The organism is Caballeronia ptereochthonis (assembly GCF_001545075.1).
Taxonomy (GTDB): domain Bacteria; phylum Pseudomonadota; class Gammaproteobacteria; order Burkholderiales; family Burkholderiaceae; genus Caballeronia; species Caballeronia ptereochthonis.
On sequence record NZ_FCOB02000035.1, the window covers coordinates 1 to 57671 of the forward strand.

The 57671-nt window shown below is 64.1% G+C and carries 51 protein-coding genes and 1 other RNA gene (1 of these 52 running past the window's edge); 40 read left to right on the top strand and 12 right to left on the bottom strand.

Going from position 1 to position 57671, the window contains the following annotated elements; genetic code table 11:
* The 3 genes from AWB83_RS37005 to AWB83_RS28925 form a co-directional block, all read left to right on the top strand.
* Positions 1-192 (top strand): hypothetical protein (locus AWB83_RS37005; RefSeq protein WP_208636816.1); only part of this gene is annotated, 192 nt, incomplete at its 5' end.
* A 29-nt stretch (positions 193-221) separates the two neighbouring features.
* A complete protein-coding gene (locus AWB83_RS28920; RefSeq protein ID WP_087049057.1) occupies positions 222-668 on the top strand; it encodes a CHRD domain-containing protein in 447 nt (148 codons plus the stop codon).
* 12 nt (positions 669-680) lie between these two features.
* A complete protein-coding gene (locus AWB83_RS28925; RefSeq protein ID WP_087049058.1) occupies positions 681-1625 on the top strand; it encodes an alpha/beta hydrolase in 945 nt (314 codons plus the stop codon).
* Here AWB83_RS28925 and AWB83_RS28930 read toward each other — a convergent pair.
* Positions 1595-2443 carry an EcsC family protein gene (locus AWB83_RS28930; protein ID WP_087049059.1) on the bottom strand — a complete coding sequence of 283 codons (849 nt, stop codon included), beginning with the start codon at positions 2441-2443 and terminating at the stop codon, positions 1595-1597. The genes AWB83_RS28925 and AWB83_RS28930 overlap by 31 nt on opposite strands.
* A gap of 106 nt (positions 2444-2549) precedes the next feature.
* Between AWB83_RS28930 and AWB83_RS28935 the strand changes: the two genes are divergently transcribed.
* The gene (locus AWB83_RS28935) at positions 2550-4145 is read left to right on the top strand and encodes an MDR family MFS transporter (RefSeq protein WP_087049060.1); all 1596 of its coding nucleotides are present in this window, start codon (positions 2550-2552) and stop codon (positions 4143-4145) included.
* A 17-nt stretch (positions 4146-4162) separates the two neighbouring features.
* Positions 4163-4633 carry a MarR family winged helix-turn-helix transcriptional regulator gene (locus AWB83_RS28940; protein WP_087049061.1) on the top strand — a complete coding sequence of 157 codons (471 nt, stop codon included), beginning with the start codon at positions 4163-4165 and terminating at the stop codon, positions 4631-4633.
* Here AWB83_RS28940 and AWB83_RS28945 read toward each other — a convergent pair.
* A complete protein-coding gene (locus tag AWB83_RS28945) occupies positions 4630-5904 on the bottom strand; it encodes an amino acid deaminase (protein ID WP_087049062.1) in 1275 nt (424 codons plus the stop codon). The two genes, AWB83_RS28940 and AWB83_RS28945, sit on opposite strands and share 4 nt — an antisense overlap.
* Before the next feature lie 146 nt (positions 5905-6050).
* On the opposite strand from AWB83_RS28945, the gene AWB83_RS28950 reads away from it, so the two are divergent.
* Genes AWB83_RS28950 through AWB83_RS28960 form a run of 3 tightly spaced genes read left to right on the top strand, consistent with a single transcriptional unit; the run spans position 6051 to position 8843 of the window.
* The gene (locus AWB83_RS28950; RefSeq protein WP_087049063.1) at positions 6051-6947 is read left to right on the top strand and encodes a MurR/RpiR family transcriptional regulator; all 897 of its coding nucleotides are present in this window, start codon (positions 6051-6053) and stop codon (positions 6945-6947) included.
* A 2-nt stretch (positions 6948-6949) separates the two neighbouring features.
* Complete coding sequence (locus AWB83_RS28955; protein ID WP_087049064.1) at positions 6950-8428, top strand: N-acyl-D-amino-acid deacylase family protein; 1479 nt, start codon at positions 6950-6952, stop codon at positions 8426-8428.
* 28 nt (positions 8429-8456) lie between these two features.
* Positions 8457-8843 (top strand): RidA family protein, encoded by a 387-nt coding sequence (locus tag AWB83_RS28960; protein ID WP_087049065.1) that lies wholly within the window; start codon positions 8457-8459, stop codon positions 8841-8843.
* Between the two features lie 84 nt (positions 8844-8927).
* On the opposite strand, the gene AWB83_RS28965 is transcribed toward AWB83_RS28960, so the two are convergent.
* From AWB83_RS28965 to ilvA, 4 genes are all read right to left on the bottom strand, one after another.
* Entirely contained in the window at positions 8928-10823 is a 1896-nt protein-coding gene (locus AWB83_RS28965) for a DUF3857 domain-containing transglutaminase family protein (RefSeq protein ID WP_087049066.1), read from the bottom strand.
* 179 nt (positions 10824-11002) lie between these two features.
* Positions 11003-11827, bottom strand: a complete 825-nt coding sequence (gene queF, locus AWB83_RS28970) for an NADPH-dependent 7-cyano-7-deazaguanine reductase QueF (protein WP_087049067.1) — start codon at positions 11825-11827, stop codon at positions 11003-11005.
* Positions 11824-12741 carry a 5'-nucleotidase gene (locus AWB83_RS28975; protein ID WP_087049068.1) on the bottom strand — a complete coding sequence of 306 codons (918 nt, stop codon included), beginning with the start codon at positions 12739-12741 and terminating at the stop codon, positions 11824-11826. Before AWB83_RS28975 ends, queF begins: the two co-directional genes overlap by 4 nt.
* An 11-nt stretch (positions 12742-12752) precedes the next feature.
* Positions 12753-14276: a threonine ammonia-lyase, biosynthetic gene (gene ilvA / locus AWB83_RS28980; protein ID WP_087049115.1), complete on the bottom strand. Its 1524-nt coding sequence runs from the start codon at positions 14274-14276 to the stop codon at positions 12753-12755.
* A gap of 523 nt (positions 14277-14799) precedes the next feature.
* Between ilvA and AWB83_RS28985 the strand changes: the two genes are divergently transcribed.
* The 18 genes from AWB83_RS28985 (at position 14800) to AWB83_RS29070 (ending at position 37306) form a co-directional block, all read left to right on the top strand.
* Complete coding sequence (locus tag AWB83_RS28985) at positions 14800-18894, top strand: DUF3683 domain-containing protein (protein WP_087049069.1); 4095 nt, start codon at positions 14800-14802, stop codon at positions 18892-18894.
* Between the two features lie 36 nt (positions 18895-18930).
* Complete coding sequence (locus AWB83_RS28990; RefSeq protein WP_087049070.1) at positions 18931-19365, top strand: HIT family protein; 435 nt, start codon at positions 18931-18933, stop codon at positions 19363-19365.
* A gap of 9 nt (positions 19366-19374) precedes the next feature.
* Positions 19375-19785 (top strand): gamma-butyrobetaine hydroxylase family protein, encoded by a 411-nt coding sequence (locus AWB83_RS28995; protein ID WP_087049071.1) that lies wholly within the window; start codon positions 19375-19377, stop codon positions 19783-19785.
* Positions 19786-19877: 92 nt separating this feature from the next.
* Entirely contained in the window at positions 19878-20609 is a 732-nt protein-coding gene (gene ubiE / locus AWB83_RS29000; protein WP_087049072.1) for a bifunctional demethylmenaquinone methyltransferase/2-methoxy-6-polyprenyl-1,4-benzoquinol methylase UbiE, read from the top strand.
* 26 nt (positions 20610-20635) lie between these two features.
* A complete protein-coding gene (locus AWB83_RS29005) occupies positions 20636-21646 on the top strand; it encodes a Tim44 domain-containing protein (RefSeq protein ID WP_087049073.1) in 1011 nt (336 codons plus the stop codon).
* Positions 21647-21796: 150 nt separating this feature from the next.
* Positions 21797-22498 carry a ubiquinone biosynthesis accessory factor UbiJ gene (locus AWB83_RS29010; RefSeq protein ID WP_087049074.1) on the top strand — a complete coding sequence of 234 codons (702 nt, stop codon included), beginning with the start codon at positions 21797-21799 and terminating at the stop codon, positions 22496-22498.
* Positions 22499-22520: 22 nt separating this feature from the next.
* A complete protein-coding gene (gene ubiB / locus AWB83_RS29015; RefSeq protein ID WP_087049075.1) occupies positions 22521-24095 on the top strand; it encodes a ubiquinone biosynthesis regulatory protein kinase UbiB in 1575 nt (524 codons plus the stop codon).
* Positions 24096-24134: 39 nt separating this feature from the next.
* Positions 24135-24752, top strand: coding sequence for a methyltransferase domain-containing protein (locus AWB83_RS29020; protein ID WP_087049076.1), 618 nt, complete (start codon positions 24135-24137; stop codon positions 24750-24752).
* 150 nt (positions 24753-24902) lie between these two features.
* Positions 24903-25274, top strand: coding sequence for an FmdB family zinc ribbon protein (locus AWB83_RS29025; RefSeq protein WP_087049077.1), 372 nt, complete (start codon positions 24903-24905; stop codon positions 25272-25274).
* 135 nt (positions 25275-25409) lie between these two features.
* Positions 25410-26072: a DUF502 domain-containing protein gene (locus AWB83_RS29030; RefSeq protein ID WP_087049078.1), complete on the top strand. Its 663-nt coding sequence runs from the start codon at positions 25410-25412 to the stop codon at positions 26070-26072.
* A gap of 92 nt (positions 26073-26164) precedes the next feature.
* Positions 26165-27967, top strand: coding sequence for an aspartate--tRNA ligase (aspS, locus tag AWB83_RS29035; RefSeq protein ID WP_087049079.1), 1803 nt, complete (start codon positions 26165-26167; stop codon positions 27965-27967).
* Between the two features lie 110 nt (positions 27968-28077).
* Positions 28078-28554 (top strand): dihydroneopterin triphosphate diphosphatase, encoded by a 477-nt coding sequence (gene nudB, locus AWB83_RS29040; protein ID WP_087049080.1) that lies wholly within the window; start codon positions 28078-28080, stop codon positions 28552-28554.
* Positions 28551-29831 carry a phospholipase D-like domain-containing protein gene (locus tag AWB83_RS29045; protein WP_087049081.1) on the top strand — a complete coding sequence of 427 codons (1281 nt, stop codon included), beginning with the start codon at positions 28551-28553 and terminating at the stop codon, positions 29829-29831. Before nudB ends, AWB83_RS29045 begins: the two co-directional genes overlap by 4 nt.
* 269 nt (positions 29832-30100) lie before the next feature.
* Positions 30101-30772, top strand: coding sequence for a TetR/AcrR family transcriptional regulator (locus AWB83_RS29050; RefSeq protein WP_087049082.1), 672 nt, complete (start codon positions 30101-30103; stop codon positions 30770-30772).
* A gap of 73 nt (positions 30773-30845) precedes the next feature.
* The gene (locus AWB83_RS29055) at positions 30846-32633 is read left to right on the top strand and encodes an acyl-CoA dehydrogenase C-terminal domain-containing protein (RefSeq protein WP_087049116.1); all 1788 of its coding nucleotides are present in this window, start codon (positions 30846-30848) and stop codon (positions 32631-32633) included.
* 193 nt (positions 32634-32826) lie between these two features.
* A complete protein-coding gene (locus AWB83_RS29060; RefSeq protein ID WP_087049083.1) occupies positions 32827-35256 on the top strand; it encodes a 3-hydroxyacyl-CoA dehydrogenase/enoyl-CoA hydratase family protein in 2430 nt (809 codons plus the stop codon).
* Positions 35257-35286: 30 nt separating this feature from the next.
* Entirely contained in the window at positions 35287-36486 is a 1200-nt protein-coding gene (locus AWB83_RS29065; protein WP_087049084.1) for an acetyl-CoA C-acyltransferase, read from the top strand.
* Between the two features lie 55 nt (positions 36487-36541).
* Positions 36542-37306: an enoyl-CoA hydratase gene (locus tag AWB83_RS29070; protein ID WP_087049085.1), complete on the top strand. Its 765-nt coding sequence runs from the start codon at positions 36542-36544 to the stop codon at positions 37304-37306.
* A 6-nt stretch (positions 37307-37312) separates the two neighbouring features.
* On the opposite strand, the gene fdhD is transcribed toward AWB83_RS29070, so the two are convergent.
* Complete coding sequence (fdhD, locus tag AWB83_RS29075; RefSeq protein WP_087049086.1) at positions 37313-38140, bottom strand: formate dehydrogenase accessory sulfurtransferase FdhD; 828 nt, start codon at positions 38138-38140, stop codon at positions 37313-37315.
* Between the two features lie 184 nt (positions 38141-38324).
* Here fdhD and AWB83_RS29080 point away from each other — a divergent pair, with 184 nt between their 5' ends.
* Positions 38325-38804: a nitrate reductase associated protein gene (locus AWB83_RS29080; RefSeq protein ID WP_087049087.1), complete on the top strand. Its 480-nt coding sequence runs from the start codon at positions 38325-38327 to the stop codon at positions 38802-38804.
* Positions 38805-39003: 199 nt separating this feature from the next.
* Positions 39004-42117, top strand: a complete 3114-nt coding sequence (locus AWB83_RS29085) for a sensor domain-containing protein (protein ID WP_087049117.1) — start codon at positions 39004-39006, stop codon at positions 42115-42117.
* A 9-nt stretch (positions 42118-42126) separates the two neighbouring features.
* Here the strand turns inward: AWB83_RS29085 and AWB83_RS29090 are convergent, their stop codons facing one another.
* Positions 42127-42522 carry an acyl-CoA thioesterase gene (locus tag AWB83_RS29090; RefSeq protein WP_087049088.1) on the bottom strand — a complete coding sequence of 132 codons (396 nt, stop codon included), beginning with the start codon at positions 42520-42522 and terminating at the stop codon, positions 42127-42129.
* Between the two features lie 255 nt (positions 42523-42777).
* Here AWB83_RS29090 and AWB83_RS29095 point away from each other — a divergent pair, with 255 nt between their 5' ends.
* Positions 42778-44670 carry an ABCB family ABC transporter ATP-binding protein/permease gene (locus AWB83_RS29095; RefSeq protein ID WP_087049089.1) on the top strand — a complete coding sequence of 631 codons (1893 nt, stop codon included), beginning with the start codon at positions 42778-42780 and terminating at the stop codon, positions 44668-44670.
* A gap of 41 nt (positions 44671-44711) precedes the next feature.
* On the opposite strand, the gene AWB83_RS29100 is transcribed toward AWB83_RS29095, so the two are convergent.
* Entirely contained in the window at positions 44712-46100 is a 1389-nt protein-coding gene (locus AWB83_RS29100) for an MFS transporter (protein ID WP_087049090.1), read from the bottom strand.
* A 336-nt stretch (positions 46101-46436) separates the two neighbouring features.
* On the opposite strand from AWB83_RS29100, the gene AWB83_RS29110 reads away from it, so the two are divergent.
* The 6 genes from AWB83_RS29110 (at position 46437) to AWB83_RS29135 (ending at position 52173) form a co-directional block, all read left to right on the top strand.
* Positions 46437-47408 (top strand): LysR family transcriptional regulator, encoded by a 972-nt coding sequence (locus AWB83_RS29110; RefSeq protein ID WP_087049092.1) that lies wholly within the window; start codon positions 46437-46439, stop codon positions 47406-47408.
* 109 nt (positions 47409-47517) lie between these two features.
* Positions 47518-48810, top strand: coding sequence for a Glu/Leu/Phe/Val family dehydrogenase (locus AWB83_RS29115; RefSeq protein WP_087049093.1), 1293 nt, complete (start codon positions 47518-47520; stop codon positions 48808-48810).
* A 261-nt stretch (positions 48811-49071) separates the two neighbouring features.
* Positions 49072-49965, top strand: a complete 894-nt coding sequence (locus AWB83_RS29120; protein WP_087049094.1) for a glutamate/aspartate ABC transporter substrate-binding protein — start codon at positions 49072-49074, stop codon at positions 49963-49965.
* A gap of 68 nt (positions 49966-50033) precedes the next feature.
* The gene (locus tag AWB83_RS29125; RefSeq protein WP_087049095.1) at positions 50034-50774 is read left to right on the top strand and encodes an amino acid ABC transporter permease; all 741 of its coding nucleotides are present in this window, start codon (positions 50034-50036) and stop codon (positions 50772-50774) included.
* Positions 50774-51451 (top strand): glutamate/aspartate ABC transporter permease GltK, encoded by a 678-nt coding sequence (gene gltK, locus AWB83_RS29130; protein ID WP_087049096.1) that lies wholly within the window; start codon positions 50774-50776, stop codon positions 51449-51451. The genes AWB83_RS29125 and gltK overlap by 1 nt, the downstream gene beginning before the upstream one ends.
* Complete coding sequence (locus tag AWB83_RS29135) at positions 51448-52173, top strand: amino acid ABC transporter ATP-binding protein (RefSeq protein WP_087049097.1); 726 nt, start codon at positions 51448-51450, stop codon at positions 52171-52173. Before gltK ends, AWB83_RS29135 begins: the two co-directional genes overlap by 4 nt.
* A 77-nt stretch (positions 52174-52250) precedes the next feature.
* Here AWB83_RS29135 and AWB83_RS29140 read toward each other — a convergent pair whose 3' ends face one another.
* Both AWB83_RS29140 and AWB83_RS29145 read right to left on the bottom strand, forming a co-directional pair.
* Positions 52251-52430, bottom strand: coding sequence for a YegP family protein (locus AWB83_RS29140; protein WP_087049098.1), 180 nt, complete (start codon positions 52428-52430; stop codon positions 52251-52253).
* Positions 52431-52543: 113 nt separating this feature from the next.
* Positions 52544-53446 (bottom strand): class II glutamine amidotransferase, encoded by a 903-nt coding sequence (locus AWB83_RS29145; protein WP_087049099.1) that lies wholly within the window; start codon positions 53444-53446, stop codon positions 52544-52546.
* Between the two features lie 189 nt (positions 53447-53635).
* On the opposite strand from AWB83_RS29145, the gene pyrC reads away from it, so the two are divergent.
* The 3 genes from pyrC to rnpB all read left to right on the top strand — a co-directional run bounded on the left by pyrC (position 53636) and on the right by rnpB (position 55964).
* Positions 53636-54706, top strand: a complete 1071-nt coding sequence (gene pyrC, locus AWB83_RS29150; protein WP_087049100.1) for a dihydroorotase — start codon at positions 53636-53638, stop codon at positions 54704-54706.
* A 10-nt stretch (positions 54707-54716) separates the two neighbouring features.
* Entirely contained in the window at positions 54717-55526 is an 810-nt protein-coding gene (locus AWB83_RS29155; RefSeq protein ID WP_087049101.1) for a DUF3025 domain-containing protein, read from the top strand.
* Positions 55527-55549: 23 nt separating this feature from the next.
* Positions 55550-55964, top strand: an RNA gene (gene rnpB, locus AWB83_RS29160) — RNase P RNA component class A.
* A 65-nt stretch (positions 55965-56029) separates the two neighbouring features.
* On the opposite strand, the gene AWB83_RS29165 is transcribed toward rnpB, so the two are convergent.
* Complete coding sequence (locus AWB83_RS29165) at positions 56030-56452, bottom strand: OsmC family protein (protein WP_087049102.1); 423 nt, start codon at positions 56450-56452, stop codon at positions 56030-56032.
* Positions 56453-57062: 610 nt separating this feature from the next.
* Here AWB83_RS29165 and rplM point away from each other — a divergent pair.
* Positions 57063-57491 carry a 50S ribosomal protein L13 gene (gene rplM / locus AWB83_RS29170; RefSeq protein ID WP_008351572.1) on the top strand — a complete coding sequence of 143 codons (429 nt, stop codon included), beginning with the start codon at positions 57063-57065 and terminating at the stop codon, positions 57489-57491.
* Positions 57492-57502: 11 nt separating this feature from the next.
* A protein-coding gene (rpsI, locus tag AWB83_RS29175) for a 30S ribosomal protein S9 (RefSeq protein ID WP_087049103.1) crosses the window boundary here: on the top strand, positions 57503-57671 show its 5' portion. It continues 224 nt past the right edge of the window; only the first 169 of its 393 coding nucleotides appear in the window; it begins with the start codon at positions 57503-57505; the stop codon falls past the right edge of the window.

Sequence of the window (57671 nt, forward strand, 5' to 3'; positions counted from 1 at the left end):
CGCATCGCTCCAACAGCGCTGCCGCCTAAAAAACAAACCCCACGTTCCGAAAAACATGGGGTTCGTCAGCAGTCTGAGGGCGCCGCAAGGCGCCCTTTTGCACTTGGCCCGCGTCATAAAGGCAAGATGCGGCGGGCACCCGGATGCTCTACCATGACGTTGCGGCCGACGTTCAACAGAATCAATCCGTGAGCGGCCCGGCCCTTTCAAGGAGAGCAGGCATGATCGCGACACGCAGGCCGCACTATCGCTACGCCTCAAGTCTGATTTTCTTTCTGATCGCCTCGAGCACCGCCCTGGCCGACACCGTCGCGCTCAAAGCCAATCTTCAACCCTCGAGCGAAGTCCCGCCGCGCGTGAGCAAGGGCCACGGAATTCTCGACGCGAGCCTCGACACCGACACCAAAGTCCTCACCTGGTCGGCCTCCTACGCCGAGCTATCCGGTCCCGTCACGATGGCGCATTTCCATGGTCCGGCGCCCGTCGGGCAGAACGCGAAGGTGCAAGTGCCGGTCGACAAACATGCGCTCGCGAGCCCGATGAAAGGACAAGCGACACTGACGGATCAACAGGTGACGGACCTCATGACCGGGCAGTGGTACTTCAACATTCACACGCAGGAGAACCCGACCGGGGAGATACGTGGTCAGGTGATGCCGGCCAATTGAGATGCTTCGGCGATGAGCTGGCAAAGCGCCCTGGCATGCTGGGCCGTGCGCAGGCGCATACGGCCCGAGAGCGCCAAGCCTGAGCTGGACGTCGAGCGCGCACGGACCTACGCGTCCCGCCGGGCCTGGCTGCCGGGCGTGCCGCGAGGCTGGCGGCTCGATATCCGCGACGCGGCCGCCGACGCCCCGCTGCGAGGCGAATCGCTCATGCCGCAGGCGTCGCCGCGTGCAATCGTGCTTTACCTTCACGGCGGTGGCTACTACTTCTGTTCGCCGCGCAGTCATCGGGCGATCACGTTCGGTCTTGCCGCCAACGCGCAGGCCGGCGTCTTCTCTCTCGATTACCGGCTCGCGCCCGAGCATCGTTTTCCGGCGGCGCTCGACGACAGCGTCGCCGCATACCGCCGCCTGCTCGCCGATGGCGTTTCAGCGCAGTCCATCGTCATGGCGGGCGACTCGGCCGGTGGCGGCCTCGCGCTGGCGTCGCTTCTCGCGCTGCGCGATGCCGGCGACCCGCTTCCCGCCGCGGCCGTTCTCTTTTCGCCATGGACGGATCTGACATGCAGCGGCGAGTCGATGCGAACCAATGATGGTCGCGACCCGATGTACCACGCGTCGGTGTTTCCGCGCGTGGCCGCGCAGTATCTCGGCGATGCCGTCGCGACGCATCCCTACGCCTCGCCCTTGTTCGGCAATTTCGACGGCTTGCCGCCGTTGTTGATCCAGGCCGGCGACACCGAACTGCTGCTCGACGATTCGACGCGCGTGGCGGCGAAAGCGCGCGCAGCCGGCGTCCGCGTCGAGTTGGAGATATGGCGCGACGTCCCGCACATCTTCCAGATCTGGGCGCCGTTCATGCCCGAGGCGAATCAGGCGCTCGTGCGCGCGGCCGATTTCATCATCGCGGCGACATCGTCACACGAGCCTCATCGTCCGCCCGTGACCTCGATGGTCTGATAAGCCCGTTCGACGGCCGCCGGGCCATAGCGGCGCTCGAGCCTGCGTACGGTGAAGTGCCCATGCGCCATCTGCTGAAAATGGTCGATGAACACCGTGTTGACCATGGCCCCGAGCACCGCGCCGATGGCCGGAATCGACTTCGCGGCGACCTGTTCGCTGACCTGCACCGAGAACCGCGACGCGACGTTCTGCAGAAACTTGAGCAGCGCCGTCGATCCATGGCTGCTCAGGCCTTTCGCGGCGATCTCGTTGGTCGCGCGCGAAACCGACTGCGCGAGCGCGCCGCGCACGATGAAGTAGCCTAGATCGGCATTGTCGTCGCTGGCCTTGGTGCCACCCATGCCGAGCACCATCATGCATTGCAACTGCGTTTCGACGCGATGCACGTCCTCGCCCTCGCTGCGCGCGATGTCGCAGATCGAGCGGAACATCAGCGTCGTGGTGACAGGCAATTCGACCGGCAGCGCAAACAGTCCGAATGCGCCGCCCGCCGCGCCGGTCGTCGCGACCGCCAGCTTGTGCATCAGGTTGTGCGGCTTGTCGGGCGGCGGCGCGAGCAGCGAATCCGACGGCGCGCTCTTGCCGAGCGTGCGCAGCGCGAGCTGAAGACACTTCTTCAGCGCGAGCTGCGTCGCCTCGTCGACTTTGTCCTGCGCGGCGGCGGGCATGCGCGCTAGCAGCTTTTCGATGGGCGCGCCGACGACGCTCGCCAGCTTCATCGTCAGGGACGGGCTTTCGAGCGAATCTTTCGCGCGGGACAAAGCCGCGAAATCTTCGGGCGTGAGCGGCGAGGTGATGATCGGCGTCGGTTCCATGCGATGTTTTCTGCCCGGTAAATGGTGGGTCGTCACGCAGATTAGAGCGTGGCGCCGTGCTATGATTCCATTTCTGTTGACTAGTCAATCATTGCGCTTACAAAAGATGGCCGTTCACACAGCCTCGCACCATTCGAGCGGACAGGTTTTGCCTTTCCGCGAATCGCTCATGGCGATGCTGGGCGTTTCATTCGTTACGATGCTCGTCGCGCTCGATCAAACGGTGGTCGGCACCGCGCTGCCGACGATCGTCGCCGAGCTCAAGGGCTTCGATCTCTACGCCTGGGTCGCGACCTCCTATCTCCTGACTTCCGTCATCACCGTGCCGATTTTCGGTCGGCTCGGCGATTATTACGGCCGCAAGCCGTTCGTGATCGCGTCGATCGTCGTGTTCACGGTCGCGTCCGTGCTCTGCGGCCTCGCCAACAGCATGATGTTTCTGGTGCTCGCGCGCGGGTTGCAGGGCATCGGCGGCGGGATGCTCGTCGGCACTGCGTTCGCGTGCATCGCGGATCTCTTTCCGGACAACATCGTCCGCCTGCGCTGGCAAGTGCTGATGAGCTCCGCGTTCGGCATCGCCAACGCAATCGGGCCGTCGCTCGGCGGGTTTCTCACGCAATACTACGGCTGGCGGTCGGTGTTCTATGTCAATTTGCCGGTGGGCGTCGTTTCGCTCTTTTTCGTATGGCGTTTTCTGCCGCATCTGCGCCATGTCGCCCATGAAGGCAAGATGCGGCTCGACTGGCCTGGCGCCGCGCTGATCGCGATCGCGCTCGGCGCGCTCCAGTTGTTCGTCGAAATGTTGCCGAAGCACGGCTTCAGCACCGAAACCGCCGCACTGCTGGCAATGAGCGCCGCCGCCGCGTTCGGCCTGTGGAAATGGGAGATGCGCTGCGACTACGCAATCCTGCCCGTCGACATGTTCCGGAACAAGGCGCTCGCCGCGCTCTTCACGCTCGCGATTCTCGGCGGCTTCACGATGTTCTCGCTGCTCTTCTACGCGCCGCTGCTGTTCCAGGGCGGCTTCGGCATGTCGCCGAAGGACGCGGGCGTGATGATCACGCCGCTCGTCGTGTTCATCACGATCGGCAGCATCGTGAACGGGCGCATCGTGACGCGTCTCCGGAACGCCAACCTCATGCTCTACGTCGGCTTCGCGTTGCTCGCGGTGTCGTGCCTGGGCGTCGTGGTTGCCACGCACAACATGCCGCGCTCGATCCTGCTGGCGATCATGCTGATCGGCGGCCTCGGACTCGGCTTCGTGATGCCGAATCTCACCGTGTTCGCGCAGCAGACGGCGGGACGCGCGCATCTGGGCATTGCCACCGCGTTGCTGCAATCGCTGCGCATGATCGGCGGCATGATTGGCACCGCGCTCACCGGCACGCTCATCAGCCATCTTTACGCGAGCGGCGTGAATCTCGCGCTGGAAAAGGATCATGCAATGCACTGGGCGGGCGATCTGTCCGATCCGCAGATTCTCATCAACCGCGACGGCCAGCAGGCGCTGCTTTCGCAACTGACGGCCGCGGGCCATAACGGCACGATGCTGCTCGAAGCCGCGCGCGAGGCGCTCGTCGCCGCGATCCATATCGGTCTCGCGCTGGCGGCGCTGGTCGCGGTGCTGTCGCTGTGGCAGTCGCGCCGCGTGCCGCCCGTGCGCTTGAAAGGGCCGCAGGAACCGGTCATCCTCGCCGAATGACTACGGGAAGCGAAAGCATGAATGAACAGGACCGTATCGCCGTCGTGCAGCAGTTCGGACGCACGTATCGCGCGTTCATGTCGGCGTTCGAGGCAGCAGTCGGCCAGCCGATGCCGCGCTGGCGCATCCTGCTCGCGCTGCACGAGCACGCGGGCATGTTGTCGCAGAAGAAGCTGGTCGAGCGCCTCAAGGTGGATCCAGGTGCGCTCACGCGGCAATTGAAGACGCTGGAAGGGCTCGGCTGGATCGTGCGCAGCATCGATGCGCGCGACAACCGCGTGTCGAACGTCGCGTTGACGGCGCAAGGGCGCGCGATTGCCGAGGAAGGCTTGCCGCGGCGCAACGCGTTCCTGCACGACACGATGGCCGCGCTGCCCGACGAGGCCATCGAGGCCCTGTCGAGCGCGCTCCACATGTTCGAGGGACGCATTCAGGAAGTGGCGGCCGCGAATGCCGCTGTCGTGACCGCCGTCGAGGACAAGGCTTAGAAGAACGTCTCGATCACTTCGGTCACGCGATACTTCGGATCGACGACGAGGATCTGACGCCACTTGTCGAACGTGAGGCACGGGTGCGAGATGTCGAACGCGATCATGTCGCCGACCTTTACGTCGTCGCCCGGCTTGATGCGCAGGTAGGCGTGCTGATCCATCAGGCCGAAGATTTCCCAGCCTTCGTCGGGCGATACCTCGCGCGGCGCTTCATTGCCCGGACGATAGTGCTTCGCCGGTTCGGGCATGCCCGCATCGAACGCTGAATCGCGCTTGCCGAGCCCGATGATTGCGCGATCCGGCTCCGGAATCGACTGCACGTACGCCCACAACTGCAGCGCAGGCTTCAAACCCTGGCCCATCTTCTTCGCGATCGGATTGCGCCCGAAGATTTCGTTCTGCGCCTTCTTGTAGATGCCGACGTCGTGCGTCAGATAGCAGCCGGGGCGCAGCACGACTTCGATCGCGTCGCTGTGGGCCTTGGCGAATTCGTCGGCGACCACGTCGTACCACGCCGATCCCGCGCCCGAAAGAATCGCGGGCTTGCGCGTGATCTTCCCTGCGGCAATCAGCTTGCGCGTGATATCCACCGCGCTCTGCAAAAACTCGCGAATCTTCGTTTCGTCCTGCAGCACACCTTCATACAACTCGATGCCCGCGAGCTCGATGGTGCCCGGCCAGCGCGCGATCGCCGCGAGCACGGCCTCGCGCTGCGCATCGTCGCGCACGCCGGTGCGTCCGCCCGGCACGCCGACCTCGATCAGCACGTTCAGCTTCTTGCGCACTTCGCTGAAGAACGCGCCCAGCTGGTCGACGCCGTCGGCTGAATCCACCAGACAGAAGAACTCGAAATTCGGATCGGTCAGCAGCTCGGCGATCATGCCCATGTTGCGTTTGCCGACGAGCTGGTTCGCCATCAGGATGCGATGCACGCCGCCGCGATATGCCGCGCGCACCTGATGCGCGGTCGCGAGCGTGATGCCCCACGCGCCGGTGTCGAGCTGGCGGCGAAAGAGCTGCGGCGCCATGGTCGTCTTGCCGTGCGGGGCGAGCTTCACGCCGTACTCGCCGACGAAGGCCTGCATCCACTTCAGGTTGTGCTCGATGCGATCGGAATAGAGCACGGCAGCGGGCAGGCTCACGTCCTCGTCGAGCAGATTCCATTGCAGGCGCGATGCGTCGCTCAACTGGATGCTCGTGCCCGGCACCATGCCCAGACCCTTGCCGAACGGGTCGATCGTCGCGCCCTGATAGTTTGTAACTTTCATGTGCTACCACTCCATCGTCCGTTTAAATAAACCTTGTGCACGATCCGATACGCATCAAGGTTGACGGTGTTATGTTAACCAAAGTAGCATCCGTGATGGAAATGTTATTTAGTAACATAAGCTTCACGTAAACCCTTGGACCGACCATGAACGGCCCCGCCGATTCGCTCAGCATCGATATCGTCGCACGCATCGCGGAGTGCGCGCCGGAGTTGCGCAGCGCCGAGCGCAAGGTCGCCGCGCTGATTCTCGACGACATCGTGAGCGCGTCGCGTTCGAGCATCGGCTCGCTGGCGGACAAGGCCGAGGTCAGCATCGCGACGGTCACGCGCTTTGCGAAGGCAGTCGGCTGCGAGGACGTACGCGAGCTGAAGCTGCGGCTCGCCCAGGCGGCGGGCGTCGGGCAACGCTTTCTGAAGCGCCGTCCGGACGATGGGGACGCGGTGCCGCATTCGCTCGCCGCGCGCATCTTCGAGGAAGTGCAGGCGACGCTCGCGCAGAACCAGGGCGCGCTCGCCGCCGCGCCGATCGCCGAGGCGGCCGACGCGCTCGCCGCCGCGTCGATGATCTACGTGTTCGGCATGGGCGGCGGCTCGACCGCGCTCGCGGACGAAATGGGCTTCCGGCTCGTGCGGCTGGGGCGGCCGGTCGCGTCGTATCAGGACGGGCTGTTGCAGCGCATGGTGGCGTCGACCTTGTCGAAAGAGCATGTCGTCGTCGCGCTTTCGGTGACGGGGCAGACGCCCGAGATGATCGAAAGCTGCCGGCTCGCGAAACAGTACGGCGCGCGCGTAATCGCGCTGACCGCGCCCGCTTCGCCGCTCGGTGCGCTCGCGGACTGGCTGGTTCCGATCATCGCGATCGAAACGGACTTCATCTACAAGCCATCGTCGTCGCGCTACGCGATGATGATGGCGCTCGATCTGCTCGTCACCGAACTGGCCGTCAAGCAGGCCGATCACAGCCGCGAACTGCTGCGCCGCATGAAGCATGCGCTCGATGCGCATCGCGGCGGCGGCGAGCGTCAACCTTTGGGAGACTGATCATGGAAAAGGCCGACACGCTGATCATCGGTGCGCGGTTGATCGACGGCACGGGCGCGCCCGCCGTCGAACGCGATGTTGCGGTGCGCGACGGGCGCATCGTTGCGATCGAAGCGCCGGGCGGCTTGTCCGGCTGGAGCGCCGACGAAGTGTTCGACGCGCAGGGCAAAGTGCTCGCGCCCGGCTTCATCGACGTCCACACGCACGATGACACGCACGTGATCCGCTCGCCGCAGATGATGCCGAAGATCACGCAGGGCGTGACGACGGTGATCGTGGGCAATTGCGGGATCAGCGCGTCGCCGGTGACGCTGAAGGGCGATCCGCCCGATCCGATGAACCTGCTCGGCGATGCCGCCGCATTCAGGTATCCGACCTTCGCCGCGTATGTCGACGCGGTAAACGCGGCGCGTCCTTCGGTGAATGTCGGCGCGCTGATCGGCCATACGGCGCTACGAAACAACCAGATGGATCGCCTGGACCGCGCCGCCAGTGCCGACGAAGTCGCAGCGATGCGCGCGCAGCTCGAAGAGGCGCTCGACAACGGCGCGCTCGGTTTGTCGAGCGGGCTCGCCTATGGCTCGGCGTTCAACGCGCCGCCCGAGGAAGTGCAGGCGCTCGCCGAGCCGCTCGCCAAGGCGGGCGCGCTCTACACGACGCACATGCGCACCGAGTTCGACGCCATTCTCGACGCGATGGACGAGGCGTATCGCGTCGGCCGCCATGCGCGCGTGCCAGTGGTGATTTCGCATCTGAAGTGCGCGGGGCCGTCGAACTGGGGGCGCAGCACGGAAGTGCTCAAGTCGCTGGAAACGACGCGTGACGGTCAGCCGGTCGGCTGCGACTGCTATCCGTACAACCGCAGCTCGTCGACGCTCGACCTGAAGCAGGTGACGGGCGATATTGACATCACGATCACGTGGTCGACGCCGCATCCGGAAATGGCGGGCAAGCTGATCCGCGAAGTCGCCGACGAATGGAAGGTCAGCCAGCAGGAAGCGGCGCAGCGCCTGCAGCCGGCGGGCGCGGTGTATCACAACATGTCGGAAGACGACGTGCGGCGCATTCTTTCGCATCCCGCGACGATGGTCGGCTCGGACGGCTTGCCGAACGATCCGCTGCCGCATCCGCGCCTGTGGGGCGCGTTTCCGCGCGTGCTCGGCCACTATGCGCGCGACACGGCGCTGATCCCGCTCGAGGAAGCGGTGCGCAAGATGACGAGCCTGTCGGCGCGGCGTTTCAGTATCACCGAGCGCGGTGAAGTAAAAGTGGGTTTTCACGCGGATCTGGTCGTATTCGATCCCGAACGCGTGCGCGATGCCGCGACGTTCGCCAAGCCCGAGCAGGCGGCGGACGGCATCGACGCGGTGTGGGTGAATGGCGTTTTGACGTATCGCGAGCAGGCCGTGACCGGCGCGCGCGCGGGACGTTTCGTGGCGCGCGGCGCGGCATCGAAGCTCGATGCGCAGGGCGCGTTCTGAATTCTCGTTAATTGAAAGGAGTTGGACGATGAAGCGTTATGGCGTGGAAGGTGGCAAGGGACAGGGCGGCGCGCACATGCCGTTCGCACGCGCGGTCGAGGCCGATGGCTGGCTGTTCGTGTCGGGCCAGACGCCGATGGAGGACGGCGAGGTGATCAACGGCGGGATCGTCGAGCAATCGCACAAGGCGATTCAGAACGTGCTCGCGATCTTGAAGGAAGCCGGCTACGGCACGGAGCATGTCGTGCGCTGCGGCGTGTGGCTGGACGATCCGCGCGACTTCGCGTCGTTCAACAAGGTGTTCAAGGAGTATTTCGGCGCGAATCCGCCGGCGCGCGCGTGCGTCGTGTCGTCGATGGTGGTCGACTGCAAGGTCGAGGTGGATTGCGTGGCTTACAAGAAGCCGGCGGCCTGAGCCTGTTCGAAAGGGCTGCGCTGAAGATGACCGGCGCGGCCCATGAAACGCGCGGCGCGGCGGCGCGCCGCGCGCTTTCGATGCTCAGCTCTTCTCGGGCTGCACGTTGAACCGCAAGCCGTTCACGCAATCTCTCGCCTGCGCGGCCATTTTCTGGAATTCAGCGCTGACGATGTCGTCATGCGGCACCCACGCGACCTTGCGCGTCAAGCCGTAACGGTATCGATATCCGCCGGATGCCGGTTTTCCGTCCAGATCGAGGTCGAACCAGCGGCTGCGGATCGAGCAATTGCGTGCTTGCCCGTCGATGTTCCTCGCAATCAAGGTCATGTCCGCGGAGATGCTTTCCGGGGCGCCGAGATGGATATCGGTGAGCTGACCATTGCGCTTGTAGCGCGCGAAGAAGTTCCAGAGCGTGGCGAGATTGGGCCGGGCGAATTCGAATTTTCCGGCGTTCCTGTCGAGCGCGCGCAAATCCGTGATGTGCGCCTTGACCGTGTACTGCTCCGGAACGAGAAAGCCCGTCGCGCGGCGCTCCACGTTGCACTGGCCGGGTTCCGTCGCAATGAGGCTGCAGATGGCCCGGTCGCTGCTGCTCTTGCCCTCGTTGCGATCGGAGATGGACAGATCCATGAGCATGTGCCCGCCCAGCGCGAGCGTGCCGTCGATGCTCCCTTTCTCGCCGTCCGCAAAGCGTTGCCTGAGCTTCGCATCGACGGCCGCGCGAGGCGTTTCGAGAGGAATCGAATCCTGCCGTACGCGACCGTCGGCGCCAAGCACCCATGCCCACCGATCCTGAACGTCCGGCATGACCATTCCTGGCGCGAACACCGGGTTGGTCGGGTCGAGCCACCAGACGGCGCCATCGACCTCGGCCCGCACGATCGCGTGGTCGACCGCGTAGATGGTCGGCGCGAGCGCTGCGGGGGCGAAAGCACCGCGCCGGACCCAGACGGGTTCCGCCTTCACACCGGCTGCGCGCAACATGGCGGTGAGCAGGGTCGAGAGGTCTTTGCAATCGCCATAGCCGTGGCGCTCGATCTCGGCGAGCGAAAACGGCACCAAGCCGCGCTCGCTCGCACGCCAGTCGCTCAGATAGCGGAAGTTCTCGTTCAGATACCGCATCAGGGCGACCACGCGTTGATGCGGCGCGAGTCCTCTGGCTTTCGCCGCGGCGGCGGAAGCGCGCGCCGGAAGCGGCGCGGCGAGAATGTCGTTGTAGCGTTTCGCGAACGCGCCGACGTTGTCTTGCAGATCGAGCGAGCTGCCCAGCACGATGCGCGGATAACGGCGGATGTCGCCGGAGTCGGGTTCGTCGACATAGTTCACGAAGCGCGGCGACTTCAGATCGAGCGTGAGTGTCCTTGCGTCTGCGGACGAGGCGATCGTGAATTCACCCATCCTGTCCGCGCGATATCGAATCGGCCGGTCAGCGCGAAACGTCGCGTGAAAGCGGTCGTAGCGCAGGGATGAGGGTGGAAAATCATAGATATAGCTGAAGTGCGTCGCCGACGGTACCGCTGCGAATCGTCGACGCACGACATAAATGATCGACGAGCCGACGCGCAAGTTCGGGAACGCCAGAGAGGTTTGCTTGTCGCGCAAAAAGCCCTGATCGGGATTGGGCGCCGTGCGCGTGTCGATCTGCGACTTGTCGAGCGCAATGGGTTTCTGGTTCGGCTGAACGAGCTCGGCGCGTTCGATCCTGACCACGTCGTTTTCCGGATAGTTGATGTCGATGCGCGAGAGCGCCTCGCGTCCTGTATCGGACAGGACCGTATAACGGTAGGTGTCGAGGCATTCCGTGCCGCCGTCCTTGTCGAAGCGGCAGTCGGCATTCCGCTCGAGCGCGAGCGGGGCTTCCGATACGGGTTGGAGCGCGGCGAAAACGCTCGTGGCGATGAGGCCGAGGCCGGCGGCCGCCGCGCGGCACGTGACGCTGAAGCCGAGCCTGCCGCGAGGGCGTGTTGACGAGTACATGCGAGATTCCTGGGTAAAGCACCTGACTGGGTGAACGAGCGAACGTATCTCGTTTCCAGGGAATCGCGCTGTCAAATTTGGTGACTTCGGTCGCGGCGTCGCCGGTGCCGACGTTCGCTCCGGAGCGGTGCCGACCGCCATCGCCAGCGATCGAGGCGCGACGACGCGCGCCTGAGGTCTTACTGCCGCGCCAGCCGCGCGTTATCCGGCATCGGCAGATTGAAATTCGTGCGGAACGGATTGATATCCAGCCCGCCGCGCCGCGTATAGCGCGCATACACGGCGAGCCGTTCCGGCTTGCACTCCCGCATGATGTCCATGAAGATGCGCTCGACGCATTGCTCGTGGAACCCGGTATGTCCGCGATACGACACGATATACCGCAACAACCCCGCGTGATCGATCTGCCCGCCGTAGTAGCGGATCTGCACGCTGCCCCAATCCGGCTGACCCGTCACCGGGCAGTTCGACTTCAACAGATTCGAAAACAGCGTCTCGTCGACGGGCGCTTCATCGTGCGTCGCGCTCAATAGCGACGGCTCCGGCGAAAAAACCTCGCAATCGAGATCGAGCCGATCGAGCGACAAACCGTCGAATTCCTCCATCGTCAGCTTGCCGAAATCGGCGGGCGCCGCGAGCTGCACCGACACATTCGCGCCGCACGTGGCGGAGACATCGCGCTTGATCGCGGCGCGCACATCGTCGATCGAATCGAACTGCGTCTGCGCGAACGAGCCGAGATACAGCTTGAACGACTTCGACTCCACGATGTTCGGCGAATCCGCCGGCACGAAGAACGTCGCGACCGCGATCTGCGGCTTGCCGCGCCGGTTCAGCCACGAAAGCTCATACGCGTTCCAGATATCCGTGCCGAAGAACGGCAGGCGCCCGGGCACGCCGATCGCATCGCGCGCGCGCTTGCGGTCGATCGGAAACAGCAACGACGCGTCGTACTGTTCGGTGTAGTGGACGGGCTTGCCGAGCGGAGATTGATCGGGTGTCATGATGCGTTCGCAATGCCGCTGAGAACGTGCCCCGTCGCCGTGACGACACGAGCCGATTCGCAGTGGCGAATTTGATCGTCGAAGAAAAAATCGGGCTCGAACTCGCGCAGGAATTCGCCCTTGTCGAGTCCGCCCAGGAACATCGCTTCGTCGATTTCGATGTTCCAGGCCATCAGCGTCCGGATCGCGCGTTCGTGCGCGGGAGCGGAGCGCGCCGTGACGAGCGCGGTGCGGATGTGCATCGGCGACGGCGTCGCGTCGTTTTCGTCGGCGATGCGTTGCAGCTGGTTCAGCGCCGCGAGCAGCGGCTTCAGCGGCCCGCCCGGCAACGGCGAATCCTTCTTGTCGGTCTCGTGACCGACGAAGGCCGACAGGCCATCGCTCTGAAACACGCGCTCGGCTTCGTCGGAGAAAAGCACGGCGTCGCCGTCGAACGCGATGCGGATCTCGTCCGAATACCGGCTCGCGGCGCGCGGCGTTTCGGGCAGCACGCGCGCGGCGGGAAAACCGGCGGCGAGCGCGGCGCGCACGTCGTCCGGATTCGCGGACAGAAATAGCGACGCGCGCAGCGGTTTCAAGTACGCAAAGGGCGAGCGGCCGCGCGTGAAGACGCCGCGCTCGATCGCGAGACCATGCTCACGGCACGAATGAAACGCGCGCAGGCCGCTGATCGGATCGCTGCGCGACAGGATCACCACCTCGACGCGCTGCTCGTCCGCGTTCAGCGCGAGCAGCTTGCGGATCAGGCCGAACGCGACGCCCGGCTTCGCGGGCTGGTCCAGCCGCGAGCGTTGCAACGCTTCGTAGCGCGCGAGATCGCCCGTCTCGAAGACGCGGTTTTCTTCCTCGAAATCGAAGAGCGCGCGCGATGAAATCGCGACCACGAGCTTGTCTTCGAGCGTGAACTTCGGCATTGCGTCGGCCTTTACGCGAGGAACAGCTTGTAGACCGGGTTCGCGCCTTCGTCCCACCACGGATAGCCGAGCGTCGCGAGGAAGCGCTCGAACTCCGCGTTGTCCGACTGCGGCACCTGAATGCCGACGAGAATCGAGCTGTAGTCCGCGCCCTGGTTGCGGTAGTGGAACAGGCTGATGTTCCATTCCGGCGCCATCGACGAGAGGAACTTCATCAGCGCGCCCGGGCGCTCCGGGAATTCGAAGCGCAGCAGGCGCTCGTCCTTCGCGAGCGGCGAACGGCCGCCGACCATATAGCGGATGTGCTGTTTCGAGAGCTCGTCGTGCGAAAGGTCGACGGTCGCAAAGCCGTGCTCGATGAACGACGACATCATCTGCGCGGTTTCCTTGCGCGACTTGATTTGCACGCCGACGAAGATATGCGCGGCCTTCTCGTCCGCGATGCGGTAGTTGAACTCGGTCACGCTGCGCGTGCCGACGAGCTCGCAAAAGCGCCTGAAACTGCCGCGCTCCTCGGGAATCGTCACGGCGAACACGGCTTCGCGCGCCTCGCCGACCTCCGCGCGCTCCGCGACGAAGCGCATGCGGTCGAAATTCATGTTCGCGCCCGAGGTCACGGCGACGAGCGTCTTGCCTTCGATGCCCTCGCGTTCCGCATACAGCTTCGCCCCCGCGACCGCGAGCGAGCCTGCTGGTTCGAGCACGGAGCGGGTGTCCTGGAAGACATCCTTGATCGCGGCGCAGAGCGCGTCGGTATCGACGGTGACGACTTCGTCGAGCAGTTCGCGGCACAGCCGGAATGTTTCCTCGCCGACGAGCTTCACCGCCGTGCCGTCCGAGAACAGGCCGACTTCGCTCAACGTGACGCGCTCGCCCGCCTCGATCGATTGCGCCATCGCGCAGGAATCCTCGGTCTGCACGCCGATCACCTTGATCTCCGGGCGCACCGCCTTGATGTACGCCGCCACGCCCGCCGCGAGCCCGCCGCCGCCGATCGGCACGAAGATCGCGTGAATCGGGCCCTGATGCTGGCGCAGGATTTCCATCGCGATGGTGCCCTGTCCGGCGATTACGTCGGGATCGTCGAACGGATGCACGAAGGTCAGGCCGCGTTCTTCCTGAAGCTGCACGGCGCGCGCGTAGGCGTCGCTGTACGACTCGCCCGCGAGCACCACTTCCACCGTCGGGCCGCCGTGCGCGCGGATCGCGTCGATCTTCACCTGCGGCGTCGTGGTCGGCACCGCGATCACCGCGCGGCAGCCGAGTCGCGCCGCCGACAGCGCCACGCCCTGCGCATGATTGCCCGCCGACGCCGTGATCACGCCGCGCGCGAGCACGTCCGCCGGCAGTTGCGCCATCTTGTTGTAGGCGCCCCGAATCTTGAACGAGAACACCGGCTGGTTGTCCTCGCGCTTGAGAAACACGGAATTGCGCAGGCGCGCCGACAGGCTGCGCGCGGGTTCGAGCTCGCTTTCCCGCGCGACGTCGTACACACGCGCGGTCAGCACTTTTTTCAGGTAGTCGGGATGTGTCATGCCAGGAATCGTCACGCGGCAAGGTGCGCGCGGGTTTTTTAAGGGCGAAAGCATCAATGATAGCGCCAACCACGCCTCTTTCCGGCACTCGATGCGTTTCTACCGTCCGGACGGTCGTGCAAAAAAGCGTCGAAAATGACATCAACGCGTCGCGAATACGCACGCAAAAGCCCCTTCTGCCTGCTAGCTGCCGCAAACGCGCGTGACCACGATGGGTTAGAATTTCCTTTTACGAATCAGCAATCAGGATCGGCAGATGCACCGGCAGCTTCGGATCGATTTTCTGGCGCATGTCCCCCGCGCGTCGCACGCGGCGGCTGAGCGGCATGCGCGTCACGCGCGATCGTGGCGTTGATCCCGGGCACATCGAAGGCGCCGTGGCGAGTTTCGTCCAATTGCCGTTTCCGGGCGACCCGGCGGCCTTCGCAATAGAAAAGTCTCATTCGAAAATCTGCGCCCCCATGCGCATCGTCGGCGTTTCCGCTTTTCATCGCGCGCCCGCCGGCACACCGAACCGTCGAACATGAACGCACCTCAAGCCTTCGATCCGAACGGCGCCCATGCCGCCTTAGCGCTCGATGTCGAGCCCCGTCTGCGCGAAATTCCCTATAACTACACGTCGTTTTCCGATCGTGAAATCGTCATGCGGCTCCTGGGCGACGAAGCCTGGGCCGTGCTGGACGAACTGCGCAACGAGCGCCGCACCGGCCGCTCGGCGCGCATGCTGTACGAAGTGCTCGGCGATATCTGGGTCGTGCGCCGCAATCCGTATCTGCAGGACGACCTGCTCGACAACCCGAAGCGCCGCGCGCTGCTCGTCGAGGCGCTCAATCACCGGCTCGCCGAGATCGAGAAGCGCCGCAGCGCCGATCTCTCCGCGCACAGCGACGAAGCCGGCAGCCGCGAGCGCGCCGAGCGCGTGCAATTGCTGATCGCGGCGGCGCGCCGCGCCGTCGACGATTTCGCCGCCGAGTTCGGCAACATGGCCGACTTGCGCCGCCGTGCGTCGCGCGTGCTGGGCAAGCAGACGCAGAAGGACAACATCAAGTTCGACGGCCTCTCGCGCGTCTCGCACGTGACGGACGCGACCGACTGGCGCGTCGAATATCCGTTCGTCGTGCTGACGCCAGATAGCGAAGCGGAAATCGCCGGCCTCATCAAGGCGTGCTTCGAACTCGGGCTCACCGTGATTCCGCGCGGCGGCGGCACCGGCTACACGGGCGGCGCGATCCCGCTCACGCCGTTCTCGGCCGTCATCAACACGGAGAAGCTGGAGCAACTCGGTCCGGTCGAAATGACCGATCTGCCGGGCGTCGATCACAAGGTCGCGACGATTTTCTCGGGCGCGGGCGTGGTCACGCGGCGCGTCACGGAAGCGGCGGAGCAGGCGGGATTCGTGTTCGCCGTCGATCCGACTTCGCTGGACGCTTCCTGCGTCGGCGGCAATGTCGCGATGAACGCCGGCGGCAAGAAAGCAGTGTTGTGGGGCACGGCGCTCGACAACCTCGCCTGGTGGCGCATGGTCGATCCGGAAGGCAACTGGCTCGAAGTCACGCGCCTGGATCACAACTGCGGCAAGATTCACGACGTCGAAGTGGCGCGTTTCCGGCTCGACTGGTTCGACGGCACTCGCGCGCCGGGCGAAAAGCTGCTGCGCACGGAGAACCTCGACATCACCGGCCGCACGTTCCGCAAGGAAGGGCTCGGCAAGGACGTCACCGACAAGTTCCTCGCCGGTCTCCCCGGCGTGCAGAAAGAAGGCTGCGACGGGCTCATCACGTCGGCGCGCTGGATTCTGCACAAGATGCCCGCGCACACGCGCACCGTCTGCCTCGAATTCTTCGGCCAGGCGCGCGACGCGATTCCGAGCATCGTCGAGATCAAGGACTATTTGTTCGAAACGTCGAAGCAGGGCGGCGCGATCCTCGCCGGCCTGGAGCATCTCGACGAGCGCTATCTGCGCGCGGTCGGCTACGCGACCAAGAGCAAGCGCAACGCATTCCCGAAGATGGTTCTGATCGGCGATATCGTCGGCAATGACGCCGATGCCGTCGCCGCCGCGACCTCCGAAGTCGTGCGCATGGCGAACGGCAAGAGCGGCGAAGGCTTCGTCGCGGTGAACGCCGAGGCGCGCAAGCGCTTCTGGCTCGACCGCTCGCGCACGGCCGCGATCGCGAAGCACACCAACGCGTTCAAGATCAACGAAGACGTCGTGATTCCGCTCAATCGCATGGGCGAGTACACGGACGGCATCGAGCGCATCAACATCGAGCTTTCGATCAAGAACAAGCTGCAGCTCGTCGATGCGCTCGAAGCGTTCTTCCGCACCGGCAAGCTGCCGCTCGGCAAGACCGACGACGCGAACGAAATCCCCAGCGCCGAGTTGCTCGAAGACCGCGTGCAGCAGGCGCTCGATCTCTTGAAGCGCGTACGCGAGCGCTGGACCTTCGTCGGCGACAAGCTCGACATGCCCTTGCGCGAGGCCCAGCACTATCTCGTCAATCTCGGCTACGAAGCGCTCGCGGAGAAGTTCGCGGATCGCGTGGACGTGCAGCCGGACGCCACGATCTTCCACGTAGCTCAAGACCGCACGGTGCGCGTCTCGTGGAAGCAGGAGATTCGCGCGGAGCTGCGCCAGATCTTCAACGGCGGCGAATTCAAGCCGATCCTCGACGAAGCGCAAGCCATCCACAAGCAGGTGCTGCGCGGCCGCGTGTTCGTGGCGCTGCACATGCACGCGGGCGACGGCAACGTGCACACCAACATCCCGGTCAACTCCGACAATTACGCGATGCTGCAGGACGCGCATCACGCGGTGGCGCGCATCATGAAGCTCGCGCGTTCGCTCGATGGCGTGATCTCGGGCGAGCACGGCATCGGCATCACGAAGCTCGAGTTCCTGACCGAAGAAGAAATCGGCGATTTCCGCGCCTACAAGCAGCGCGTCGATCCGCACGGGCGCTTCAACAAGGGCAAGCTGTTCGAAGGCGCGGACCTGCGCAACGCGTACACGCCGTCATTCGGGCTGATGGGATACGAGTCGATCATCATGCAGCAGTCGGACATCGGCGCGATCTCCGATTCCATCAAGGACTGTCTGCGCTGCGGCAAGTGCAAGCCGGTCTGCGCGACGCACGTGCCGCGCGCGAACCTGCTCTACAGCCCGCGCAACAAGATTCTCGCCACTTCTCTGCTCGTCGAGGCGTTCCTGTACGAAGAGCAGACGCGACGCGGCGTGTCGATCAAGCATTGGGACGAATTCAACGATGTCGCCGATCACTGCACGGTCTGCCACAAGTGCGTGACGCCGTGCCCGGTGAAGATCGACTTCGGCGACGTGTCGATGAACATGCGCAACCTGCTGCGCAAGATGGGCAAGAAGAAGTTCAACGCGGGCAACGCGGCGGGCATGTTCTTCCTGAACGCGACGAATCCGCAGACGATCAACCTCGCGCGCACCGCGATGATGGGTTTCGGCTACAAGGCGCAGCGCTTCGGCAACGATGTGCTGAAAAAATTCGCCAAGAAGCAGACAGCCAGACCGCCCGCGACGGTCGGCAAGCCGCCGGTGGTCACGCAGGTGATCCACTTCGTCAACAAGAAGATGCCGGGCAATCTGCCGAAGAAGACCGCGCGCGCGTTGCTGGATATCGAAGACGACAAGATCGTCCCGATCATCCGCAATCCGAAGACGACCACCGTCGATTCGGAAGCCGTGTTCTATTTCCCGGGCTGCGGCTCCGAGCGCCTGTTCTCGCAGGTCGGTCTCGCGACGCAAGCCATGTTGTGGGAAGCGGGCGTGCAGACCGTGCTGCCGCCGGGCTATCTGTGCTGCGGCTATCCGCAGCGCGGCTCGGGCCAGTACGACAAGGCCGAGCAGATCGTCACGGACAATCGCGTGCTGTTCCATCGCGTGGCCAATACGCTGAACTATCTCGATATCAAGACCGTGGTCGTGTCGTGCGGCACCTGCTACGACCAGCTCGCGGGCTACGAATTCGAGAAGATCTTCCCGGGCTGCCGGATCATCGACATTCACGAGTTCCTGCTCGAGAAGAACATCAAGCTCGAAGGCGTGAAGGGCACGCGCTACATGTACCACGACCCGTGTCACTCGCCGATCAAGACGATGGACCCGGTCAAGCTCGTCAACGAACTGATGGGTTCGCAGAACGACGGCTACAAGATCGAGAAGAACGATCGCTGCTGCGGCGAATCGGGCACGCTCGCGGTGACGCGTCCGGACATCTCCACGCAAGTGCGCTTTCGCAAGGAGGAGGAGATCCGCAAGGGCGCGGCCAAGCTGCGCGGCATTCCGCTCGTCGCCGAAGCGGGCGCGAACGCCATCAACATCGCGAACGCGTCGGCGGGCGCGGCGGGCGCGCAGCCCGGCTCCGTGCTCAAGGCCGGCGACGGTCCGCAGCCGAACGGCGCGGACGTGAAAATCCTCACCAGCTGCCCGTCCTGCCTGCAGGGTCTCTCGCGCTACAACGAGGACGCCAACATCGAGGCGGACTATATCGTGGTGGAAATCGCGCGCAAGGTGCTCGGCGAGAACTGGATGGAGCAGTACGTCGAACGCGCGAACAATGGCGGTATCGAGCGCGTGCTGGTGTAATAGCGAAATCGAGGCTTGATTCGCTAGAGGTACGAGATGGACTGTGTGTTTTGCCGTGAAGACGGCGGTGAAGTGCTGTGGTCGGACGACGCGTTGCGCGTCGTCCTCGCCGACGAGCCCGACTGGCCGGGCCTGTGCCGTGTGATATGGGGCGCGCACGTCGCCGAAATGTCCGATTTGTCGGACGGCGCCCGCGCGCGGGTGATGACCGCCGTCAACGGGGTCGAGCGCGCGATGCGCCGCGTGCTCGTGCCGGAGAAGATCAATCTGGCGAGCCTCGGCAATCAGGTGCCGCACGTCCACTGGCACATCATTCCGCGCTTTTCCAACGATTCCCGCTTCCCTCTGCCGATTTGGGCGCCGCGCCAGCGCACGGTCTCCGAGACGCAGCTTTCGAAGCGCCGCGCGCAGGCGACGCTTCTGCGCGAGCAAGTGCGCAACGAGCTGAACCAGGCGTTCGGCCATCAATAAGGCAAGACCATGAGCGGACTCACTTCAACGACGCCGATTCCCACCGGCGTCGTCGTACATTCGAAATCCCGCGTGCTGGAGCTGCAATACGGCGACGGGTCGTATCGCGTGCCGTTCGAGCTGCTGCGCGTGTATTCGCCGTCGGCGGAAGTGCAGGGCCACGGGCCAGGACAGGAAACGCTGCAGACCGGCAAGCGCGACGTGACGATCATCGGCATCGATCCGGTCGGGCATTACGCGCTGCAACTCAATTTTTCGGACGGCCACAATACCGGCATCTATTCCTGGGACATCCTCTACGACCTGGCGACGCGCCAGGACGAACTGTGGCGGGACTATCTGGCGAAACTGGCGGCCGCGGGCGTCGACCGCGACACGCCGATGGCCGCCAGACCAGCCGGTGGCGGGCATTGCCACTGAGGCCACCGAACAATATCGATGCGGCATAACGCCGCACAGCCGGCGCGGCGATTGCGCAGCATAGAACGAACAACAGGCGAGGAAAGAGCGCGATGAGCAAGACCCACTTCGGATACGAAACGGTCGACGAGCAGGACAAGGCGAAGAAAGTGGCGGGCGTGTTCCATTCCGTCGCGAGCAACTACGACTTGATGAACGACCTGATGTCCGGTGGACTGCATCGGATCTGGAAGCATTTCACGATCGGGCAGGCGAAGGTGCGGCCAGGCTACAAGGTGCTGGATATCGCGGGCGGCACGGGCGATCTGGCGATGGCGTTCGCGAAGCAGGCGGGCGAAACCGGCGAAGTCTGGCACACCGATATCAACGAATCGATGCTGCGCGTCGGCCGCGACCGGCTGATCGACAAGGGCGTGCTCACGCCCGCGCTGCTGTGCGACGCAGAGAAGATCCCGTTTCCCGACAATTATTTCAATGTGGTTACGGTTGCATTCGGTCTTCGTAATATGACGCACAAGGATCGTGCGCTCACGGAGATGACCCGCGTGCTCAAGCCGGGCGGCAAACTGCTGGTGCTGGAATTCTCGAAAGTGTGGGAACCGCTTAAAAAGCCGTACGATATCTACAGTTTCAAGATTTTGCCGTGGCTTGGCGAAAAAGTGGCCAAAGATGCGGACAGCTATCGGTACTTGGCCGAGTCCATCCGCATGCACCCGGACCAGGAAACTTTAAAAACAATGATGGAACAAGCAGGCCTGGATCGAGTCGAATATTACAATTTGTCAGGTGGCGTGGTAGCGTTACACGTCGGGACCAAATTCTAGTGTTCCACTCTTCAAAGGATTCGAAAATGTCCGATTCGCGCATACCCCAACCCCGGGGTTCCCTGAACCGCGTTTTCAGGAAGGCCGGAATCTTGGCGCTGGCTGGCGTTATTGCGGCTGGCGCGATCTTCGCGGAAACGGCGGAAGCCCGGCGCATGGGCGGCGGCCGCAGCATGGGCCGCCAGTCGGCCACGGCGACGCAGCAGAATCAGGCGACGCCGCCGTCGCAGTCATTCCAGCAAGGCCAGGCCGCTCAGGCGCAGCGCGCGCAACCCGCGCCCGCCACGCCGGCCGCGCCCGCGGCGCAACCCGCGCGCAACCGCTGGCTCGGGCCGATCGCCGGTCTCGCTGCCGGTCTGGGCATCGCGGCGCTGCTCTCGCACTTCGGGCTGGGCGAGGCGTTCGCCGGCGCGATGGCCAACATGATCATGATCGCGTTGATCGTGCTGGCGGCCGTCATGCTGTTCCGCTTCATCATGCGCAGGCGTCAGGGCGGCAACACGCCCGCGTACGCCGGCGCGGGCTCGGCCTCGGGTTCGCCGTACGGCGCGACCGCGCGCACGAGCCTGAATCAGGATCCGCCGCAAGTGCCGCAGCAGCCGAGCGGCTTCGGCGCGAACTATATCGAGTCGCCTGTGCCGCAACAGGAGGTGAATCCGAACGTGCCGGCGGGCTTCGACACCGAGGCGTTCGTGCGCAACGCGAAGGTCTACTTCGTGCGTCTGCAGGACGCGTGGGACCGCGGCAACGTCAACGACATCCGCGAATTCACGACGCCCGAGATGTTCGCCGAAGTGAAGCTCGACGTCGACGCACGCGGCAGCGTGCCGAATCGCACGGACGTGGTGCAACTCAACGCCGATCTGCTCGGCGTCGAGGACCGCCCGACCGAATATCTGGCGAGCGTGCGCTTCCACGGCCTGATCCGCGAGTCGGAAGGCGCGGCGGCGGAGCCGTTCGTCGAGATCTGGAACCTGTCGAAGCAGAAGGTCGGCAACGAAGGCTGGCTGCTGGCGGGGATCCAACAAGTCAGTTGAGCGTGGCCGTGCGCCGGGCGCAAGTCCCGGCGTCGAGGGCTCGGCCAAATGGCCGGGAGCAGGCAACCGTCAGTGTGTTGACCGGTTGCGGCGGTAGAATATGAACCCGCGCGAGAAGCGTCTCGCGCGGGTTTTTTCATCTCACAGCCGATGACGAACGCAGACGAATTCGCCCGTCCCCCAGCAAATCCCGCCTTCAAGACCGCGTCCGGTGCGTTCGCGGCCGCCGTCAATCATCTGCTCGTGCGCGAGCCGTGGGCTCGCGAGCGCGTGAAGCCTTATGCGGGCAAGCGCGTGAAACTGTCGTGTACGCCGGTTTCGATCGCGCTCGTGGTGCAACCCGACGGCCTTTTTGCGGCGACGACCGAGGCGGAGGCCGGCCAGTTCGATGTGACCATCGCCGTTCCGCTCGACGCGCTGCCTGCGTTTCTGCAAGGCGGTCAGGCCGCGGTGATAAAGCACGTCAGGATAGAAGGCGACGCCGAATTCGCCACGACGCTCGCCAAGCTCGCGGAACACCTGCGCTGGGACCCGGAGGAGGATCTGGCGCGCGTGATCGGCGACGCGCCCGCGCATCGGCTGGGTATCCTCGCGCGCGCGGTGCGCGAACAGGCGCAGCGCACCGGGCGGAATCTGCTGGACACCCTCACCGAATACTTTCTCGACGAACAGCCGCAACTCGTGCGCAAGAGCGCGCTCGAGGCATTCAACGGGGAGCTCTCGAAGGCGCGCGATGCGCTCGCGCGCGTCGAAAAGCGTATCGAAAGAATCGAACAAACCGAACAACGACAGCTGGCTCGCGGTGCCTCAGCGCGAACCGGCGGCGAGTCCGTGCGCGGCTCGCACGAATAACGAGCTGAAGCGAATCCGAACCATGCGTTTTCTGCGTTTTCTCAAGATTTTTTTCACAATCGTCCGCTTCGGGCTCGATGAAGTCGTGATGAGCGGCATCGACGATCGTCGCGTGCGTTTTCTCATGCGCATCACGACCTTCGGCCGCAGGTTCAATGTCGAGCGCGGCATCCGCCTGCGGCTCGCGCTGGAAAGCCTTGGCCCGATTTTCGTGAAGTTCGGCCAGGTCCTCTCGACGCGGCGCGATCTTCTGCCCGTCGATATCGCCGATGAACTCGCGAAGCTTCAGGACCGGGTTCCGCCGTTCGATTCCGCGGTGGCGGTCTCGATCATCGAGAAATCGCTCGGCGCGCCGATCGACGAACTGTTCGACGATTTCGAGCGCGTGCCGGTGGCGAGCGCCTCGATCGCGCAGGTGCATTTCGCCCGGATCAAGACCGGCGAGCACGCGGGCAAGGCCGTCGCGGTGAAGGTGCTGCGCCCGGGCATGCTGCCGGTGATCGATTCGGACCTGGCGCTGTTGCGCGACATCGCGACGTGGGCCGAACGCCTGTGGGCCGACGGCCGACGCCTGAAGCCGCGCGAAGTCGTCGCCGAGTTCGACAAATATCTGCACGACGAGCTCGATCTGATGCGCGAGGCCGCCAACGGCAGCCAGCTGCGCCGCAACTTTCAGGGGCTCGATCTGCTTCTCGTGCCCGAGATGTACTGGGACATGTCCGCGCCCACGGTGCTCGTCATGGAGCGCATGGTCGGCGTGCCGATCAGTCAGGTCGATACGCTGCGCGCGGCCGGCGTCGACATTCCGAAGCTCGCGCGCGAAGGCGTCGAGATTTTCTTCACGCAGGTGTTCCGCGACGGCTTTTTCCACGCCGACATGCACCCCGGCAACATTCAGGTGAGCCTCGATCCGGCGACCTTCGGGCGCTATATCGCGCTGGATTTCGGTATCGTCGGAGCGCTCTCGGACTTCGACAAGAATTACCTCGCGCAGAACTTCCTCGCGTTCTTCAAGCGCGATTATCACCGCGTCGCGACGCTGCACCTCGAATCGGGCTGGGTGCCGCCGAGCACGCGCGTCGAGGAGCTGGAAAGCTCGATCCGCGCCGTGTGCGAACCGTACTTCGATCGCGCGCTGAAGGACATCTCGCTCGGACAAGTGCTGATGCGTCTTTTCTCGACGTCGCGCCGCTTCAACGTCGAGATTCAGCCGCAACTCGTGCTGTTGCAGAAGACGATGCTCAACGTCGAAGGGCTCGGTCGCTCGCTCGACCCGGAGCTCGATCTCTGGAAAACCGCCAAGCCTTATCTCGAACGCTGGATGAACGAGCAGATCGGCTGGCGCGGCTGGTACGAACGGCTCCAGATGGAAGCGCCGCAGTGGAGCAAGACCATTCCGCAGTTGCCGCGTCTGATCCATCATTTGCTCGCCGAGCAGCACGATGCCCCGAAGAGCGGCAACGAGGAAACGATGCGGCAACTGCTCGCCGAGCAGAAGCGCACCAATCGCCTGCTGATGACGCTGCTGGCCGTCGGCATGATCGCGGTGGCCGGCGCGGGCGTCGTGATCGCGCAGTTTTGGCTCGGCCATCCGTGATTCCCCGGCATCGATGAAACCCGCACCAGAGGCAACATCATGAGCGATCCGACAAATTCCGACATTCCGTCTTTCGAGAACCGCGATCCGAATTCTCCCGGCTTCTGGGACGAGCGTTTCAGCCAGCATTTCACGCCGTGGGACCAGGCGGGCGTCCCGGAGACGTTCAAGACCTTCGTCGCATCACGCGAGGCGCAGAACGTGCTGATTCCCGGCTGCGGCAGCGCGTACGAGGCGCTGTTTCTGGCCGAGCGCGGCTGGCCGGTGCGCGCGATCGATTTCGCGCCCGGCGCCGTCGAGGCGGCGCGCAAGCAACTGGGCGCGCATGCGGGTGTCGTCGAGGAGGCGGATTTCTTCGCTTACGAGCCACCTGTTTCGCCCGACTGGATCTACGAGCGGGCGTTCTTGTGCGCGCTTCCGAAAGACCGCTGGCAGGACTACGCCGAGCGAATGGCCGCGCTGCTCAAGTCCGGCGCCTTGCTCGCGGGCTTCTTTTTCATCGGCGCGACGCCGAAAGGACCGCCGTTCGGCATCGAGCGCCGCGAACTGGACGCGCTCCTGACGCCACACTTCGAACTGATCGAAGACCGCGAGGTGAGCGGCTCGATTCCCGTGTTCGCCGGCCGGGAGCGCTGGCTGACCTGGCGGCGCATCTGAGCGGAACGGCTTGAAATTCGCTGTCGTCGCCCTGAAATAAGTCGGCGGTTGGACTTGTGCCCGCGGACCCGAAAATCGCGGGTCAAAATTGGTTTGCGGCTATAATTCAAGGCTTTGCAAGCGTCGACAGATAATTGTAGGAAGGGTGCCATGCCGATTTACGCGTACCGCTGCGCAAACTGCGGCCACGAAAAAGATGTGCTTCAGAAACTGAGCGATGCGCCGCTCACGCAATGTCCCGCCTGCGGAACGGACGCTTTCTCGAAGCAAGTGACCGCCGCCGGTTTCCAGTTGAAGGGATCGGGCTGGTATGTCACCGATTTCCGTGGCGGTAATAGTGGCAAGAGCGGTGGCGACGGCGGCTCGAACGACAGCGCGGGCGCGTCGAAGGCGTCTGCGCCGAAATCGGAAGAAACTTCCGCCAGCTCGAGTTCCGCCGACAGCGCGACCCCGGCGAGCACGTCATCATCGGATGCCGGCAAGCCAGCGGCGGGCGCCTCCGCATCGTCGGGCGCCGCCTGAAGCGAAACCCGGCCGGCCCGTCCGGCCGAATGCCATGCAGATGATCCCGCCGACCGCGCTCGCCCGAGCGCGGCTCGCCTGCCAAGCCGAATCTCCAGTGCAATCGAGAGCCGGCGCAGCCTTCGCCCCGTGTAAATGACGACGAAAAAGACTACGCTGAAATCCGTGTTCCTCACCGGCCTGCTGGTGCTGGTTCCGCTCGCGATCACCCTGTGGGTGCTGGGCCTCGTCATCGGCACCATGGACCAGACGCTGCGTCTCCTGCCGCAGTCGTGGCAGCCCGAGCGCATTGTCGGCTTCCATCTGCCGGGCGTCGGCGCGGTGCTGACCCTTGCCTTCATTTTCATCGTCGGCCTGCTGACGCAGAACTTTGTCGGCCAGAAACTCGTCGGATGGTGGGACGCGATCCTGCGTCACATTCCGGTGGTCGGTCCGCTCTATACGAGCGTGAAGCAGGTGTCGGACACGCTGCTCTCGTCCAGCGGCAACGCGTTCCGCAAGGCGCTCCTGATCGAATATCCGCGCAAGGGCTCGTACACCATCGGTTTTCTGACGGGCATTCCGGGTGGCGACGTACTGAACCATCTGGATGCGGACCACGTGAGCGTCTACGTGCCGACGACGCCGAACCCGACCTCCGGCTTCTTCCTGATGATGCCGAAAAGCGAAGTCGTCGAACTGGACATGACCGTCGACGCCGCACTGAAGTACATCGTCTCGATGGGCGTGGTGGCCCCTTCGCCGAGCGCGCCGGCGCCGGTTGCGCCAGCCCGCCGCCCCACCGAGCCGCCGATGTAATGCCGGCGCGCGCGAGCCGAGAGTCAGCCGACGAAAGAGCATGACCCGGGCGCGCGAGCCGTTGATCAACGAACAACGAAAGACACAACATCATGTCGATGCGATCTGAATACTGCGGTCTGGTGACCGAGGCCCAACTGGGCCAAACCGTCTCGCTGTGCGGCTGGGTGCATCGCCGCCGCGATCACGGTGGCGTTATCTTCATCGACTTGCGCGATCGCGAAGGGCTCGTTCAGGTCGTCTGCGACCCGGACCGCGCCGAGATGTTCAAGGTGGCCGAAGGCGTGCGCAACGAGTTCTGCGTGCAGGTCAAGGGCGTCGTGCGCAACCGTCCCGAAGGCACGGTCAACGCCAATCTGACGAGCGGCAAGATCGAAGTGCTGTGCCACGAGCTGAAGGTGCTGAACGCATCGGTCACGCCGCCGTTCCAGCTCGACGACGACAACCTCTCCGAAACCACGCGCCTCACGCACCGCGTGCTCGACCTGCGCCGCCCGCAGATGCAGCAGAACCTGCGCCTGCGCTATCGCGTGGCGATGGAAGTGCGCAAGTATCTCGACGCGCAAGGCTTCATCGACATCGAAACGCCGATGCTCACCAAGAGCACGCCGGAAGGCGCGCGCGACTACCTCGTGCCGTCGCGCGTGAACGCGGGCCAGTTCTTCGCGCTGCCGCAGTCGCCGCAATTATTCAAGCAATTGCTGATGGTCGCGAACTTCGACCGTTACTACCAGATCACCAAGTGCTTCCGCGACGAAGACCTGCGCGCCGACCGTCAGCCGGAATTCACGCAGATCGACTGCGAAACCTCGTTCCTCAACGAGCAGGAGATCCGCGACCTGTTCGAAGCGATGATCCGCCACGTCTTCAAGGAGACGATGGATGTCGCGCTGCCCGAGAAATTCCCGGTCATGCTGTACTCGGAAGCGATGCGCCGCTTCGGCTCGGACAAACCCGACCTGCGCGTGAAGCTCGAGTTCGCCGACCTCACCGACGCGGTGCGGGACGTCGACTTCAAGGTGTTCAGCATGCCGGCCAACTCGAAGGACGGCCGCGTCGCTGCCTTGCGCGTGCCGAAGGGCGGCGAGCTCTCGCGCGGCGACATCGACGGCTATACCGAGTTCGTGCGCATCTATGGCGCGAAGGGCCTCGCGTGGATCAAGGTCAACGACAAGACCCGTGGCCGCGACGGCCTGCAAAGCCCGATCGTCAAGAACCTGCATGATGCGGCGCTCGCGGCGATCATGGAGCGCACGGCGGCGGAAGACGGTGACATCGTCTTCTTCGCGGCGGATCGCGCGAAGGTCGTGAACGACAGCCTCGGCGCGCTGCGCCTGAAGATCGGCCATTCGGAGTTCGGCCGTGCGAACGGTCTGCTCGAAACCGGCTGGAAGCCGCTGTGGGTCGTCGACTTCCCGATGTTCGAGTATGACGAGGAAGAGAACCGCTACGTGGCCGCGCACCATCCGTTCACGAGCCCGAAGGACGAGCACCTGGAGTACCTCGAAACCGATCCGGGCCGTTGCCTCGCGAAGGCGTACGACATGGTGCTGAACGGCTGGGAAATCGGCGGCGGTTCGGTGCGTATCTTCCAGGAGGATGTGCAGAGCAAGGTGTTCCGCGCGCTGAAGATCGGCGCCGAGGAAGCGCGCCTGAAGTTCGGCTTCCTGCTCGACGCGCTGCAGTACGGCGCGCCGCCGCACGGCGGTATCGCGTTCGGTCTGGACCGCATCGTCACGATGATGGCCGGCGCCGACTCGATCCGCGACGTGATCGCGTTCCCGAAGACGCAACGCGCGCAGGATCTGCTCACGCAGGCGCCGAGCGAGGTGGACGAGCGTCAGTTGCGCGAGCTGCACATCCGTCTGCGTCAGCCGGAACAGAAAGCGCATTAAGCAGCTTTCGCTGTCGTTGTGATGAAAAAGGCGCCGAATGCGCCTTTTTCGTTTTTTGCGTTACAGTCTTTGCACAGAAGACAGATAAAGAAACGCACGTTCAAAACCTCATGTTCAAGCCGCCGAAGATTCCCGAATCCGTCCTGGTCGTCATTCATACGCCGGAACTGGACGTGCTCATCATCGAACGTGCGGATCACAAGGGCTTCTGGCAATCGGTGACCGGCTCGAAGGATCGCATCGACGAGCCGCTCACCGAAACCGCCGCGCGCGAGGTGCAGGAAGAAACCGGCATCGTGATCGGCAGTTCGCTCGTGCCGGAGCATGCGCTCCTCGACTGGCATCACAGCATCCAGTACGAGATCTATCCGCAGTGGCGGCATCGCTATGCGCAAGGCGTCTCGCGCAACACCGAGCATCAGTTCAGCCTGCTCGTGCCGCATTGCCTCGAAGTGACGCTCGCGCCGCGCGAGCACACCGCGCATCTGTGGCTGCCGTTTCGCGAGGCGGCCGACCGGTGCTTCTCGTGGTCGAACCGGGAAGCCATCCTGCAATTGCCCGAGCGCCTCGCGGCGCATAACCGATGATCGGTTTGCGTCCGCAGCGCAGTTTCAAGCGGCTGCGCCAGGCGCTGTTCTCCGGCCGCCGACCAGCGCGCCTTTGCTTCACCGCCGGCAATCATGTGCGCCTTCTCAAGGGCGGCGTGCAGTTCTTTCCGGCGCTCATCGAGCGGATCGACAACGCGCGCAAGTCGGTGTCGCTCGAAACCTACATCTTCGCCAACGACGACATCGGCCGCGCCGTCTCCGACGCGCTCGTGCGCGCGGCGGAGCGCGGCATCAAAGTGCGTGTGATCACCGATGGCATCGGCACCGAAAGCAATCTGCCGATGTTCAAGCTCTGGCAGGAGCGCGGCGTCGAGCACCGCATCTACAACCCGCATCTGCTGTTCGGGCCGCAAGGCTGGTCGCGCACGCATCGCAAGCTCGCGCTGATCGACGAGACCTATGCGTTCTGCGGCGGCATCAATATCGTCGACGACTACGACCAGAACGGCACGCAGCTCGAGCGGCCGCGCTGGGACTTCGCATTGGAGGCGCACGGGCCCGTCGTCAAGGACGTGCGCGAGGCGTTCGAGCTGCAATGGCAGCGCATCCGCCTCGGCGTGAAGCCGCGTCAGCTTGCTCAGCCGGGCTGCGAGCCGGAGACGCGGCAAAGCCGCTGGAGCGCGCGCCGCGCGATGCTCGCGCGCAGGCGGGCGCGCCTGGGCGAGATCCACGCGGTCGACCAGCCGTGCGTCGCGTTCGTCGCGCGCGACAACCTGCTCAATCGCCGCGCGATCGAGAAGGCGTATCTGCGGGCAATCGCCCACGCCGAGAGCGAAGTGCTGCTGGCGAATCCTTACTTCATGCCCGGGCGCAGGCTGCGGCGCGCGCTCGTGCAGGCGGCGAAGCGCGGCGTGCGCGTGTCGCTCGTCATCGGCCGCAAGGAGTTCGTCGCGCTGGATTACGCGACGCCGTTCCTTTACGGCAATCTGCTCAAGCACGGCGTGCGGATCTCGGAGTACGAGAAGACGATCCTCCACGGCAAGGTCGCCGTCGTGGACGAGGACTGGGCCACCATCGGCTCGTCCAACCTCGACGCACTGTCGCTCGTGCTCAACAACGAGGCCAACATGGTGCTCGTCAATCATCCCGAAATCGCCGGGCTGCACGACGCCATTCTTCAGGCATTCGACGAAGGCCGTCCCATCGACGAAAAACATTATGCGTCGCGGCCTGTTACGGAGCGGGCGCTTAGTTGGCTTGCCTATAACACGTATCGTCTGATGATGAAAATGATCACCATCGGACAGTACGATTAACCTGCTATTCCGTAGCGATTGCGCAAAAATACTGGCCGGCTGCCTTTCCACACAAACCTTCCCATCTTCTTGGAATCCGGGCAGCCACTTACAGGCAGTCTGTACATAAAACGAGACAATGACCGCGGGCAAGGTTGAGATTTATCTTATGGACATCCCATTCGTTTTAGAAACGCGTGTCTAAAAATTTGCTTGTTTCACCAGCGTTCGGCCACAATAATAGAACGGCCGTTCGATTTTACGGGTCACATAAGAACGGTAGGGACATCATGCGAAAAGGCGAACAGACGCGGGCCGCGATTCTCGACGCAGCGCTGGAACTGGCGAGCCGGGACGGGCTGGAAGGGCTGACGATCGGCCTGTTGGCCGAGCGGATGCAGATGAGCAAGAGCGGTGTGTTTGCGCATTTCGGGTCGCGCGAGGATTTGCAGGTGGAGGTGGTGCGCGAGTACCACCGGCGCTTCGAGGACGAAGTGTTCTTTCCTAGCCTGCGCGAAGCACGCGGCCTGCCGCGATTGCGCGCGATGATGAATCGCTGGATGGAGAAGCGCATCCAGGAAGTGACCACGGGTTGCATCTATATCAGCGGCGCGGTCGAGTACGACGACCGCGCGGCGAGCGCCGTGCGCGAGCAGCTCGTGCACAGCGTGAGCATGTGGCGCGATGCGCTGTTGCGCGCGATCCGCCAGTCGAAGGACGAAGGACATCTGAAGCCGGAGACGGATCCGCATCTGATGCTCTTCGAGCTGTACAGCTTTACGCTCGGCCTGCATCACGACGCTCGCTTCCTGCATCTGCCGGAGGCCGTGCAACTGACGCGGGACGCGCTGGAAAAAACGATCGTTTCGTATCAGACGTCGAATGCGAATGCCGGCCCGGGCGCGGAAGCCGGTGCAAGCGCAGCGGCGAATCTGACTTCGCAACATACCGACAGTCGTTAGCGGCGCCGTCCGAATCGAAGCAAAGGCGGTTTGGCGGCGTGCTACGAGAAGCTTGAAGAAACTGGAGAGACTCATGGGACAGTACGCCGCCCCCCTTCGCGACATGCAGTTCGTGCTGCACGAACTGCTGAACGTCGAAGCTGAACTGAAGAGCATGCCGAAGCATGCCGACCTCGACGCGGAGACCATCAATCAGGTGCTCGAGGAGGCCGGCAAATTCTGCTCGGAAGTCGTGTTTCCGCTCAACCGGAGCGGCGACCGCGAAGGCTGCATTTACGAGGGCGACGGCGTCGTGAAGACGCCCGCCGGCTTCAGGGAAGCGTACCGCCAGTACGTCGAGGCGGGCTGGCCGGCACTCGGCTGCGATCCCGAGTTCGGCGGCCAGGGCTTGCCCGCGTTCGTCAACAACGCGCTCTACGAGATGCTCAACTCCGCGAATCAGGCCTGGACGATGTACCCCGGCCTGTCGCACGGCGCGTACGAATGCCTGCATGCGCACGGCACGCCGGAGCAGCAGTCGACGTATCTGCCGAAGCTCGTTTCGGGCGAGTGGACCGGCACGATGTGCCTCACCGAACCGCATTGCGGAACGGACCTCGGCATTCTGCGCACGAAGGCCGAGCCGAATCCCGATGGCTCGTACGCGCTCACCGGCACGAAGATCTTCATTTCGAGCGGCGAGCACGACATGGCCGAGAACATCGTCCATCTCGTGCTCGCGCGTCTGCCGGGCGCGCCGATGGGCACCAAGGGCATTTCGCTCTTCATCGTGCCGAAGTTCGTGCCCGACGCGAGCGGCGCGCCCGGCGAGCGCAACGGCGTCAAGTGCGGCTCGATCGAGCACAAGATGGGCATCCACGGCAACGCGACCTGCGTGATGAATCTCGACGGTGCGAAGGGCTGGCTCGTCGGCGAGGCGAACAAGGGCTTGAACGCGATGTTCGTGATGATGAACGCGGCGCGCCTCGGTGTCGGCATGCAGGGTCTGGGCCTGACCGAGGTGGCGTATCAGAACTCGCTCGTGTATGCGAAGGAGCGCCTGCAGATGCGCTCGCTCACGGGCCCGAAGGCGCCGGACAAGCCTGCTGATCCGATCATCGTGCATCCGGACGTGCGCCGCATGCTGCTCACGCAGAAGGCGTATGCCGAAGCGGGCCGCGCGTTCACCTACTGGGCGGCGCTCAACATCGACAAGGAGCTTTCGCATGCGGACGAAGCCGTGCGCCGCGAAGCCGGCGATTTCGTGGCGTTGCTCACGCCGGTCATCAAGGCGTTCCTGACGGACAACGCTTTCGAAGGCACCAACATGGCGATGCAGATCTACGGCGGCCACGGCTTCATCTCCGAATGGGGCATGGAGCAATACGTCCGCGATGCGCGCATCAACATGATCTACGAGGGCACCAATTCCATTCAGGCGCTCGATCTGCTCGGCCGCAAGATCCTCGGCGACATGGGCGCGAAGCTCAACCGCTTCGGCAAGCTCGTGAAGGATTTCATTGAGGAAGAGGGCGTGAAGCCGGAGATGCAGGAGTTCATCAATCCGCTTGCGGATATCGGCGAGAAGGTGCAGAAGCTCACGATGGAGATCGGCATGAAGGCCATGCAGAATCCCGATGAAGTCGGCGCTGCGGCCGTGCCTTATTTGCGTACTGTCGGGCATCTGGTGTTCTCGTACTTCTGGGCGCGGATGGCGCGGGTGGCGTTGGATAACGCGGATTCTGGAGATGCCTTTTACAAGGCCAAGCTCGCTACCGCGCGGTTTTACTTCGCCAAGTTGCTGCCTGAGACCGCTTCGACGATTCGGGCGGCTCGGGCTGGTGCCAAGCCGATGATGGATTACGACGAAGCGCTTTTCTGATTGTTTTTTTGTCGGGGGCGTTTGGGTTTTTTGCCGGATCCCGTTTTGGTGTCGGTCTGTTAGCGTTGCCGCCCCGCACAGGGGCAACGCCAACAGACCGACACGAAAACGGGATCCAACAGAAGCGCCCGCGAAAGAACCAACCACAACCGCCGCAAGCAAAGTCTAGAAATTGAACCCTGGAGGCAAACCCGTGAGCACCCTCAACATTCGCAAAGTCGCCGTGCTCGGCGCGGGCGTGATGGGCGCGCAGATCGCCGCGCATCTGATCAACGCCCGCGTGCCCGTCGTGCTCTTCGATCTTCCCGCGAAGGAAGGCCCGAAGAACGGCATTGCGATGAAGGCCATCGAGAATCTGAAGAAGCTGTCGCCCGCGCCGCTAGGCGTAAAGGACGACGCGCAGTACATCGAGCCCGCAAACTATGACGACGACATCGCCCAACTCGCCGATTGCGATCTCGTGATCGAAGCCATCGCCGAGCGCATGGACTGGAAGCACGATCTCTACAAGAAAGTGTCGCCGCACATCGCGCCGCACGCGATCTTCGCGAGCAATACGTCCGGCCTTTCCATCACGGAGCTGTCGAACGGTTTCTCGGATGAACTGAAAGCGCGCTTCTGCGGCGTGCACTTCTTCAATCCGCCGCGCTACATGCATCTGGTCGAGCTGATTCCGACCGCGACGACTGCGCCGGAAATCCTCGATCAGCTCGAAACGTTCCTGACGAGCGTGATCGGCAAGGGCGTCGTGCGCGCGAAGGACACGCCGAACTTCATCGCCAACCGCGTCGGCGTGTTCTCGATTCTCGCCGTCATCGCCGAGGCCGAGAAGTTCGGTCTGCGCTTCGACGAAGTCGACGACCTCACCGGTGCGCGCCTCGGCCGCGCCAAGTCCGCGACCTTCCGCACGGCGGACGTCGTCGGTCTCGACACGATGGCGCACGTCATCAAAACGATGCAGGACAACCTGCCCGACGACCCGTTCTTTTCCGTCTACAAGACGCCGCCGGTGCTCGAAGCGCTGGTGAAAAGCGGCGCGCTGGGCCAGAAGACCGGCGCGGGCTTCTATCGCAAGGAAGGTAAGGCGATCAAGGTGCTCGACCCGAAGACCGCACAGTACGTCGACGGCGGCGCAAAGGCCGACGAGATCATCGGCCGCATCCTGAAGCGTCCGCCCGCCGAGCGCTTCAAGCTCTTGCGCGAAACCGACAACAAGCAGGCGCAATTCCTCTGGGCGATCTTCCGCGACGTGTTCCACTACATCGCCGTGCATCTGGAGTCGATCGCGGACAACGCGCGCGATGTCGATCTCGCGATCCGCTGGGGCTTCGGCTGGAATCAGGGGCCGTTCGAAAGCTGGCAGGCGGCGGGCTGGCAGCAGATCGCGAAGTGGGTGCAGGAAGATATCGATGCGGGCAAGGCGCTTTCGAACGCGCCGCTGCCCGCGTGGGTGCTCGATGGACCGGTCGCCGACAAAAACGGCGTGCATACCGACGAAGGGTCGTGGTCGCCGGGCGAACGCCGCTTCGTGCCGCGCTCGACGCTGCCCGTCTACGGGAAGCAGGTGTTCCGCGCGCCGCTCATCGGCGAGACCGGCGCCGATCCGAAGACCTACGGCAAGACGCTCTTCGAAACCGATAGCGTGCGCGCCTGGCTCGATCAGGAGGATGGCGATGTCGTCATCGTCTCGTTCAAGACGAAGCTGAACACCATCGGCCTGGGCGTGATCGACGGGCTCGCCCAAGCCATCGAACTCGCCGAGAAGGCATACCGCGGCGTCGTGATCTGGCAGCCGACGTCGCTGCAGCTCGGCGCGCCGGGCGGCCCGTTCTCGGCGGGCGCGAATCTCGAGGAAGCCATGCCCGCTTTCATGATGGGCGGCGCGAAGGGCATCGAGCCGTTCGTGAAGAAGTTCCAGCAAGGCATGCTGCGCGTGAAATACGCGAACGTGCCGGTGGTGTCGGCGGTGTCGGGCATCGCGCTCGGCGGCGGCTGCGAGTTGCTGCTGCATTCGGCGAAGCGCGTCGCGCATGTCGAGAGCTATATCGGCCTCGTCGAAGTCGGCGTGGGTCTCGTGCCGGCGGGCGGCGGTCTGAAGGAGGCGGCGCTGCGCGCGGCCGAAGCCGCGGGCGCCGTCAACGCGACGAGCGATCTGCTCAAGTTCCTGCAGAAGTCCTTCGAGAACGCGGCAATGGCGAAGGTTTCCTCCTCCGCGTTCGATGCCCGCGCGATGGGCTATCTGAAGCCGTCCGACACGATCGTCTTCAACGTGCACGAGCTGCTCGACATCGCGAAGAACGAAGCGCGCGCGCTGGCCGCATCGGGCTATCGTCCGCCGCTGCGCGTGAAGCAGGTGCCGGTCGCGGGCCGCTCGGCGATCTCGACGATCAAGGCCTCGCTAGTGAACATGCGCGACGGGCGCTTCATCAGCGATCACGATTATCTGATCGCGAGCCGCATCGCGGAGGCGGTATGCGGCGGCGACGTCGAAGCGGGCAGTCTCGTCGACGAGGAATGGCTGCTGGCGCTCGAGCGCCGCGCGTTCGTCGAACTGCTCGGCACGCAGAAGACGCAAGAGCGAATCATGGGCATGTTGCAGACCGGCAAGCCGGTTCGCAACTGAAGCGCGCGACACATTGGAGTTGACACACACATGAGCAAACAACTGCAAGACGCATATATCGTCGCCGCGAGCCGCACGCCGATCGGCAAGGCGCCGCGCGGCGTGTTCAGGAACACGCGCCCGGACGAACTGCTCGTTCACGCGATCAGATCGGCCGTCGCGCAAGTGCCGGGTCTCGACACGAGCGTGATCGAGGACGCCATCGTCGGCTGTGCGATTCCCGAAGCCGAGCAGGGGCTGAACGTCGCGCGCATGGGCGCGTTGCTGTCCGGCTTGCCGAATACCGTCGGCGGCGTCACGGTGAACCGCTTCTGCGCGTCGGGCCTGACCACGCTCGCGATGGCGGCGGACCGCATCCGCGTCGGCGAAGCCGAAGCGATGATCGCCGGCGGCTGCGAGTCGATGAGCATGGTGCCGATGATGGGCAACAAGCCGTCGCTGTCGCCGCATATCTTCGATCGCAATGAAGACGTCGGCATCGCGTATGGCATGGGTCTGACGGCGGAGAAAGTCGCGGAGCGCTGGAAAGTGAGCCGCGAGGCGCAGGACGCGTTCGCGGTCGAGTCGCATCGCAAGGCGCTGGCGGCGCAACAGGCGGGTGAGTTCGCCGATGAAATCGCCGCTTATACGCTGAATGAGCGCTTTCCCGATCTCGCGACCGGCGAAGTGCGCGTGAACGCGCGCGAAATCGCGCTCGACGAAGGCCCGCGCGCGGATACGTCGATCGAAGGTCTGGCCAAGCTGCGCCCGGTGTTCGCGAACAAAGGCTCGGTCACGGCGGGCAACAGCTCGCAGACTTCGGACGGCGCGGGCGCGCTGATCGTCGTGTCGGAGAAGGTGCTCAAACAGTTCAACCTGACGCCGCTCGCGCGCTTCGTGAGCTTCGCGGTGCGCGGCGTGCCGCCGGAGATCATGGGCATCGGGCCGAAGGAAGCGATTCCGGCCGCGCTGAAGGCGGCAGGCTTGAAGCAGGACGACATCGACTGGATCGAGCTGAACGAGGCTTTTGCGGCGCAGGCGCTCGCGGTAATCGGCGATCTCGGCCTCGATGCATCGAAGGTCAATCCGCTCGGCGGTGCGATCGCGCTCGGCCATCCGCTTGGCGCCACGGGCGCGATTCGCGCGTCGACGGTCGTGCACGGCCTGCGGCGGCGCAACCTGAAGTACGGCATGGTGACGATGTGCGTCGGCACCGGCATGGGCGCAGCGGGCATCATCGAACGGCTTTGATCGCGGATGGTCCGCGGGTGTCATCGCTCGCGGACCGGCATGAAGGAGACAGCGGATGGAGATTCAGATCGAACGCGCGGACGGCGTCCTGAGCATCGTGCTCAATCGTCCGGAGAAGAAGAACGCGATCACGGCGGCGATGTATCAGGAAATGGCCGACGGCCTTTACGAAGCCGAGATGGACCCGACCGTGCGCGCCGTGCTGATTCGCGCCAACGGCAGCACGTTCAGCGCGGGTAACGATCTCGACGACTTCCTGAACGATCCACCCAAGGGACTCGACGCGCCCGTGTTCCAGTTCCTGCGGCGGATCAGCGGCTTTCCGAAGCCGATCGTGGCGGCCGTCACGGGTGCGGCGGTGGGCATCGGCACGACGATGCTCCTGCACTGCGACATCGTCTACGCGAGCCCGAACGCGAAATTTTCGCTGCCGTTCGCACAGCTCGGCTTGTGCCCGGAGGCGGCGTCGAGTCTCTTGCTGCCGCGCACGGCGGGCTATCAGCGCGCGGCGGAAAAGCTCCTGCTGGGCGAGGCGTTTGACGTGAACGAAGCAATCGGCATGGGCTTCGTGAACGGCGCGATCGATGCGGGCGAACTCGACGCCTATGCATTCGAGAGGGCGAAACGGCTGGCGCTGCTGCCGGCCTCGTCGCTGCGCGTGACGAAAGGGCTGTTGAAGGGCGCGCAGGCGAACGAGGTGTCGTTGCGCATGGAAGACGAAGCCGTGCACTTCGCGCGGATGCTGGTTGCCCCCGAGGCGCGCGAAGCGTTTCAGGCCTTCTTCGAGAAGCGCAAGCCCGACTTCAGCAAGTTCGAGTAAGAAGCGTCAGTCGACGTCGTATTCGACAAAGCTGTTCTCGCGCGCGAAGCTGACGAGCCGCAAGCCCGCCTGCTTCGCGATCGCGATGGCGAGCGACGTCGGCGCGGAAATGGTCGCGATCATCGGCACGCCGACGCGCGCCGACTTGCGCACGAGCTCATAGCTCGCGCGGCTCGACAGGAACACGAAGCCTTGCGTCGTGTCCTCGCGCCGCAGGATCAGCTGACCGATGAGCTTGTCGAGCGCGTTATGCCGCCCGACATCCTCGAATGCGTGACGCACCGCGCCGGTTTCGTCGCACCAGGCGGCGGCGTGCAAACCCCCCGTCAGCTTCGTCAATTGCTGATGCGCCGGCAATTCGCGCGCGGCGCGTTCGATCGCATCGGGCGCGAGGCGCGCGAGAAAGCCGGTGTCGGGCACGCGCTCGGGCTGAAGATCGAGCAATTCGATGCTCTCGATGCCGCACACGCCGCAGCCGGTGCGTCCCGCGAGCGCGCGGCGCTTGTCCTTGAGCGATGCGAACGCCTGCTGCACGACCTGCAGATGCACCTCGGCATGCGGCAATACGACGCCGTCATCGCGAAAGTAAACCTCGATGTCGTGGATATCGCTGCCGCGCTCGACGATGCCCTCGGTCAGCGAGAAGCCCACGGCGAACGCTTCGAGATCGCGCGGCGTGCACATCATCACAGCGTGCGAAATGCCGTTGAAAACGAGTGCGACGGGCCATTCCTGGCCCACGTTGTCCGCGACGACCGCGCTTTCGCTCCTGCGATGCCTGCGCACCAGGCGCTCGACGAAGCCGGGCTGATCGTCGGTTTCGAGTTGATTCACTTTGCTGCTCCTGAGCGCCTGTTTCGAGTAAAGTCGGGTACGTAGCTTGCTGCGTATTCTTGCTGATCGCGAACACGCGGTCAGCGGCTTGATTGCAATGGTTCCCGCCAGATCCAAGGCCCTACAATAACTTAAGGTGGCGATGCGCGCCGCGCAGCCCCCTCAATCCAACGAGGCTTTCGTTATGGGACTCTACGACGCCGCCCGTCTCTTCGGATTCGAAGTCGAATCCTCTGACAATCTGACCTTCATTCCGCTTGCCGTGCGCTTCAATCTCGATCGTTTCGGCATGCGCATCACGCTCGATCAATGGCAGCAGCTTCCCTACGACGATCGCGTGCTGCTTGCGCGCTTTCCGGTCGAGGACGATGCCGACCTCGAGAAGAACTTCGATCTCGCGCTCGAAGAGATGATGAAAACCCACGGGAACGCCGCGCCCGGGAGGATCGAGCGCGACCCCGATCCTGTCTGGGCGCACGCCGACGCCGTGCCCGAGACCGTGATCCGCCAGAGCAGTCTATGCGGCCTGAGCGCACCGAGCCTCTCGCGCTGGGCAAAGCTCGACCGCTTCCAGCGTTATGCGCTCGCGAAACTCTCGCGTAACACGGACAAGGTCAACCACGACTTCCTGCCCGCGATGCGCGAGTTCGGCCTCGCCGAGTAAGGGTCGAAGCCCCGCAAACGTTAAGCGGGCGCTTTAATCGGATTATTTGACGGCGGCCCCTAAACCCCGGGCCATCGATGCCGTTATTGGACGTTATCCATCAATCGCGACGTGGACGCTTTCCACGTCGCGCATTCGCGTGGGCGCGCGTCTTCTCGATGCGCTTCCGACGCGCACCAAAGGATTACGCCCGCCGCTCATGATTCGATTCCTCTCCAGGGGTTTGCTCGTCAACATCGCCGTAGTGCTGGCCGCGCTCGGCGCCAACGCCTTCGTCGCGTGCGAACGAATCGGCGATCTGCGCGAAAGCGACGCGCGCACGCTGCGCTCCATGAGTCTCTTGCACGATCTCGTGGCCTGGCGCGGCACGCTCGGCGAATCGCTCACGCAACTGAGCCGCTTCGAAGCGACGGGCATCGTCGAAACCGGGGCGAGGCATCAGGAGCGCGAAGCCCATCTCGACGCGCTCGAAAGCGGCCTGCGCGCGCAGATCGCGATGGCGCCCGGCATGACCGGCGCATTCGAAGCGCTGGCGGCCCGCGCCGCCGTGATGCGCCGCGACGGCAATCACGCGTTCGAACGCGCGCGCGACGCGGGTCCCGACGAATCCCGCGCATGGGCCGACGCCGCGTTCGTCACGCTCGGCGAAGACCAGCAAGCGGTCGACGACGCGCTGTCAGCAGTGCGCTCGCGCATCGACGAAGCGACGCTCGTCGCGCTCGATCAGTCGGCACAGGCATCGAGCGGCGCGATGCTGCTGCTCGCCTTCACGATGCTCGCCGGCAGCGGCGTGCTCATCTGGCTGTTCGCGAGTCGCGAGCGGCAGTCGCGCGAGAAGCTCGGCATCGTGCGGGCGAGGCAGCGCAGCAACGAGCGCTTTCGCGGCATGTTCGAGGCGCATCCGGTGCCGATGTGGATCGTCGATCGCGAGACCATGCGCTTCATCGCCGTGAATCCGGCCGCGCGCGAGCATTTCGGCTTCGACGAGCCGGAGTTCATGGGCATGACGCTGTGCGATCTGCACTACGCCGACGACTTCGACAGCTTCGCCGCGCGGCTTGCGCGCAGCGGCGGCGAGACGGGCGAGCGCGCGGCGCCGGGGCAAGGCTCGGCGGGCGTGTGGCGCTATCGCCGCAAGGACGGGTCGATCGTCAGCGCCGATGTGTCGCATCACGCGCTCACGTATTCGAATCGCCCGGGCATCTTCATGCTGGCGAACGACGTGACCGACCGCATCAACGCGGAGGCGGAGGCGCGCCGCTCGAACGAGATGCTCGAGACGGTGATCGACAACATTCCGCAGCGCGTGTTCTGGAAGGACCGCGAGTTGCGCTATCTGGGCTGCAACAACGCTTTCGCGCGCGATGCGGGCCTCGCGTACAACGAGCAGGTGATCGGCAAGACCGACTACGAATTGCCGTGGGGCGCGCAGGCGGACGTCGTGCGCGCCGACGACGAGGAGGTCATCGTGACGACCGTGCCGAAGATGCACTACGAACGCGACATCGTGATGGGCGGCCAGCTGCACACCATCGTCACGAGCAAGCTGCCGCTGCTCGACGGCGAAGGGCAGCCCATCGGCGTGCTCGGCTCGTATCACGACGTCACGGATCGCAAGCGCGCCGAGCTCGCGCTGCGCCTGCAAAGCCGCGCGCTCGACGCGAGCGTGAACGCCATTCTGATCACGGGCGTCGTCGATGGCGCGAACGTCATCGAGTATGCGAACCCGGCGTTCAAGCGCATCACCGGTTACGACCCGAGCGAAGTGATCGGACAGGACTGCCGCTTCCTGCACGGCCCGGACGGCGATCAGGACGGACTCGCCGCGATCCGCCGCGCGCTCGACGCGAACCTGGAGGCGAGCGTCGTGGTGCGCAACTACCGCAAGGACGGCGCGCTTTTCTGGAACCAGCTCTTCGTCGCGCCCGTGCCGAATGCGCAGGGACTGACGACGCACCACATCGGCATCATCAACGACGTGACCGATCTGATGCGCTATCAGGAAGAGCTCGAATATCAGGCGAATTACGACACGCTCACGCGCCTGCCGAACCGCAATCTGCTGCGCGACCGGCTTCAGCACGCGATCGAGCAGGCGCGGCGGCGCGAGACGAAGATCGCCGTCGTGTTCATGGATCTCGACGGCTTCAAGAACGTCAACGACAGCCTCGGACACAGCGTCGGCGACCGGCTGCTCGCGGTGATCGCGGAGCGTCTGGCGCGCTCGGCGCGATCGAGCGACACGGTCGCGCGCCACGGCGGCGACGAGTTCGTGATCGTGCTGCCCGACCTGACCGACGAAGCCGGCCTGATCGCGTGGATGGAGCGCACGCGCGCCGCGATCTCGGAGCCGGTGTGGATCGACGACACTGAGCTGTACGTCGGCTGCAGCATGGGCGCGAGCCTCTATCCGCAGGACGGGGACGACGCCGAAACCGTCATGAAGAAGGCCGATCTCGCGATGTATCGCGCGAAGGACATGGGCCGCAACACGTATCAGTTCTACCAGCCGGAGATGAACGCGAGCGTCGGCGCGCGCATGAATCTCGAACGGCGCCTGCGGCGCGCGCTGCGCGACGGCGAGTTCCTGCTGCACTATCAGCCGCAGGTGGACATGACGACGCGCGCGATCGTCGGCATCGAGGCGCTCGTGCGCTGGCACGATCCGGAGCAGGGGCTGGTATCGCCGGCGTCTTTCATTCCGGTCGCGGAGGAGAGCGGCCTGATCGGGCCGCTGTCGGAATGGGTGCTGCGCGAGGCGTGCCGGCAGAACAAGGCCTGGCAGGATGCCGGGCTGCCGCCCGCGCGCGTCTCGGTGAACCTGTCTGCGCGGCACTTCCAGCAGCGCGACATCGCGCGGCTCGTCACGTCGGTGCTGGAAGAAACCGGACTCGAGCCGCGCTATCTCGAGCTCGAACTCACCGAGAGCGCGATCATGCGCAACGCCGAGGAAGCGATCACGATGCTCTCGGAGCTATCGGCGCTCGGCATCGGCATTGCGATCGACGACTTCGGCACCGGCTACTCGAGCCTGTCCTACCTCAAGCGCTTTCCGGTGCATCGGCTGAAGATCGACCGCTCGTTCGTCGCCGACATCGGCGAGTCGAGCGACGACGAAACCATCACGTCGGCGATCATCGCGCTCGCGCATTCGCTGGAATTGCAGGTGATCGCGGAAGGCGTCGAAACGTCTGCGCAGCACGAATTCCTGCGCGAACGCGACTGCGACGAGATGCAAGGCTATCTCTTCTCGCGCCCGATGCCGCACGACGCGATTCCGGGTCTTTTGCAGCAGGGCGTGTTGCCCCACTGATTGCGCTTTTTAGTCGAGCGACGGCAGCACGCGCGGACGCCGGTCGCGGTCGGTCGCGACGTAGGTGAGCGTCGCCTCCGTCACCTTGACGACTTCTTCGGCGAGGTTCATGCGCTGCGCATAGACCTCGACCGACACCGTGACGGACGTATTCCCCGTTTTCACGATATCGGCGTAAAAGCTCAGCAAATCGCCGACGAACACGGGATGCTTGAAGAGGAACGAGTTCACCGCGACAGTCGCGACGCGGCCGTTCGCGCGGCGGCTCGCCGGAATGGAGCCGGCGATGTCGACCTGCGCCATGATCCATCCGCCGAAGACGTCGCCGTGGACGTTGGCGTCGGCGGGCTGCGGCACGACGCGCAGCGCGACCGGCTTCTGGGGGAGTCTGGATTGATCCGTCATGGCAGGGATTCCGGTTTGGCAGAGCGGCTGGAAGGCTCGCGGGCGCAAGCGGCCCCTTGAACCTTCTGCGACAATGCCTATTTATGGATGACCCCGTGGGCGCGAGGCAATGACCTCGATGACGCCGGGGCTTGCAGCAAATTGTACGGGAAAGCATGCCACAGACGTGCTCCCGCTCGACGACATACGCGTCCCCTGCAACGCCGACGCCGCGCTTGAGCCCGCTCGCGCGACGCGCCCGAACGATACGAACTCATGCGCCGCTTCCCCAACAGAGAGCCCGGGCCAGCGCCCCAGGGCCCGCGCAACGACTGGCAGACGATCCGCTCGCTGCTGCCTTACCTCACGACGTACAAATGGCGCGTCGCGTTCGCGCTGTCGTGCCTGATCGGCGCGAAGGTCGCGAACCTCGGCGTTCCGATCGTGATGAAGCGCATCGTCGACAGCCTCGCGTCCGTGCAGCATCTCACCGCGCTCGGACGCGCGCACGACGCGCCGGGCATCGTGCTGATCGGCGGCATCGGGCTGCTCGTGATCGCTTACGCGGCCGCGCGGCTTTCCACCTCGCTCTTCACGGAGTTGCGCGAGCTGCTTTTCGCGAAGGTGACCGAAAGCGCCGTGCGGCAACTCGCCCTGCAGGTGTTCAGGCATCTGCACTCGCTGTCGCTGCGCTTTCATCTGGAACGGCAGACGGGCGGCATGTCGCGCGACATCGAGCGCGGCACGCGCGGCATCCAGCAACTCGTTTCCTATTCGCTCTACAGCATCCTGCCGACGCTCGTCGAAGTCGGGCTCGTGCTCGCGTTCTTCGTGACGAAATACGAGGCGTATTACGCGCTCGTCACGCTCGTCGCGCTCGTCACGTACATCGTGTTCACGGTGAAGGTGACCGAGTGGCGCACGCATTTCCGCCGCACGATGAACGATCTCGATTCGAAGGCGAACTCGCGCGCGATCGATTCGCTGCTCAACTACGAGACCGTCAAGTACTTCGGCAACGAGGAATGGGAGACGCGCCGCTACGACGAGAACCTCCAGCGCTATCGCACGGCCGCGATCAAGTCGCAACGCTCGCTGTCGCTGCTCAACTTCGGGCAGCAGACGATCATCGGCATCGGGCTGGTGTTCATTCTGTGGCGCGCGACGCAGGGCGTGATGGCCGGGCGCCTCACGCTCGGCGATCTCGTGCTCATCAACACGTTCATGCTGCAGCTCTACATTCCGCTGAATTTCCTCGGCGTGGTGTATCGCGAGCTCAAGCAGGCGCTGACCGACATGGATCGCATGTTCACCCTGCTTTCCGCGGGCCGGGAAGTGCCCGATGCGCCGAACGCCCAGCCGCTCGCGGTGCGCGGCGGGGAGGTGCGCTTCGAGAACGTGAGCTTCTCGTACGAGAAGGCGAGGCCCATTCTGCACGGCGTCGATTTCACGATTCCGGCGGGCACGACGACAGCGGTGGTCGGACACAGCGGCTCGGGCAAATCGACGCTCGGGCGTCTGCTCTTCCGCTTTTACGATCTCGATCGCGCGCAGGGCGGAGGCATCAGCATCGACGGACAGGACATCCGCGACGTCACGCAGGATTCGTTGCGCGCGGCGATCGGCATCGTGCCGCAGGACACCGTGCTCTTCAACGATTCGATCTACTACAACATCGCGTATGGACGCCCGTCCGCGAGCCGCGAGGAAGTGATCGCGGCGGCGCGCGCGGCGCATATCCACGACTTCATCGAGGCATTGCCGCAGGGTTACGACACGCCGGTCGGCGAGCGCGGGCTGAAGCTCTCGGGCGGCGAGAAGCAGCGCGTCGCGATCGCGCGCACGCTCCTCAAGAATCCGCCGATCCTGATCTTCGACGAAGCCACGTCCGCGCTCGATTCGAAATCCGAACGCGCGATCCAGCACGAGCTCGATTCGATCGCGCGCGAGCGCACGACGCTCATCATCGCGCACCGGCTGTCGACGGTCGTGCATGCGCAACAGATCATCGTGATGGATCATGGACGCATCGTGGAGCGCGGCACGTTCGCGGATCTGTTGAGCGCGGGCGGGTTGTTTGCGCAGATGTGGATGTTGCAGCAGCAGCGCGCGGGCGACTCCGATGCGGGCGAGGCGGCGCTGGATCAGCGGGATACGGCGGGGGTCTGAAGCGCTTGGGCGGCGCGCCGAAGCCGCCGCCCGGCAGACACTTACTCCATCGCGTGGGCTCCGCCGATCGCGACGCTTTCACGTCCTTGCGCCGCCGTCGACGACCAGCGCAGCCACTGACCGCGCAGCAGGAACAACGCGCCGAACGCGCAGGTCGCCAGCACGCCGAAGGTCGCGAAGCCCATCTGATAGCTGCCCGTGCTTTCCTTCGCGATGCCCATGATCACCGGCAGATAGAACCCGCCGATGCCGCCCGCCGCACCCACGATTCCCGAGAGCAGTCCCGTCCTGCCCTTCCAGCGATGCGGCACGAGCTGGAACGTCGAGCCGTTGCCGAGACCAAACGCGATGTAGAGGCAGATCAGGATCGCGAGACCGCCGGCAACCGGCGGCATCCAGATCGCGAACGTGAAGTCGCCGACGGCAATCGCGGCGAGCAGCACCAGCAGCGCGCGCACGCCCGTCACGCGATCGGCGACATAGCCGCCGAACGGACGCACGATCGCGCCGAGGAACGCGAGCAGCGACATGAAGAGGCCCGCTTCGAGCTTGGGCATCTGATAGAGCGACGTGAGCAGCAGCGTCACATACGACGACATGCCGACGAAGCCGCCAAAGGTAATGCTGTAGATCAGCATGATCGCCCACGTATCGCGCTCGCCGAGCACCGAGCGATAGCGATGCGGCAGCACGGCGATCGCGATGAGCGCGCCGATCACCGGCAGGAGCAGCACGCCGGCCTTTCCGCCGCCGAACACGCCGGCGTTCACCGCGAGCACCAGCACGATCAGACTCAGGAGCGTGACCGCGAAGCTCGACAGCGCGCGCATCGTGCTGCCCGTCTTCTCGCCGGCATCCGACGCCCATGCGTACAGCGCGACCGCGGTAATCGCGAGCAGCGGCAGGGCGGCTGCGGTCGACATCTTCCAGCCGAAGGCGTCGGCCAGATGCGGGAACAGGAAGCCGTCGAGCACCGCGCCGATGTTGCCCGCGGCGGCGAGACCGAGCACGAGCCCCTGGACCTTCGGCGGATAGTTGCTACCCGCCATCGGCAGCGCGACGGCGAAGCTCGCGCCGCCCATGCCGAGGAACACGCCGAGCACGAGCAGCAGCGCATACGACGGCACGCCGGGCGCGAGCGGCAGCACGATCGACGGAATCGACGAGAGTAAGACGCCCATCAGCGCGACGCGGCGGCCGTCGGTCGACTGATAGAGATTGCCCAGCGTGACGCGCAGGATGGCCGCGGCCAGCACCGGCACCGCGACGAGGAAGCCTTGCTGCGCGGCGGACATGATCACGTCGCGGCCGATGAACGGCGCGAGCGGCCCGTACAGCACCCAGACGGTGAAACCCGTATCGAAGTAAAGGAAGCAGGCGAGAAGCGAGCGCCAGTTGCCGCTCTTGAGCGAAGCGATCAGGTTGGACATTGCGGGGTTCCGTGTGCGAGCGCGCTCGTTAATGAGCAGGCAACGGCCCGCAAAATTGCAAGCATCATGCCAATGAAATGCATGTTTATGCGCGATGCGGCGAAGAGCGAGAGCGGGCGCGGGATTCCGGCACACGCGGGCGCAGCGGCGGGTGTGCGTGTTCGTTTCCTGGCCCGGTCGGCGTTCCAGCTGGCGAGCACCGCGCGCGTGCGCGGCCGCCTGCGGATGGTGCGCCGCGCCTTCGTGCGGTTCATGCGCCCGCTAGAATGTTTTCTTTGCCGCTCAAGCATCGCGCGCACCCGAAATGCACGGAACTGATCGCACGGAACTGATCGCATGGAACTGAAATGGCTGGAAGACTTCGTCTCCCTCGCAGAGACGCGCAGCTTTAGCCGCTCCGCCGAGCTTCGGCACATCACGCAGCCCGCGTTCTCGCGGCGCATCCAGGCGCTCGAGGCGTGGCTGGGCACGGAACTCATCGACCGTTCGGTGTATCCGACGCGGCTCACCCAAGCCGGAAACGTGTTCTACGAGCAGGCGCTCGCGATGCTCTCGCAGTTTCACGAGGCGCGCACGCTTTTGCGCGGGCAGGGCGGCGTGCCCGCGGCGACCATCGAGTTCGCCGTGCCGCATACGCTTTCGCTCACGTACTTTCCGCGCTGGCTGGAGCACATCGAGGCGCGGCTGGGCCGCATCCGCACGCGGCTGCGCGCGCTCAACGTGCACGATGCGGTGCTGTCGCTCGTCGAAGGCGGCTGCGATCTCGTGATGGGCTATCACCATCCGAGCCATCCGGTTGCGCTCGATCCGGCGCGCTACGACATGCTCACGCTCGGCGCCGAGCCGATCAGCCCGTTCTCGGCCGTCACCAAGGGCGGACGCGCGCGCTACACGCTGCCCGCCACCGCGGACTCGCCCGCGCCGTATTTGTCGTACACGCCGAACGCGTATCTCGGCCGCATGACCGAAGTCATCATCGCGACGTCGCCGACGCGCCTCTATCTCGACAAGGTCTACGAAACCGACATGGCCGAAGGACTGAAAGCGATGGCGCTCGCGGGCCACGGCGTCGCGTTCCTGCCGCACAGCGCCGTCGAGGATGCGGTGGAGGAAGGGCGGCTCATCCGCCTCGATCGGGGAACGCGCGGCACGCCCGCCGGTCAGTTCACGCTGACGATGGAAATCCGGCTCTATCGCGACAAGCTCGCGGCGCAGGGCGAGGAGCCGCGTCAGGCATTGATGCGCGCGCTCTGGGACGCGGTCGGTGAGGAATTGCTGAAGGCATCGTCGGGAACGCCCGCCGCGTAAGGTTGCGCGACGTTATGCAGGAAACGCATGATGGGATAAGGAAACGGCATTGGATTTGGAAACGCCGTTTTTCGACAATGAACGCATTCCACACACCGCTGGAGCTTCAATGTCCTCTCCGAAGTACGACCATGCCATCCCCTCGTATCTGCATGCCGACGATCTCGGCCCGTGGGGCAACTACCTGAAGCAGGTCGATCGCGTCGCTCCCTATCTCGGTTCTCTTTCCCGCTGGCTCGAAACGCTCAAGCGCCCGAAGCGCATTCTCATCGTCGATTGCCCGATCGAGCTCGATAACGGTACCGTCGCGCACTTCGAAGGCTACCGCGTGCAGCACAACACCTCGCGCGGTCCCGGCAAGGGCGGCGTGCGTTACCACCAGGACGTGACACTCTCCGAAGTGATGGCGCTGTCCGCGTGGATGTCGGTGAAGAACGCGGCCGTGAACGTGCCGTACGGCGGCGCGAAGGGCGGCATCCGCGTCGATCCGCGCACGCTCTCGCGCGGCGAGCTCGAGCGCGTGACGCGTCGCTACACCAGCGAGATCGGCATCATCATCGGGCCGAATACCGATATTCCCGCGCCGGACGTGAACACGAACGAGCAGATCATGGCGTGGATGATGGACACCTACTCCATGAACCAGGGCCAGACGGCCACGGGCGTCGTGACCGGCAAGCCGATCTCGCTCGGCGGCTCGCTCGGCCGCAAGGAAGCGACGGGCCGCGGCGTGTTCGTCGTCGGCACGGAAGCGGCGCGGCGCATCGGCATGGAGATCGAAGGCGCGCGCATCGCCGTGCAGGGCTTCGGCAACGTGGGCGGCATCGCGGCCAAGCTGTTCCAGGAAGCGGGCGCGCGCGTGATCGCCGTGCAGGATCACACCGGCACGATCCATAACTCGAAGGGCATCGATACCATCGCGCTGCTCGATCACGTCGCGAAGAACGGCGGCGTCGGCGGCTTCGCGGGCGCGGATCCGGTGCAGGCGGAAGAGTTCTGGATGATCGAAACCGACATCCTGATTCCGGCCGCGCTGGAAAACCAGATCACCGAGAAGAACGCGTCGAAGATTCGCACGAAGATCGTCGTCGAAGGCGCGAACGGTCCGACCACGACCGCCGCCGACGACATCCTGAACGACAAGGGCATCCTCGTGATTCCGGACGTGATCGCGAACGCGGGCGGCGTGACCGTGTCGTACTTCGAATGGGTGCAGGATTTCTCGAGCTTCTTCTGGACGGAAGACGAGATCAACCAGCGCCTCGAGCGCGTGATGCGCGAGGCGTTCGCCGGCGTGTGGCAGGTCGCGAGCGAGCAGAAGGTTTCAGTGCGCACGGCGGCGTTCATCGTCGCATGTACGCGGATCCTGATGGCGCGCGAAATGCGCGGCCTGTATCCCTGATCCGATGCAGCGGCGGGTTCGTTGCAACCGGCGTCGGGCAAGCGGCTCGCGGATGGCGGGCCGCGTTCGCGCCCTATAAATAATGCGGGCGGCATTCTTCGGAATGCCGCCCGCATTTGCATGGAAAATACATTAATATGCGCGGTCTTACGGGGTTGCACCCGAGCGTCTCGCAAATAAGACGACGTGGGTTAACAATCATTCTTTCAGAATAATTACCCTGCTAAACTTGCCCCGTTTTTTGCCACAGGAGATCGAACAATGAAGATTAAAAAGGCTGCGCTGCTCGTCGCCGCGCTCGGATTTCTCGCCACCGGCGCCTACGCTCAGGACGCCGGCACGCTCAAGAAAATCAAGGACACGGGTGTGATCTCGCTGGGGCACCGCGAATCGTCCATTCCGTTTTCGTACTATGACGACAAGCAGAACGTCGTCGGCTACTCGCATGAATTCGCACTGAAGGTCGTCGACGCGGTGAAGCAGAAGCTGAACATGCCGGACCTGAAGGTGAAGCTCACGCCGATCACCTCGCAGAACCGCATTCCGCTCGTGCAGAACGGCACCGTGGACATCGAGTGCGGCTCGACCACGAACAACGCCGAGCGCCAGCAGCAGGTTTCCTTCTCGAACACGATCTTCGTGATCGGCACGCGTCTCATGACCAAGAAGGATTCCGGCGTGAAGGACTGGGCCGACCTGAAGGGCAAGACCGTCGTGACGACCGCCGGCACGACGTCCGAGCGCCTGCTTCGCAAGATGAATCAGGACAAGAGCATGGGCATGAACATCATCAGCGCGAAGGACCACGGCGAGTCGTTCCTGACGCTGTCGACGGGCCGCGCCGTCGCGTTCATGATGGACGATGCGCTGCTCGCGGGCGAGCGCGCCAAGTCCAACAACCCGAACGATTTCGTGATCGTCGGGGCGCCGCAATCGCATGAAGCGTACGGCTGCATGATCCGCAAGAACGATCCCGAGTTCAAGAAGGTCGTCGACGACGCGATCGCCAAGGTCGAAACGTCGGGCGAAGCCGACAAGATCTACAAGAAGTGGTTCGAAAGCCCGATCCCGCCGAAGGGCCTCAACCTCAACTTCCCGGAAAGTGACGACATGAAGGCTCTCTTCAAGAGCCCGAATGACAAGGCAATCGACTAACCGGTTCGAGTATCGAACGAACGAAACGGAAGGAGCTTGCTTCTTCCGTTTCTTTTTGGAGTGAGTCCATGTCTTATCACTGGAACTGGGGCATCCTGCTGAGTCCGGTTTCGACCGGCGAGCCCACGACCTACCTCGGCTGGCTGATCTCCGGCTTCTGGGTGACCATCACCGTGTCGCTCGCGGCCTGGGTGATCGCCCTCGTGGTCGGCTCGTTGTTCGGCATCTTGCGCACGGTCCCGAATCGCTTCCTGGCGGGCATCGGCACCGTCTACGTCGCGATCTTCCGCAATATTCCGCTGATCGTGCAGTTCTTCATCTGGTATCTCGTGATTCCGGAGTTGCTGCCGCCTTCCATCGGCAACTGGTTCAAGCAACTGCCGCCCACGGTGCAGTTCTTTTCGTCGTCGATCATCTGTCTCGGGCTCTTCACCGGCGCGCGCGTGTGCGAGCAGGTGCGCTCGGGCATCAACGCGCTGCCGCGCGGACAGCGCAACGCGGGCCTCGCGATGGGCTTCACGCAATGGCAGACGTATCGATACGTGCTGATGCCGGTCGCTTACCGGATCATCGTGCCGCCGCTCACGTCGGAGTTTCTGAACGTGTTCAAGAACTCGGCGGTCGCATCGACCATCGGTCTGCTCGACCTGTCCGCGCAGGCGCGGCAGCTCGTCGACTACACGGCGCAGACGTATGAATCGTTCATCGCGGTGACGCTCGCCTACATGCTCATCAACCTCGTCGTGATGCTGTTGATGCGCTGGGTCGAAGCGAAGAGCCGCCTGCCTGGCTACATCGGAGGCAAGTAATGCATCATTTCAACTGGAGTGGTGTGATCGCGTCCTTGCCTACGTTGATGACGGGCGCCAAGATCACGCTGCAGATCACCGTGCTCGCCATCGTGGTCGGCATCGTCTGGGGAACCGTGCTCGCGTTGTTCCGCCTTTCGGGCGTCAAGCCGCTGCAATGGTTCGCGGGCATGTACGTCACGCTGTTCCGCTCGATCCCGCTCGTGATGGTGCTCCTGTGGTTCTTCCTGATCGTGCCGCAGTTCCTGCAGAACGTGCTCGGGCTGTCCGCGGACATCGACATTCGCCTCGCGTCCGCGATGGTCGCGTTCTCGCTTTTCGAAGCCGCGTACTATTCGGAAATCATCCGCGCGGGCATTCAGGCGGTGCCGCGCGGCCAGGTGAACGCGGCGTTCGCGCTCGGCATGACCTACGGCCAGGCGATGAAGCTCGTCGTGCTGCCGCAGGCGTTCCGCGCGATGGTGCCGCTCCTGCTCACGCAGGCGATCGTGCTGTTTCAGGATACGTCGCTCGTCTACGTCATCAGTCTCGCGGACTTCTTCCGCACGGCGACGAACATCGGCGACCGCGACGGCACGTCCGTCGAAATGGTCCTGTTCGCGGGCGCGTGCTATTTCGTGATCTGCGTGATGGCGTCGGCCCTCGTCAAAAGTCTTCAGAAAAAGGTCGCAAGATGATCTCTATCAATAACGTTTCCAAGTGGTACGGCCAGTTCCAGGTGCTGACGGACTGCACGACCGAAGTGAAGAAGGGTGAGGTCGTCGTGGTGTGCGGCCCGTCGGGTTCGGGCAAGTCGACGCTCATCAAGACGGTAAACGGCCTCGAGCCGTTCCAGAAGGGCGAAATCACGATCAACGGGCAGTCGCTCACCGACAAGAAGACCAACCTGTCGAAGCTGCGCTCGAAGGTCGGCATGGTGTTCCAGCACTTCGAGCTCTTTCCCCATCTGACGATCACGCAGAACCTGACGCTCGCGCAGATCAAGGTGCTCGGCCGCTCGAACGACGAAGCGACGCAGAAGGGTTTGAAGCTGCTGGATCGCGTCGGCCTGCGCGCGCAGGCCGACAAGTATCCTGGCCAGCTGTCGGGCGGCCAGCAGCAGCGCGTGGCGATTGCGCGCGCGCTGTCGATGGACCCGATCGCGATGCTCTTCGATGAGCCGACTTCCGCGCTCGACCCGGAGATGATCAACGAAGTGCTCGACGTGATGGTCGAGCTCGCGCAGGAAGGCATGACCATGATGTGCGTGACGCACGAAATGGGCTTCGCGAAGAAGGTCGCGCATCGCGTGATCTTCATGGACAAGGGCTTGATCGTCGAGGACGATCAGAAGGAAGCGTTCTTCGCGAATCCGAAGTCGGATCGCGCGAAGGACTTCCTCGCGAAGATCCTCCACTGATCGATCGGCTTTTCGTCGCCAGAACAAAAAACGCGGCCTCCCGTAAGGAGGGCCGCGTTTTTTTTCAACCATCCCGGTCAGGAATTGTCGACCACCGCCGCATCGGGCGCGTTGTGCTTCACGGATTCGATGCCGTTTTCCGCCGAGCCCTTCGCCTTGTACATCTCGCTCGTCAGGATGCGTTCGCCGTTGCTCGCGTGCAGGTTGAAGTAGAACTCGCCTTTCTTCGCCCGGTCGATCACGAATTTCCCAGCCATGGCCTTTCCTCCTTCGGTGGATGAACGAGTCCAGCGTCGTGCTCTACGCCGCGGAGCGGAATTGACGATTGTTTACCGGGTGTGGGCAGTCGCCCAAAGAGCGACCGGCGCGCTCACTCGATGCCCAGTTCCGATTCCACGGCCGCCGTGGTCTGAATCTCGCCGATCTTCAGCGCCGAGCCGACGCACGCCTTCGCGAGCGGCTCGGCCGCCTTCTTCGCGACTTCCTCCGGCACCGGAATATTCACCGTGCGGGAGAGCGCGCCTTGCTGGAACATGGCGAGATCGCCGGGCGCGAAGCGCGTCCAGGTTTCATTGTCGGTGAGCGGCGATGTGGCGATCACGGCGACGCGATCTTCCGGCGTCGTGTACTTGGCGAAGTCGATCGACATGTCCGCGTCGATCAGATGCGCCGTCGAGAAGGGCCAGCTACGCACCAGATAGTACAAATGCGTCGAGCAGTGCGAGAAGAGCGCCTGGCCGTTCGACATCAGGAAATTGAAGACGCCGTATTGCGTGATGTCGCGCGTGAGTTCGGCGAGCGTGTCGAACAGTTCTTCCAGCGGCGGCTGCGAGCAGGGAAACGCTTTGCGGAGGCCTTGCAGCAGCGCACAGAACGCGAGTTCGCTGTCCGTCGTGCCGACCGGCTGATAGACGCCGGTCAGTTCAGGCGCGTGACCTTGCAGATCGCCGTTGTGCGCGAAGATCCAGTGCCGTCCCCACAGCTCGCGCATGAACGGGTGGCAGTTCTCGAGCAGGATATGCCCCTGCGTCGCCTTGCGGATGTGCGCAATGGTGTTTTTCGACTTGATCGGATAGCGCTTCACCATGTCCGCGAGCGGCGAGCTGGCGGACGACTGATGATCGATGAAGAGCCGGCAGGCCTTGTCCTCGAAGAACGCGATGCCCCAGCCGTCGGCGTGATGATCCGTGACTCCGCCGCGCGCCGCGAACCCGGTGAACGAGAAGGTCACGTCCGTGGGTTCGGCGCAATTCATTCCGAGAAGTTGGCACATGTCGCTGAAGCAGGCGGGCGGTCGCCTTGGGCTGGGTTGTTACAATACGTACGACAAGCATATCACCGAGCCCAGGCCGAAAAAATCGCGCAACCGCTCATAACGGTGCGCGTTGTGGAATTTCCACGGCGATTTTTTCCTGCTCTCGCGTGGACTTGCGCCATTCCAACGTTTCCCCGTCATCACGCCATGTCCGCTACCTCTTCCTCGCCCAGTTCGCTCACGATCGCGCGTCCCGACGACTGGCATCTGCACGTGCGCGACGGCGCGACGCTCGCCGCCGTCTTGCCGCACACGGCGCGCCAGTTCGGCCGCGCGATCATCATGCCGAACCTGAAGCCGCCGGTGACGACGACCGACATGGCCGCCGCATACCGCGAGCGGATTCTGGCGGCGCTGCCGACGGAGGGCGCGGGCGCGCGCTTCGAGCCGCTGATGACGCTCTATCTCACCGACAACACGCCGCCCGACGAGATCCGCCGCGCGCGGGAGAGCGGCTTCGTGCACGGCGTGAAGCTGTATCCGGCGGGCGCGACGACCAACTCCGACGCGGGCGTGACGAATCTCGCGAACTGCGCGAAGACGCTCGAAGCAATGCAGGAAACCGGCATGCCGTTGCTGGTGCACGGTGAAGTGACCGACGGCGATATCGACGTGTTCGACCGCGAAAAGGTCTTCATCGACCGCGTGATGACGCCGCTGCGCCGCGACTTTCCCGCGCTGAAGATCGTCTTCGAGCACATCACGACGAAGGACGCCGCCGATTACGTGCGCGAAGCGGAAGGTCCGATCGGGGCGACCATCACCGCGCATCACCTGCTCTACAACCGCAACATCATGCTGATCGGCGGCATGCGTCCGCATTACTACTGCCTGCCGGTGCTGAAGCGCGAGACCCATCGCGTGGCGCTCGTCGAAGCGGCGACGTCCGGCAATCCGCGCTATTTCCTCGGCACGGACAGCGCACCGCATCCGAAGGGCCTGAAGGAGCACGCGTGCGGCTGCGCGGGCTGCTACACGGCGCTGCATGCGCTCGAGCTCTACACCGAAAGCTTCGACAAGGCCGGCGCGCTGGACAAGCTCGAAGGTTTCGCGAGCTTCCACGGCGCGGACTTCTACGGCCTGCCGCGCAGCACGGAGACGGTGACGCTGGAACGCGCATCGTGGACGCTGCCCGCCGAATTCACCGCCGGCGACGCGGCGATCGTGCCGCTGCGCGGCGGCGAGTCGATCGGCTGGCGCTTCTCGGACGCGCGCTGAGCCCTCGCGCGTGGGTGCGGGTTTCGCCGATATCGATTGGGCGCGGCCCTGGCTCGCGCCGATCGAACCGCGCGGCAGGCGCTGGCAGGCGGCGGCGCTTGCCGGTCATGCCGAATACCTCGCGGCGCTCAACGAAGACGCGGTGCGCGCAGCGCTCGTCACGGGGCGCGGCAAGCCGCTCGCGTTCATCGCGCAGGAAGAACTGCCGGCCGGCGCTTCCTACGAAGCCCACATCGCGCAGACCGGCCGCGTGCCGACGCGCCACAATCTCCACGATTTCTTCAACGGCCTGATGTGGTTTGCGTATCCGCGCATCAAGGCCGCGCTCAACGCGCGTCAGGCGGCGCAGATCGATGCGCTCGGCATCGGCCCGACGCGCGGCGGCGTGCGCGACGCGCTCACGCTCTTCGACGAAAACGCGGTGCTCTTCGCCTGCGCCGACGCGACGCTCGCCGATGCGCTGCGCGGCTTCGGCTGGCGCGCGCTGTTCATTACCGAGCGTGCGGCCTGGGGCACGCGCTGCGAGGCGCGCCTGTTCGGGCACGCGCTGCTCGAGAAGCTCGTCGCGCCTTACAAGGCGTGCACGGGGCACGCGTGGATCGTCGACGTTCCCGCCGACTATTTCACGCTCGACGATACCGCGCGCCGCGCGCTCGTCGACGAGGCGGTGTCGGCGCGCATCGCGGCCGAGCCGCTCGACAGCCGTGGGTTTGCGCCGCTGCCGGTGCTCGGCGTGCCGGGCTGGTGGGACGCGAACGCATCGCCCGATTTCTACGACGATACCTCCGTCTTTCGGCCAGGCCGCCGCGTGCGCCGATAGGCGGATGTTAAAATCGAACCGGCAAAGCGGGCCAGGCAATCGCGGCTTCGACGGTTTTGGCCGAAGAGGGCGAGGAAAGTCCGGACTCCACAGGGCAGGGTGATGGCTAACGGCCATCCGTGGTGACACGCGGAACAGGGCAACAGAAAGCAAACCGCCGATGGCTCCGGGCGTAAGTCCGGAGATCAGGTAAGGGTGAAACGGTGCGGTAAGAGCGCACCGCGGACGTCGCGAGACGCTCTGGCACGGTAACCTCCACCCGGAGCAATTCCAAATAGGCAGGCGCGCATCCTCGCGATGCAGGACGGGGCCCCCGTTCGTCTGCGGGTAGGAAGCTTGAGCGCGTCAGCAATGGCGCGTCTAGAGGAATGATTGCCACGCGCGTCCGGCGTCAAGCCGGCGCGTGCACAGAATCCGGCTTATCGGCCCGCTTTGTCGTCATTCAAGGAAAAAGAGCCGGCGTCTTGCGACGCCGGCTCTTTTATTTCAGCGCGCGGTTCGGATCACGCTTCGACGATGTCGAACGAATGCGTGAGTTCCGCCGTCTTCGCGAGCATGATCGACGCCGAGCAGTACTTGTCGTGCGACAGGTTGATCGCGCGCTCGACTGTCGTCGGGTTCAGGTTCTTGCCTGTCACGGTGAAGTGGAAGTGGATCTTCGTGAAGACCTTCGGGTCCTCGCTCGCGCGATCGGCCTTGAGCGTGACGGAGCAGCCGTGGATTTCCTGGCGGCTCTTTTTCAGGATCATGACGACGTCGTAGGCGGTACAGCCGCCGGTGCCGAGCAAGACCATTTCCATCGGGCGGGGCGCGAGATTGCGTCCGCCGCCTTCCGGCGCGCCGTCCATGTTGACGAGATGACCGCTTCCCGTCTCGGCGGCGAAGGCCATGCCGTCCTGTCCCATCCAGCTAACTTTGCATTCCATGCTCAGGCTCCAGCTGCTCACACATCGTTACAGAGAGGCTTCATTGTAGCGGTTCATGCATGCTTGCCTGATCGCGCGTTACGCGCATTTCCCGGTTGACGAGCGGAAAATCGAGCGACCGGCTTTGATGTCGCTCGTGCGAACTTGAGTCGAGGGCGTCCTCTAAACTCGAAAATCCCGAAAAATCGGGCACCCGTATGTACATAACCCTATGAACCATAAGAGAAATAGGTGGGTGTCGGCGCGATTTCAATATTTCAAATAATGAAATTCAATTTCATGATGCAAATCTTCTTGCTTTGCAGCATGACCGTGCCTATACTCGCTTCTGTCTCCTCCACCTCCTCCTTAGGTGGATTAAGCCCGAGCCTCAGTTGCTCGGGTTTTTTTTCATCCTCGCCGGATCTTCGTCCGGCTCTGCTCCGTCTTGCCGCGACCGTCGCAACTCTTTGACGGCGCGGATATTTTCCCTATATAATTCAAAGTTCTCTTCGTTACACACGCCCGCGAAGAGGGTCAGGGAGAGCCTGCACGCGCCTCGATGCGCACTACATATAAGCAGGACCGAACAAGGCAAAGCTCAAGGGCAGGTTAAATTTTTGGATCGATCATGAAGACGTTTTCCGCAAAAGCCGAAGAGGTGACGCGCGAATGGTACGTGATTGACGCGACGGATAAGGTTCTCGGCCGTGTCGCCAGCGAAGTGGCACGCCGTCTTCGCGGCAAGCACAAGCCTGAATTCACTCCGCACGTCGACACCGGTGATTTCATCATCGTCGTCAACGCCGGCAAGCTGAAGGTCACCGGCAACAAGACCACGGACAAGAAGTACTATCGTCACTCGGGCTACCCGGGCGGCATCTACGAAACGACGTTCGGCAAGATGCAAGAGCGTTTCCCGGGCCGTGCGCTCGAGAAGGCTGTCAAGGGCATGCTTCCGAAGGGTCCGCTCGGCTACGCGATGATCAAGAAGCTGAAGGTCTACGCCGAAGCAACGCATCCGCACACGGCTCAACAGCCTAAAGCGCTCGAGATCTAAGGGGAGCCCACATGATCGGTAACTGGAACTACGGTACGGGCCGCCGCAAGAGCGCCGTCGCTCGTGTCTTCATCAAGTCGGGCAAGGGCGACATCATCGTCAATGGCAAGCCCATCGCCGACTACTTCTCGCGCGAAACGTCGCTGATGATCGTGCGCCAGCCGCTGGAACTCACGAACC

Coding starts and splice junctions, on each gene's coding strand:
- AWB83_RS28920 (WP_087049057.1), top strand. CDS start 222: ATGATCGCGACACGCAGGCCGCACTATCGCTACGCCTCAAGTCTGATT.
- AWB83_RS28925 (WP_087049058.1), top strand. CDS start 681: ATGAGCTGGCAAAGCGCCCTGGCATGCTGGGCCGTGCGCAGGCGCATA.
- AWB83_RS28930 (WP_087049059.1), bottom strand. CDS start 2,443: ATGGAACCGACGCCGATCATCACCTCGCCGCTCACGCCCGAAGATTTC.
- AWB83_RS28935 (WP_087049060.1), top strand. CDS start 2,550: ATGGCCGTTCACACAGCCTCGCACCATTCGAGCGGACAGGTTTTGCCT.
- AWB83_RS28940 (WP_087049061.1), top strand. CDS start 4,163: ATGAATGAACAGGACCGTATCGCCGTCGTGCAGCAGTTCGGACGCACG.
- AWB83_RS28945 (WP_087049062.1), bottom strand. CDS start 5,904: ATGAAAGTTACAAACTATCAGGGCGCGACGATCGACCCGTTCGGCAAG.
- AWB83_RS28950 (WP_087049063.1), top strand. CDS start 6,051: ATGAACGGCCCCGCCGATTCGCTCAGCATCGATATCGTCGCACGCATC.
- AWB83_RS28955 (WP_087049064.1), top strand. CDS start 6,950: ATGGAAAAGGCCGACACGCTGATCATCGGTGCGCGGTTGATCGACGGC.
- AWB83_RS28960 (WP_087049065.1), top strand. CDS start 8,457: ATGAAGCGTTATGGCGTGGAAGGTGGCAAGGGACAGGGCGGCGCGCAC.
- AWB83_RS28965 (WP_087049066.1), bottom strand. CDS start 10,823: ATGTACTCGTCAACACGCCCTCGCGGCAGGCTCGGCTTCAGCGTCACG.
- queF (WP_087049067.1), bottom strand. CDS start 11,827: ATGACACCCGATCAATCTCCGCTCGGCAAGCCCGTCCACTACACCGAA.
- AWB83_RS28975 (WP_087049068.1), bottom strand. CDS start 12,741: ATGCCGAAGTTCACGCTCGAAGACAAGCTCGTGGTCGCGATTTCATCG.
- ilvA (WP_087049115.1), bottom strand. CDS start 14,276: ATGACACATCCCGACTACCTGAAAAAAGTGCTGACCGCGCGTGTGTAC.
- AWB83_RS28985 (WP_087049069.1), top strand. CDS start 14,800: ATGAACGCACCTCAAGCCTTCGATCCGAACGGCGCCCATGCCGCCTTA.
- AWB83_RS28990 (WP_087049070.1), top strand. CDS start 18,931: ATGGACTGTGTGTTTTGCCGTGAAGACGGCGGTGAAGTGCTGTGGTCG.
- AWB83_RS28995 (WP_087049071.1), top strand. CDS start 19,375: ATGAGCGGACTCACTTCAACGACGCCGATTCCCACCGGCGTCGTCGTA.
- ubiE (WP_087049072.1), top strand. CDS start 19,878: ATGAGCAAGACCCACTTCGGATACGAAACGGTCGACGAGCAGGACAAG.
- AWB83_RS29005 (WP_087049073.1), top strand. CDS start 20,636: ATGTCCGATTCGCGCATACCCCAACCCCGGGGTTCCCTGAACCGCGTT.
- AWB83_RS29010 (WP_087049074.1), top strand. CDS start 21,797: ATGACGAACGCAGACGAATTCGCCCGTCCCCCAGCAAATCCCGCCTTC.
- ubiB (WP_087049075.1), top strand. CDS start 22,521: ATGCGTTTTCTGCGTTTTCTCAAGATTTTTTTCACAATCGTCCGCTTC.
- AWB83_RS29020 (WP_087049076.1), top strand. CDS start 24,135: ATGAGCGATCCGACAAATTCCGACATTCCGTCTTTCGAGAACCGCGAT.
- AWB83_RS29025 (WP_087049077.1), top strand. CDS start 24,903: ATGCCGATTTACGCGTACCGCTGCGCAAACTGCGGCCACGAAAAAGAT.
- AWB83_RS29030 (WP_087049078.1), top strand. CDS start 25,410: ATGACGACGAAAAAGACTACGCTGAAATCCGTGTTCCTCACCGGCCTG.
- aspS (WP_087049079.1), top strand. CDS start 26,165: ATGTCGATGCGATCTGAATACTGCGGTCTGGTGACCGAGGCCCAACTG.
- nudB (WP_087049080.1), top strand. CDS start 28,078: ATGTTCAAGCCGCCGAAGATTCCCGAATCCGTCCTGGTCGTCATTCAT.
- AWB83_RS29045 (WP_087049081.1), top strand. CDS start 28,551: ATGATCGGTTTGCGTCCGCAGCGCAGTTTCAAGCGGCTGCGCCAGGCG.
- AWB83_RS29050 (WP_087049082.1), top strand. CDS start 30,101: ATGCGAAAAGGCGAACAGACGCGGGCCGCGATTCTCGACGCAGCGCTG.
- AWB83_RS29055 (WP_087049116.1), top strand. CDS start 30,846: ATGGGACAGTACGCCGCCCCCCTTCGCGACATGCAGTTCGTGCTGCAC.
- AWB83_RS29065 (WP_087049084.1), top strand. CDS start 35,287: ATGAGCAAACAACTGCAAGACGCATATATCGTCGCCGCGAGCCGCACG.
- AWB83_RS29070 (WP_087049085.1), top strand. CDS start 36,542: ATGGAGATTCAGATCGAACGCGCGGACGGCGTCCTGAGCATCGTGCTC.
- AWB83_RS29080 (WP_087049087.1), top strand. CDS start 38,325: ATGGGACTCTACGACGCCGCCCGTCTCTTCGGATTCGAAGTCGAATCC.
- AWB83_RS29085 (WP_087049117.1), top strand. CDS start 39,004: ATGATTCGATTCCTCTCCAGGGGTTTGCTCGTCAACATCGCCGTAGTG.
- AWB83_RS29090 (WP_087049088.1), bottom strand. CDS start 42,522: ATGACGGATCAATCCAGACTCCCCCAGAAGCCGGTCGCGCTGCGCGTC.
- AWB83_RS29095 (WP_087049089.1), top strand. CDS start 42,778: ATGCGCCGCTTCCCCAACAGAGAGCCCGGGCCAGCGCCCCAGGGCCCG.
- AWB83_RS29100 (WP_087049090.1), bottom strand. CDS start 46,100: ATGTCCAACCTGATCGCTTCGCTCAAGAGCGGCAACTGGCGCTCGCTT.
- AWB83_RS29110 (WP_087049092.1), top strand. CDS start 46,437: ATGGAACTGAAATGGCTGGAAGACTTCGTCTCCCTCGCAGAGACGCGC.
- AWB83_RS29115 (WP_087049093.1), top strand. CDS start 47,518: ATGTCCTCTCCGAAGTACGACCATGCCATCCCCTCGTATCTGCATGCC.
- AWB83_RS29120 (WP_087049094.1), top strand. CDS start 49,072: ATGAAGATTAAAAAGGCTGCGCTGCTCGTCGCCGCGCTCGGATTTCTC.
- AWB83_RS29125 (WP_087049095.1), top strand. CDS start 50,034: ATGTCTTATCACTGGAACTGGGGCATCCTGCTGAGTCCGGTTTCGACC.
- gltK (WP_087049096.1), top strand. CDS start 50,774: ATGCATCATTTCAACTGGAGTGGTGTGATCGCGTCCTTGCCTACGTTG.
- AWB83_RS29135 (WP_087049097.1), top strand. CDS start 51,448: ATGATCTCTATCAATAACGTTTCCAAGTGGTACGGCCAGTTCCAGGTG.
- AWB83_RS29140 (WP_087049098.1), bottom strand. CDS start 52,430: ATGGCTGGGAAATTCGTGATCGACCGGGCGAAGAAAGGCGAGTTCTAC.
- AWB83_RS29145 (WP_087049099.1), bottom strand. CDS start 53,446: ATGTGCCAACTTCTCGGAATGAATTGCGCCGAACCCACGGACGTGACC.
- pyrC (WP_087049100.1), top strand. CDS start 53,636: ATGTCCGCTACCTCTTCCTCGCCCAGTTCGCTCACGATCGCGCGTCCC.
- AWB83_RS29165 (WP_087049102.1), bottom strand. CDS start 56,452: ATGGAATGCAAAGTTAGCTGGATGGGACAGGACGGCATGGCCTTCGCC.
- rplM (WP_008351572.1), top strand. CDS start 57,063: ATGAAGACGTTTTCCGCAAAAGCCGAAGAGGTGACGCGCGAATGGTAC.